The organism is Massilia sp. BGA-UO-ETr-WB1, from assembly GCF_059567845.1.
This window is the reverse complement of sequence record NZ_JCAQOT010000027.1, coordinates 1,427,033-1,484,703: the sequence shown is the minus strand read 5'-3', so window position 1 is coordinate 1,484,703 and position 57,671 is coordinate 1,427,033. Positions and strand designations below refer to the sequence as shown.

At 61.7% G+C, this 57,671-nt stretch carries 48 protein-coding genes and 3 pseudogenes (1 of these 51 cut by a window edge); 24 read left to right on the top strand and 27 right to left on the bottom strand.

The annotated features are described in order from the left end of the window. Positions 1-39 precede the first annotated feature (39 nt). The 5 genes and pseudogenes from AC56DV_RS33250 to AC56DV_RS33230 form a co-directional block, all read right to left on the bottom strand. Positions 40-357: a hypothetical protein gene (locus tag AC56DV_RS33250; protein WP_496318468.1), complete on the bottom strand. Its 318-nt coding sequence runs from the start codon at positions 355-357 to the stop codon at positions 40-42. Positions 358-446: 89 nt separating this feature from the next. Further along, positions 447-923, bottom strand: coding sequence for an ester cyclase (locus AC56DV_RS33245; RefSeq protein WP_496318521.1), 477 nt, complete (start codon positions 921-923; stop codon positions 447-449). Positions 924-937: 14 nt separating this feature from the next. After that, positions 938-1,366, bottom strand: coding sequence for an ester cyclase (locus AC56DV_RS33240; protein ID WP_496318467.1), 429 nt, complete (start codon positions 1,364-1,366; stop codon positions 938-940). 33 nt (positions 1,367-1,399) lie between these two features. Further along, a complete protein-coding gene (locus tag AC56DV_RS33235; protein ID WP_496318466.1) occupies positions 1,400-1,588 on the bottom strand; it encodes a hypothetical protein in 189 nt (62 codons plus the stop codon). Positions 1,589-1,640: 52 nt separating this feature from the next. Further along, positions 1,641-1,733 (bottom strand): annotated as a pseudogene (locus AC56DV_RS33230) (hypothetical protein); the annotation flags it as partial. A gap of 86 nt (positions 1,734-1,819) precedes the next feature. Between AC56DV_RS33230 and AC56DV_RS33225 the strand changes: the two are divergent. From AC56DV_RS33225 to AC56DV_RS33205, 5 genes are all read left to right on the top strand, one after another. Continuing rightward, positions 1,820-2,029, top strand: a complete 210-nt coding sequence (locus tag AC56DV_RS33225; protein ID WP_496318520.1) for a hypothetical protein — start codon at positions 1,820-1,822, stop codon at positions 2,027-2,029. A 346-nt stretch (positions 2,030-2,375) separates the two neighbouring features. Next, entirely contained in the window at positions 2,376-2,810 is a 435-nt protein-coding gene (locus tag AC56DV_RS33220; RefSeq protein ID WP_496318465.1) for an organic hydroperoxide resistance protein, read from the top strand. A gap of 60 nt (positions 2,811-2,870) precedes the next feature. After that, entirely contained in the window at positions 2,871-3,572 is a 702-nt protein-coding gene (locus AC56DV_RS33215; RefSeq protein ID WP_496318464.1) for an alpha/beta hydrolase, read from the top strand. Positions 3,573-3,653: 81 nt separating this feature from the next. After that, on the top strand, positions 3,654-4,142 hold the full coding sequence (locus AC56DV_RS33210; protein WP_496318463.1) for a MarR family winged helix-turn-helix transcriptional regulator: 489 nt from the start codon (positions 3,654-3,656) through the stop codon (positions 4,140-4,142). A gap of 88 nt (positions 4,143-4,230) precedes the next feature. Further along, positions 4,231-4,683 carry a MarR family winged helix-turn-helix transcriptional regulator gene (locus AC56DV_RS33205; RefSeq protein ID WP_496318462.1) on the top strand — a complete coding sequence of 151 codons (453 nt, stop codon included), beginning with the start codon at positions 4,231-4,233 and terminating at the stop codon, positions 4,681-4,683. Here the strand turns inward: AC56DV_RS33205 and AC56DV_RS33200 are convergent. Continuing rightward, complete coding sequence (locus AC56DV_RS33200; protein ID WP_496318461.1) at positions 4,680-5,558, bottom strand: helix-turn-helix domain-containing protein; 879 nt, start codon at positions 5,556-5,558, stop codon at positions 4,680-4,682. The two genes, AC56DV_RS33205 and AC56DV_RS33200, sit on opposite strands and share 4 nt — an antisense overlap. 217 nt (positions 5,559-5,775) lie before the next feature. Then, positions 5,776-6,153, bottom strand: coding sequence for a hypothetical protein (locus AC56DV_RS33195; RefSeq protein ID WP_496318460.1), 378 nt, complete (start codon positions 6,151-6,153; stop codon positions 5,776-5,778). A gap of 27 nt (positions 6,154-6,180) precedes the next feature. Here AC56DV_RS33195 and AC56DV_RS33190 point away from each other — a divergent pair, with 27 nt between their 5' ends. Continuing rightward, positions 6,181-6,444, top strand: a complete 264-nt coding sequence (locus AC56DV_RS33190) for a hypothetical protein (RefSeq protein ID WP_496318459.1) — start codon at positions 6,181-6,183, stop codon at positions 6,442-6,444. Positions 6,445-6,481: 37 nt separating this feature from the next. Here AC56DV_RS33190 and AC56DV_RS33185 read toward each other — a convergent pair whose 3' ends face one another. Further along, positions 6,482-7,993, bottom strand: coding sequence for a CYTH and CHAD domain-containing protein (locus tag AC56DV_RS33185; RefSeq protein WP_496318458.1), 1,512 nt, complete (start codon positions 7,991-7,993; stop codon positions 6,482-6,484). Between the two features lie 248 nt (positions 7,994-8,241). Next, the gene (locus AC56DV_RS33180) at positions 8,242-9,831 is read right to left on the bottom strand and encodes a methyl-accepting chemotaxis protein (RefSeq protein WP_496318457.1); all 1,590 of its coding nucleotides are present in this window, start codon (positions 9,829-9,831) and stop codon (positions 8,242-8,244) included. Positions 9,832-10,571: 740 nt separating this feature from the next. Here AC56DV_RS33180 and AC56DV_RS33175 point away from each other — a divergent pair. Next, positions 10,572-10,919 carry a hypothetical protein gene (locus AC56DV_RS33175; protein WP_496318456.1) on the top strand — a complete coding sequence of 116 codons (348 nt, stop codon included), beginning with the start codon at positions 10,572-10,574 and terminating at the stop codon, positions 10,917-10,919. 43 nt (positions 10,920-10,962) lie between these two features. After that, positions 10,963-11,220: a hypothetical protein gene (locus AC56DV_RS33170; RefSeq protein ID WP_496318455.1), complete on the top strand. Its 258-nt coding sequence runs from the start codon at positions 10,963-10,965 to the stop codon at positions 11,218-11,220. Positions 11,221-11,513: 293 nt separating this feature from the next. On the opposite strand, the gene AC56DV_RS33165 is transcribed toward AC56DV_RS33170, so the two are convergent. Further along, positions 11,514-13,046 (bottom strand): recombinase family protein, encoded by a 1,533-nt coding sequence (locus tag AC56DV_RS33165; protein WP_496318454.1) that lies wholly within the window; start codon positions 13,044-13,046, stop codon positions 11,514-11,516. A gap of 84 nt (positions 13,047-13,130) precedes the next feature. Beyond that, complete coding sequence (locus tag AC56DV_RS33160; protein WP_496318453.1) at positions 13,131-13,277, bottom strand: hypothetical protein; 147 nt, start codon at positions 13,275-13,277, stop codon at positions 13,131-13,133. Between the two features lie 201 nt (positions 13,278-13,478). Here AC56DV_RS33160 and AC56DV_RS33155 point away from each other — a divergent pair, with 201 nt between their 5' ends. Continuing rightward, positions 13,479-14,102, top strand: coding sequence for a recombinase family protein (locus AC56DV_RS33155; RefSeq protein ID WP_496318452.1), 624 nt, complete (start codon positions 13,479-13,481; stop codon positions 14,100-14,102). A 176-nt stretch (positions 14,103-14,278) separates the two neighbouring features. Then, on the top strand, positions 14,279-14,677 hold the full coding sequence (locus AC56DV_RS33150; protein ID WP_496318451.1) for a response regulator: 399 nt from the start codon (positions 14,279-14,281) through the stop codon (positions 14,675-14,677). Positions 14,678-14,856: 179 nt separating this feature from the next. Here the strand turns inward: AC56DV_RS33150 and AC56DV_RS33145 are convergent, their stop codons facing one another. Beyond that, complete coding sequence (locus AC56DV_RS33145; protein ID WP_496318450.1) at positions 14,857-15,057, bottom strand: hypothetical protein; 201 nt, start codon at positions 15,055-15,057, stop codon at positions 14,857-14,859. A 185-nt stretch (positions 15,058-15,242) separates the two neighbouring features. On the opposite strand from AC56DV_RS33145, the gene AC56DV_RS33140 reads away from it, so the two are divergent. The 4 genes from AC56DV_RS33140 (at position 15,243) to AC56DV_RS33125 (ending at position 21,791) form a co-directional block, all read left to right on the top strand. Then, positions 15,243-15,419: a DUF3606 domain-containing protein gene (locus AC56DV_RS33140; protein WP_496318449.1), complete on the top strand. Its 177-nt coding sequence runs from the start codon at positions 15,243-15,245 to the stop codon at positions 15,417-15,419. A 393-nt stretch (positions 15,420-15,812) separates the two neighbouring features. Then, positions 15,813-20,426 carry a CHASE domain-containing protein gene (locus tag AC56DV_RS33135; RefSeq protein WP_496318448.1) on the top strand — a complete coding sequence of 1,538 codons (4,614 nt, stop codon included), beginning with the start codon at positions 15,813-15,815 and terminating at the stop codon, positions 20,424-20,426. A 25-nt stretch (positions 20,427-20,451) separates the two neighbouring features. Continuing rightward, complete coding sequence (locus AC56DV_RS33130) at positions 20,452-20,886, top strand: response regulator transcription factor (protein ID WP_496318447.1); 435 nt, start codon at positions 20,452-20,454, stop codon at positions 20,884-20,886. Next, positions 20,883-21,791 (top strand): diguanylate cyclase domain-containing protein, encoded by a 909-nt coding sequence (locus AC56DV_RS33125; protein ID WP_496318446.1) that lies wholly within the window; start codon positions 20,883-20,885, stop codon positions 21,789-21,791. Before AC56DV_RS33130 ends, AC56DV_RS33125 begins: the two co-directional genes overlap by 4 nt. 414 nt (positions 21,792-22,205) lie before the next feature. Here AC56DV_RS33125 and AC56DV_RS33120 read toward each other — a convergent pair whose 3' ends face one another. Beyond that, positions 22,206-23,339, bottom strand: a complete 1,134-nt coding sequence (locus AC56DV_RS33120; protein WP_496318445.1) for a GGDEF domain-containing protein — start codon at positions 23,337-23,339, stop codon at positions 22,206-22,208. Positions 23,340-23,540: 201 nt separating this feature from the next. Between AC56DV_RS33120 and AC56DV_RS33115 the strand changes: the two genes are divergently transcribed. The 3 genes from AC56DV_RS33115 to AC56DV_RS33105 are packed head-to-tail and all read left to right on the top strand — an operon-like array spanning position 23,541 to position 24,673. Continuing rightward, positions 23,541-23,855, top strand: a complete 315-nt coding sequence (locus tag AC56DV_RS33115; protein ID WP_496318444.1) for a DUF1153 domain-containing protein — start codon at positions 23,541-23,543, stop codon at positions 23,853-23,855. Continuing rightward, a complete protein-coding gene (locus tag AC56DV_RS33110; RefSeq protein ID WP_496318443.1) occupies positions 23,852-24,448 on the top strand; it encodes a DDE-type integrase/transposase/recombinase in 597 nt (198 codons plus the stop codon). The genes AC56DV_RS33115 and AC56DV_RS33110 overlap by 4 nt, the downstream gene beginning before the upstream one ends. 48 nt (positions 24,449-24,496) lie before the next feature. Beyond that, positions 24,497-24,673 (top strand): integrase core domain-containing protein, encoded by a 177-nt coding sequence (locus tag AC56DV_RS33105; protein ID WP_496318519.1) that lies wholly within the window; start codon positions 24,497-24,499, stop codon positions 24,671-24,673. A gap of 76 nt (positions 24,674-24,749) precedes the next feature. Here AC56DV_RS33105 and AC56DV_RS33100 read toward each other — a convergent pair. From AC56DV_RS33100 to AC56DV_RS33080, 5 genes and pseudogenes are all read right to left on the bottom strand, one after another. Beyond that, positions 24,750-25,127: pseudogene (locus tag AC56DV_RS33100) on the bottom strand (response regulator); the annotation flags it as partial. Between the two features lie 248 nt (positions 25,128-25,375). Continuing rightward, the gene (locus AC56DV_RS33095; RefSeq protein ID WP_496318442.1) at positions 25,376-25,567 is read right to left on the bottom strand and encodes a hypothetical protein; all 192 of its coding nucleotides are present in this window, start codon (positions 25,565-25,567) and stop codon (positions 25,376-25,378) included. A 713-nt stretch (positions 25,568-26,280) separates the two neighbouring features. Further along, entirely contained in the window at positions 26,281-27,594 is a 1,314-nt protein-coding gene (locus AC56DV_RS33090) for an aminotransferase class V-fold PLP-dependent enzyme (RefSeq protein WP_496318441.1), read from the bottom strand. Beyond that, on the bottom strand, positions 27,591-30,002 hold the full coding sequence (locus AC56DV_RS33085) for a TonB-dependent receptor plug domain-containing protein (protein WP_496318440.1): 2,412 nt from the start codon (positions 30,000-30,002) through the stop codon (positions 27,591-27,593). Before AC56DV_RS33085 ends, AC56DV_RS33090 begins: the two co-directional genes overlap by 4 nt. 352 nt (positions 30,003-30,354) lie before the next feature. Beyond that, a pseudogene (locus AC56DV_RS33080) lies at positions 30,355-30,898 on the bottom strand (transposase); the annotation flags it as partial. A gap of 183 nt (positions 30,899-31,081) precedes the next feature. Here AC56DV_RS33080 and AC56DV_RS33075 point away from each other — a divergent pair. The 6 genes from AC56DV_RS33075 to AC56DV_RS33050 all read left to right on the top strand — a co-directional run bounded on the left by AC56DV_RS33075 (position 31,082) and on the right by AC56DV_RS33050 (position 39,577). Then, the gene (locus AC56DV_RS33075) at positions 31,082-32,527 is read left to right on the top strand and encodes a nucleoside hydrolase-like domain-containing protein (RefSeq protein WP_496318439.1); all 1,446 of its coding nucleotides are present in this window, start codon (positions 31,082-31,084) and stop codon (positions 32,525-32,527) included. Between the two features lie 286 nt (positions 32,528-32,813). After that, positions 32,814-33,923: a helix-turn-helix domain-containing protein gene (locus tag AC56DV_RS33070; RefSeq protein WP_496318438.1), complete on the top strand. Its 1,110-nt coding sequence runs from the start codon at positions 32,814-32,816 to the stop codon at positions 33,921-33,923. Positions 33,924-34,540: 617 nt separating this feature from the next. Then, positions 34,541-34,675 carry a hypothetical protein gene (locus tag AC56DV_RS33065; RefSeq protein WP_496318437.1) on the top strand — a complete coding sequence of 45 codons (135 nt, stop codon included), beginning with the start codon at positions 34,541-34,543 and terminating at the stop codon, positions 34,673-34,675. Positions 34,676-35,191: 516 nt separating this feature from the next. Next, positions 35,192-37,060, top strand: coding sequence for a cellulase family glycosylhydrolase (locus AC56DV_RS33060; RefSeq protein WP_496318436.1), 1,869 nt, complete (start codon positions 35,192-35,194; stop codon positions 37,058-37,060). A 227-nt stretch (positions 37,061-37,287) separates the two neighbouring features. After that, positions 37,288-38,124, top strand: coding sequence for a PA14 domain-containing protein (locus AC56DV_RS33055; protein WP_496318518.1), 837 nt, complete (start codon positions 37,288-37,290; stop codon positions 38,122-38,124). A 223-nt stretch (positions 38,125-38,347) separates the two neighbouring features. Beyond that, positions 38,348-39,577 carry a glycoside hydrolase family 27 protein gene (locus AC56DV_RS33050; protein WP_496318435.1) on the top strand — a complete coding sequence of 410 codons (1,230 nt, stop codon included), beginning with the start codon at positions 38,348-38,350 and terminating at the stop codon, positions 39,575-39,577. 210 nt (positions 39,578-39,787) lie between these two features. On the opposite strand, the gene AC56DV_RS33045 is transcribed toward AC56DV_RS33050, so the two are convergent. From AC56DV_RS33045 to AC56DV_RS33005, 9 genes are all read right to left on the bottom strand, one after another. After that, on the bottom strand, positions 39,788-40,384 hold the full coding sequence (locus AC56DV_RS33045) for a hypothetical protein (protein WP_496318434.1): 597 nt from the start codon (positions 40,382-40,384) through the stop codon (positions 39,788-39,790). 81 nt (positions 40,385-40,465) lie between these two features. Next, a complete protein-coding gene (locus tag AC56DV_RS33040) occupies positions 40,466-44,527 on the bottom strand; it encodes a cellulase family glycosylhydrolase (protein WP_496318433.1) in 4,062 nt (1,353 codons plus the stop codon). A gap of 214 nt (positions 44,528-44,741) precedes the next feature. Continuing rightward, positions 44,742-46,238 (bottom strand): tryptophan halogenase family protein, encoded by a 1,497-nt coding sequence (locus tag AC56DV_RS33035; RefSeq protein WP_496318432.1) that lies wholly within the window; start codon positions 46,236-46,238, stop codon positions 44,742-44,744. Between the two features lie 128 nt (positions 46,239-46,366). Next, positions 46,367-49,525 carry a TonB-dependent receptor gene (locus AC56DV_RS33030; RefSeq protein ID WP_496318431.1) on the bottom strand — a complete coding sequence of 1,053 codons (3,159 nt, stop codon included), beginning with the start codon at positions 49,523-49,525 and terminating at the stop codon, positions 46,367-46,369. Between the two features lie 75 nt (positions 49,526-49,600). Continuing rightward, positions 49,601-50,734 carry a hypothetical protein gene (locus AC56DV_RS33025; protein ID WP_496318430.1) on the bottom strand — a complete coding sequence of 378 codons (1,134 nt, stop codon included), beginning with the start codon at positions 50,732-50,734 and terminating at the stop codon, positions 49,601-49,603. Positions 50,735-50,843: 109 nt separating this feature from the next. Beyond that, on the bottom strand, positions 50,844-52,697 hold the full coding sequence (locus AC56DV_RS33020; RefSeq protein ID WP_496318429.1) for a family 43 glycosylhydrolase: 1,854 nt from the start codon (positions 52,695-52,697) through the stop codon (positions 50,844-50,846). Next, complete coding sequence (locus AC56DV_RS33015) at positions 52,594-53,868, bottom strand: family 43 glycosylhydrolase (protein WP_496318428.1); 1,275 nt, start codon at positions 53,866-53,868, stop codon at positions 52,594-52,596. The genes AC56DV_RS33020 and AC56DV_RS33015 overlap by 104 nt, the downstream gene beginning before the upstream one ends. Positions 53,869-53,872: 4 nt before the next feature. Beyond that, the gene (locus AC56DV_RS33010; protein WP_496318427.1) at positions 53,873-55,411 is read right to left on the bottom strand and encodes an alpha-N-arabinofuranosidase; all 1,539 of its coding nucleotides are present in this window, start codon (positions 55,409-55,411) and stop codon (positions 53,873-53,875) included. A gap of 55 nt (positions 55,412-55,466) precedes the next feature. After that, entirely contained in the window at positions 55,467-56,678 is a 1,212-nt protein-coding gene (locus AC56DV_RS33005) for a glycoside hydrolase family 62 protein (RefSeq protein WP_496318426.1), read from the bottom strand. A gap of 920 nt (positions 56,679-57,598) precedes the next feature. Here AC56DV_RS33005 and AC56DV_RS33000 point away from each other — a divergent pair. After that, on the top strand, positions 57,599-57,671 hold the 5' portion of the coding sequence (locus tag AC56DV_RS33000; RefSeq protein WP_496318425.1) for an MgtC/SapB family protein. It continues 1,199 nt past the right edge of the window; 73 of the gene's 1,272 nt are visible here — the first part of the coding sequence; it begins with the start codon at positions 57,599-57,601; its stop codon lies beyond the right edge, outside the window.

Here is a 57,671-nt window from a genome sequence, read left to right as displayed (position 1 = left end):
TCGCGGCAGACGGTGTCGTCCCGGCGAGTTCTGATAGCCTCAGGCGGCGTTCGCGTAATTGCTGCACATCGCCAGCAAAGGCCCCAGCGCTGGCGCATCGGGACGCGCCAGCATCACTTCAATGACCAGCTGTATTTGCGCCGCGCTGGGGATGATCTCGACGGGGCTATGTTCCATCCAGCCAACCATCAGCGCGGTCAATTCTTGCGGCGGCAGGCGCTGAACCTCGTTCCGGGTTGGCACTTTGGTGTGGAAGGGACGGCGCCTGGAAGCGCTGCTAGGCTGTCGGCGGGCCGCAGCGTCCAGGTTGTCGGAGGGAACGCCAAAGCGCTCCAGATCTTCGTGGAGGTCATTCATGCTGAAGAATGTATAGCGCTACCATCGGGCCCATATCTTAGCACGCTGCCCGCCCGGCCGGCATCAGATCGGCCAGGAGCAGGCCGAAGTCAGTGCACCCCAATGATGCCCAGCTGGTGTAGGCTGCTCATCCAGTCCTCCATGTGCCAGGTGCGGACGTTCTTCCCTGATTGAACTTCATGGATGTCGATGGCCATTATGGTGATGCCGCGCCCCGTCGCCGCGTGGCCCGCGAACGGTCCGCGCTGGGTGGCCTTGATCTTGGAACGGACCACCACCTTGTTCCCGTCCTGTAGCACCTCCTTGATCTCGATCCGGAAGTGGGGGAAGGACAGTTCGATCGCGGCCATGACTTGCCTGGCGCCGGCCGGTCCCGCCATTTGGCCGGGCATGGGCGGAATGTCCATCCAGTCCGGGCTAAGGATGGTGTCCAGCAAGGCGGCGTTGTGCCTGTCAAAGGCCTCGTACCAAAGCTGCACGGTTTCGTTCCCGCCCGCCGGCTGTTGCGCATGGCTGGCCGAGAACTGCATGGCAGCCAATACGATGAGCAGCAGTTTTTTTATCATGGTGTGCTCCGGGATCAGTGGGGTCGGGCGCCGAGCTGCTGCATCAACGAGTACAGGTGGGCCACGCCCCAGTGCTCGGTTATCTGTCCATGCTGCACGCGCATCACAGCGACCGTATCGAAGTGGATCTCGCGGCCGGTGGGCGCCACGCCGAGAAACGCGCCGCGATGCGTGCCGTGATAGGTCTTGTACGTCTTGACGCGGTCGCCGTCGGCGGTTTGCCAGTGGATCACCGCGTGAAAATCCGGGAATGCTTCGTGCAGCTTGCGATAGAGGGATTTGGCGCCGGGCTTGTCTGGCGTGCAGTTCGGCTGGGGCGTATGGTCGATGAAGTTGTCGGCGAATAGCTCCTCGAACAGGGCAAAATCGCCGCCGCCCTGGACTTCCTCGGTATTGCGGCGGACGACAGCCTTTGCCGCTTCGCTGATGGATAGATCGTTCATTGCATGCTCCTTGATGTGTGGTGATAGTCGTGTTCAGGGCACCAGGATGGCTGGGCCGCTGATGCGGCGCGCTTCCAGATCTTCGTGCGCCTGCACCACATCGGCCAGCGCGTAGACGGCCGGATCGATGTCGCCGAACACGCCATCCTTGACCGCCGCGAACACCGCGGGCTCCGGCTTCCAGTCCGGCGCGCTCGCCGGCATACTGGCTGGCGGTCGCATGCTGGTATTGGATGCCACGGGCGGCGAGGGCGTCATGGTCGATGGCCGGACTGCCCGAGGCGTTGCCGATGTGGAGCAGGTGGCCGCCGTCGCGCAGCGCGTCGACGGACTGCGCGAAGGTGGCCCGTCCGACCAGTTCGAACACCACATCCACGCCGCGTCCCCCGTTCAAGGTGCGCACGTTCTCGGCCAACTGCGGGTCGTTGGCGCGAACTCGAGGTGCTGCAACTCATGGCTCTGGGGTTCGGCAACAAGAACATCGCCCGCGATCTGGGCATCGGGCCAGGCATGGTGCAAGTCGAGTACAAAAGGGACATTTTTGTACGCGGCGGCCATGTTTTCGGTGGGGACAGCGCCTCCCATCCCGGCGTGCGCGATGGCTTGGCAGGAATGTGCAATTCTGGGCCTGATTCGACAATACGCCGCCGGCGCATTCGTTGATTATGCGGTTGCGCTGGGGCCAACCGTCCCCCGAAAGATATCCTGAGTGCACTAAGTAGATTGCCTTTTTGTGTATCCGGGACGGACTGTGGTGGACGGCCAGCGAAGTCCGTTCTTTGATTCCCGCAACTGGCGATGGCACCGGCGTGGCGGAGCGTCGAGGCTAAAGTACCCGATTTCTCGGGGTTGCTTTGATGACGGGCAACATCAATATAGTTCTTGATTTTACTTAGTGCGCTAAGTATAGTTCAGTCCATGGCAGCGCAGACAGTATCTCGAAGTAGTGGTTAAAATAGTTTGCGCTCAAAGTAGTTTTGTTTTCTTATCTCTTATAGGAGCAATCCAAATGGCTATCGATCAAATCAAACAAGTCCTGTACAGCGCACAGGCAACGTCCACCGGCGGCCGTGAGGGCGCCGCGAAATCCAGCGACGGCGCGTTGGACGTCAAGCTGTCCACGCCCAAGGGCCTGGGCGGGCCCGGCGGCGCCGGCACCAATCCGGAGCAACTGTTTGCCGCCGGCTATTCCGCCTGTTTCCTGGGCGCGTTGAAATTCGTCGCGGGCCAGCAGAAGGTCGCTCTGCCTGCCGACGCATCGATCCAGGCCTCCGTGGATATCGGCCCGATCGAAACGGGCTTCGGCATCCAGGTGGAATTGATGATTTCGCTGCCTGGTGTCGCACACGCCGCCGCCGAGGAGCTGGTCAACATCGCGCACCAGGTCTGCCCGTACTCGAACGCCACGCGTGGCAATATCAATGTATCGCTGGTGATTGCTTAATCCGCCCCGGGGCGGCTGCTGTACCTCACTTCACATCTCTCTACTTTTAAAGGAAATATCATGAACGCACTGGCTCTTTCTATCGTCCTGGTTCACGGCGGCTTCGTTGACGGCTCTGGCTGGGAGGCTGTCGACAGCATCCTGAAGAAGGACGGCTACCACGTCAGCGTGGTGCAGAACCCAACCACTTCGCTGGGCGACGACGTTGCTTTCACCAAGCGCATCGTGGCTGCCGCGCCTGGCCCTGTGCTGCTGGTCGGCCATTCCTACGGCGGCGTGGTGATCACGGAAGCCGGCAACGATCCGAAGGTCAAGGGACTGGTGTACATCGCCGCTTTCGCACCGGACAAGGGCGAGTCGGTGGATGCGCTGATCAAAAATCCCGTGCCGGGCGCGCCGGTGCCGCCGATCCTGCCGCCGCAGGATGGCTTCCTGCTGCTGGACCAGGCCAAATTCGCGGCGGCATTCGCCGGCGACATCGATCCGAAGAAGGCCGCTTTCATGGCCACTTCGCAAGTGCCCTGGGGCGTGAACGCACTGACCGGCGCCGTCTCCGAGGCATCGTGGAAGGTCAAGCCGAGCTACTACCTGGTGGCCAAGGACGACAAGATGATTCCGCCCCAGGCGCAGCGCGGCATGTCCCAGCGCATCAAGGCCAGCGTGGTGGAAGTGCCGGGCAGCCATGCGGTCTACATGTCGCAGCCGAAAGCAGTGGCCGACCTGATCAAGAAAGCCGCCAAGGAAGTCGCGGCGAAACAGTAAGCGGAGGCGGGCATGGCGCCGGACCGAAACGGACCGGCGTCGGCCTCTCGCACGCGCGGAATCAGACAGATGGAGCGGCAAATGGATCATCGCATCACCTACACATCGGCCAAGGCCACCGCACACACGGACAGCCTGGGTTCGCTCCTGTGCTTTTCCGTGTACAGCGCCATGCTGGGCTTTAACAAGGTGTACCGCAAGGCGCTCCATGTGCTCGGCGTGACCTATCCACAGTATCTGGTGCTGATGGTCCTGAGCGAACATGACAACGTGTGCATGAGCGTCATTTCGCAGCGCCTTAGCCTGGAGTCTTCCACGCTCTCGCCGCTGCTAAAGCGCATGGAGGAGCAGGGCTTGGTGGTGCGCAAGCGCTACGCCTTCGATGAACGGCAACTGATCGTGTCGTTGACCGCCAAGGGCACGGCGTTGGTGGCCAAGGCCGGGGTGATCCCGGCCTATGTGCACCGCGCGTCGGGCCTGACACCGGAGGAAAACCGGGCGCTGCGTGTCATGCTGGGCAAGCTGAACGGCGAGCTGCTCAAGAATGTGGAAGCCAGCGGCTGGCTGTAACACTGCGGCTGTTGGGCTAGTTGCTTAGTGCGCTATGTAATTTGCTATAATGGCTTCCTCTGAATCCGAACCGCCTCCGCCTGAGGGAATGATGAAACCTGACAGTCCACCGCCGCTGAGCCAGCACCTGTGCTACAAGCTCTATTCGACCTCGTTGAAGATGACCCAGCTGTACAAGCCCCTGCTGGCGCCGCTGGACCTGACCTATCCGCAATACCTGGTCATGCTGGTGCTGTGGGAAGAGGAGGGGATCGGGATGAAAGACCTGGCCGAACGCCTGGACCAGGATGCGGGATCCGTCACGCCGCTGGTCAAGCGCCTTGAAGCCAGCGGCTATGTCATCCGCAGCAAGAACCCGCACGACGAACGCAACCGCATACTCACGCTGTCGAAGACCGGCAAGGAGTTGCGCCGGCGTGGCCTGGAGATCAGCCAGGAGGTCGTCGCGCTGTGCTCAATCACGGCAGCCAAGGCGGATAACCTGATGGGCAATCTGGACGTACTCAACCACAATCTGGCCGAAGTGCTGGCGCAAGCTTAGCTGCCGCAGTGCGTGCGCCGCCATTGGCCGGGACTGCTGCCGATATGGGTGGCGAAGACCCGCGTCAGATGGCTTTGGTCGACGAAGCCGCATTCAAGCGCAATCTCGCCGATCGACAGCGTGCGCACCTTCAGCAATTCCAGTGCGCGCTCGATGCGTCTGCGGGTCAGGTAGCGGTGCGCCGGCATGCCGTAGGTTTGAGAGAACGCCCGCGTGAAGTGGCGGATCGACAGGCTGCACTCGGACGCTAGCAGCGCAAGCGAGATGTCGCCGTTCAAATGGGTCTCGATCAGGTCGCGTGCACGTTGCGCCTGCCACGCGGCGAGACCGCCACGACAGCGCTGGCGCGGCCCCTCCATGCCGCCGTACTGCTGCACGATGTGCACGCAGAGCGATTGCGTGATGTGCTCCACCAGCAGGGCGCTCGATTCTCCGGGCCGCGTCAGTGCGGGCCGCAGGGCGAGCAGCAGGTTGGTGGCGATCTCGTCGCGATAGGACTCGCCGTGCCGCACCCGTAGTTCGCGCAGGCTGCGGCCGCCGGTTTCCTCCGCCACCCCCGCCAGGGCCCGGTGCTGCAGGTACAGATGCAGCACATGAAACGGGTCCTGGATGTCGGCCGATGGTGCGGCGCGTAAATCGTGGAACTGCAAGGCGCCGGCGCGTCGGTCTTCGACTTGGAGCGGTTGGCCGTCCAGAAAGTAGGTGCACTGCTGGCAGTCCAGCAGGCGTAGCTGCAGGACGTACGCTTGGTCGTGCGCGATCGGTTCGGTGGCCCCGAACCCTGCCGGACCTTGAATTTCCGTGGCGATCAGTCTGCCGTGGTGGAGTGGGCGCGTGACGACACGCGGCGCATCCGGTGTGCGTACAGCGTGCAAGAATTGTTCGTAGTTCCCACAAGATTCCATTCAGTCTCATCTTATCCTTAGCGTGCTGGCAGCATAGGCGCGAAGGCTGACTAATGGAATAGAAAGTCGTGTGCGACTAATTGGGTGCTAGGTGCATCGCCCGTGGCGGCGCGTGCGCATTGCTGGCAGTTGCATAAACACGTCATGGTTGGTGCCTGGGGAATCGGACATTGTCGAGGCCTGCATGTTAAATTTTCTGCGGTGCCGAGCACGCGCCAAGGGCCAGCGGCCGCCAGTTGTTCACCCGAATGCAGGAGTCGATCCCATGCCTAGCCGGACCACCGAGAAGCATGCCCAGGAAGTGGCGCTGTTGGCGAGCGATCTCCTGGCGCAAAGCGTAGGGCTGTTGCAGCGCGTGATCTTTGTCGCGGCCGAGGACTTGGCTTCGGCACGCCAGGTTGTCGCCTCCATCAAGCTCCTGGTCGGGGAAGCATAGGCGCATGCCGAGGCGCGGAACGATGGTGTATACGCTTCCCGCCTGCTGTTCGCAAAATTGCGCGCCAGAGACGCCGCTCGGCAGGCCGCCTAGGCTGCGCTCAATATCCGTGAAATTCTGGGCAACCAATCGCATCTCCCCATTCGCAGTCTGTGGATGGATTCCGGCCTGCCCCAGACCCTCTGCAAGGTCCAGCGGCAGCTGGAGCGGCTAAGCGAACACGCGTCACAGGCGGCACCGTCCTGGACAGTGGGCGCCGGCGAGGCCGACACAATAAGGCGCGGTGTTGCGGCTATGTCGGATGCGGCCAGCCAGAATAGTCGGATTGCTTTGCAAGCTGCCGAAGCGATCGAGAGGCTGCTGCTGCAGGCGGTGGAGTTTTCGAATCTGGCGGAACAATCCCGGCTCGGCAGGCGGTAAGAGCGGTATGCGGCCGGCGCCTTCGCAGGCACCGGCTTTACTTGGTCATGCGCAGCTTGGCCACCGCCTTCAGCGGCGGGCCCAGTCGATCGATGCCGTACTTCGCGTCCGCCGCCAGGTAGCCGTGCGCGAACGCCGCCTCGTGGGCCAGCTGGCCGTGGCCTAGCTGAAGTTCCGGCAGCAGCCGCGCGGCCACGGCTAGGTCGTTCAATAAACCAAGCCTGTCCTGCAGCGCCGACAGATGCTCGACGTAGCGCTGCGTATTTTTTTTGTCGAGCAGGTCGTGGAAGAACTCGGCGCCGTAGCGTGCCTTCTTGGCGGCGATGCGGACCCGGTGCACTGCCGGCGCGTCATGCGGCGCCAGCGCCTTGATGCGCTTGCTGAGCCGCCTTTCCGCCTGGCGCAATAGGGGCATGGCGTTGCGGACGGCGCTTTTACCCATGGTGGATCGGCCGGCCGGCGTGGCGTGGTCGCGCCAGTCGTGGCCACGTATCCAGCCGTTCAACTTCAACATGAGCTCCGTAAAGCGGGGCGAGTGCAGGGTCCGCAGCATCACGCTGTGGAGTTTGGCTGCTTTCGCACGGGCCGAGTCGCATAGCGCGGCCATCTCGGCGCCTTGGATGCGGGCGAGGGTGGCGCTGGCCAGCACATCCCAGTCCCGGGCAGCGCCCAGTTCGGCGGCCAGCCATTCCAGGCCATCGCTCACATCCTGCGGCGGCGCGATCAGCGGCTCGAACATATCCAGCAGCGCGCGCAGGCGGCGCAAGCCGACCCGCATCTGGTGCACGCTTTCGACATCCTTGGCCAGCACGCCCGGGATGTTCGCCTCCATCTGCTCCAGGCAGTTCACGCCGATGCGCCGCAGCGCATCCTCCGTCACCGTCTTTTTTCGCAACTTGACCGGTTTGGCCTTCACGGCGACCGGGCCGGCGGAACCGAGCAGCGCAAAGCCGCGCGCGGCTTTGCTGTCGTTTGCCAGTTCCAATGGGATCTCGCGGTGCAAGGCGAGCGCGAAGTCGAACAATCGTTCAGGCGCGCCGTGCTTCAACTCCAGTTCCAGCTCGGAGATCCGGGTATGGCGCTCGCCACCGCGAAAATCGCCGGCGTCGATTGCGCACTCGACCTCCTCGCCGCCAGGCAAGCGCAGTTGCCAAGTGGTGCGCCGCGTGGTGCCGGAGAAGATGGGCTCCAGCCGGCGCACGAGGTCCGGGCACGACAGCAACTGGGCCAGCTTGGTCTGCGTGATCTGACGCGCCAGCAGTGCTGGCTGGATGTGTTTGTCCGAGAGCGGGCACTCCCATTCGCCCCGGCGATGCAGGGCGGTGGCGTGCCTGTCGACGGTCTTGACCGTCTGGACAAAGGTACCGCCGGCTACGCGCACCCGCAGCGTTGCACCGTGACGCCATAGCTCATGTTCGGGCGTGTCGTAGTAAATATCCGTATGCTCTAGTTCGGTCGGCTCCGCCATGGCATGCGCGGCCAGAATCGGATGCGACCGCATGCGTTCGGAGTCGGCAGGGCGTAGCGTCAGTTTCAGTTCGGTTTCCATGAGTGTCCTCCACCCACCGACTATACACCTGGCAAGGGATACGGGCGAGTTTGTGCTTGCGTACGGTGCATCGCGAAGTGCACAAAAAAAGAGCCCGCCTGCGGCGGGCTCGAATCCTTATCGTGTTGAAAAGGAGGAGACATGTGTACTATGTCGCATTGCAGCAAAGTTTGCCAATTGCGATTGGTGATATCCCGTATGCGGCCGGTGCATAGCCGCCGGGCGATCGGCCAAGCCGGCCAGCGCGCTTAGCGCGATAGGGCAGGTGGCCGCTGGCGCTCGCCGGCCGCGACCGTATCGACTTTGAAAAAGCTGACGATTTGGGCCAGGTGGTTGGCCTCCTTGTGCATGGCCTCCGCCGTGGCCGCGGCCTCCTCGACCAGGGCCGCATTCTGCTGCGTGACGTCGTCCATGTCGCCGATGGCACGGTTGACTTCATGGATCCCGGATTCCTGTTCCTCATTTGCGGAACTGATTTGCGCCATGATGCTCGTCACGCGGCCGACGCTCGCGACGATGTCGGACATGGTGTCGCCGGCAGCATGCGCCAGGGTGCTGCCGACATCGATCCTGTCTGCCGAGTCGCTGATCAGATGCTTGATTTCCCTGGCCGCGGTGGCCGAGCGTTGCGCCAGGTTCCGCACCTCGGCCGCCACCACGGCGAAACCTCGGCCTTGCTCGCCGGCGCGCGCCGCCTCCACTGCCGCGTTCAGCGCCAGGATATTGGTCTGGAAGGCAATGCCGTCGATGACGGCGATGATGTCGACGATTTTCCTGGCCGAAGCACTGATCTCGTCCATGGTCTGCACCACTTCCTCCACCACTTTGCCGCCCTTGCCGGCCACCGCCGAAGCGGACAGGGCCAGCTCGTTTGCGGTGCGCGCGCTGGCCGCGTTTTGCCGTACCGCCGATGTGAGTTCCTCCATCGACGACGCGGTCTCCTCGAGTGCCCCGGCTTGCTGTTCGGTGCGGCGCGACAGGTCGAGGTTGCCCGATGCCAGCTCTTTCGACGCGTCGTCGATCGTGTGCGCGCCATCGCGTACCTGGGTCACTGTGACCGCCAGGCGGGTGGTCATGTTGTGCAAGGCGTCCAGCAGTTGACCGATTTCGTCGAAGCGGCGATGTTTTTCAGCCGTGCGCAGGTCGCCTTTGGAAACACGGATTGTGAGGTCGACGGCGTGCTGCAGCGGCAACACGATGCTGCGGGTGATGAACCATGCCAGCGCAGCGCCAAGGGCGAGGGCCAGGACGCCGAAGCCCAATAGTTCGGCGCGGCTGCTTCGATATTGATGTGCCGACCCGGCAGCAAGCGTGCGCGCCTGTGACGTTTGATATTGTAGTAATTGCGCCAGTGCCGACGTGTAGGCTGCAAACGTCGATTTCAACGACGCATCGGCCAGTTGTTCGACCTGCTGGGTCTTGCCCATTTCCTTGAAGCTAAAAATCTCCTTGCGTACGGCCAGATAGGCCGCTTCCTTGCCGGCGGCCGAGCGCAGTATGGCGTTCTCCTCGTTCCCGTGGGACATGCCCGCCAGTTTGCGCTTCACGGTCTCGGCCAGCCTGTCGCCCTCGGCCAGTTGTCCCAGAAAAAACTCGCCCACTTCCAGGCTGTCGCTTTTCGCAATCGACAGCGTCCTGACGCCGTTCAGCTTGGCCACGCCCAGCCAGTCGGATGCCAGCTGCTGCTTGGCCAGCTTGTCGTTGACCAGATATTCGGTGGTCTCGTTGGCGGCGTGCAGCCGCCATAGCGCGATGCCGGTGATCCAGGCCATGACGAACAGAATGATCGCGAACGAGGACAGGACCCTGGGACCTGTTTTGAGATGGAATGTGTTCATGGTGTGCGGGTGTGGCGGACTGCTGCGGAATCCACACAATACTCACCAATTATTGCGTCACCGTTACATCCTAGAAAATAAGATTAACAAAAATGCACCGTCAACGCGGCGCGGTGTGGACTGGCGCTAAAGCGAAACCGTTCCGATGCCCTGTGGCGACGGAACGTCCTCGTCCGGCTGCACGAAGCGATGGGGCAAGCCGGGAGGAGCCACGTTCAGCAAAGCCGATTTGCATGCGCAAACGGGGCAGGCGAAACGCCAGCCTTCCGCGGTTTGTTCGGGCTCGATGGCTGCGAGCGGCAGAATCCGCCGACAGAATTGGTAGGTACATCTGAATTTCATGCAAGTCTCTCGTTGCCTCTTGCCGCGCACGAAGCAGGAATCGGTGCCGGTATGTTTCCCGGCCACCGGTGCCGGTCGCGCCGCCATCGGGCGGCGCTAGTTTGTGGTTCGATTTCAGCGCCAGGGGGCATAGGAATGGCCAATCGTGACGGGCGTTTGACGCGACGGGCGTGGGCCAGTCTCGACGCGTCCATCAGGCCCGAGCCCATGGTCTGAAATTGACGCGGGCGGTCCGCGGTGGGCTGGCATCGCACGCATTTCTGGCCAGTTCAGGCAAAGGCCATGGCCACAGGGAGCGTGTCATGGCTGTCATTTGCGGGTATCATGATTCACGCGCTGAAGGCTGACGCCGCAGGCGCGCGCGATGTCCTATTGTGACCTCAACCAAGGGTATAGTCATGCATACTGCCGATGTTTTGTTCTCGCGGATTCACGACGGGGTGGAGATGACCCTCAGTATCAACCATGTCGCCGTTGCGCGCAGCATAAGTCCGGAGTCCATCGTCCGTGAACTGCAGATCCGCGGCGTGCGGGAGTTGCGGATGGAGGACGGTTTGGTGATGGAATTGCCGACCTCGGTGAAAACGCTTGAGCTGGCGGCCGGTTTCGCCTGGCGCGAACCGTTGGCGGCGCTCAAGTTGATCGCCGCTTGCGCGCACTTGGGGGACGTTGCCATTTTCCCGTATCCGGAACGCCGGGCCAAACCGCGCGCCGAGGCAACTGCCGTCGGCGGCGTATTTCCGTAGTCCGGCATGTCGCGCATTTCTTCTTTGCCTGCACGCGTGCCGCATGTCCAGAATTCGCATCCCTGCGCATCTGCTTCCCGATCCGTCAACGCTGCCGGAAACGGGCAACTATCTCGTCGATGTCAAACTGCGGGACGGGCGGGTCTTTTCGGGCTTGGTTGTCAAAGAAGGCGCGTTCATCACCGGCAGAAGAAGCGACCCGAGTTGCGAGGGGCATCTGCCGTTCATCGGTGAAGATTTGGGCGCGTTGCGAGCCCATTCGGACATGCTGGGAAGTCTGTTGTCATTCTGGATAGCTTGACCACTTCAGCTACATTAACGCTAGAGCTTGGTCACACCATTGAAAGTTCAGTTAAGGATCCTCCGTTCGCTATCCACCTTCAGCGGCGCCATGTAGTCGGTGAAGGCGGATGAAGGCCGCGTCGCCTGCGGCGTGGGCCTTGATACAATTCTCGACCGGAATGCTGGCATCCTCAGTGTCGGCTTGCTGCGCACACGCCGTGCTGGCGATGAGAACCATTATTGCCAATGCCCGCATTTTCATGAGGGCGCGCAGGTTGCCCTGTAGGTAGCGCTGTATTGGCGGGCCCGTTGCTACAATCCGAATATTGCCTCCAACGACTTGAACTCATGCGCTTGGAATTCAAGCATGTGTTCGCTTCGTATGACAATGTAATCCTTGGCGAAGAGCCGGGCGGGCAACAAGTAGTAGCCCGTTGCATGCTCGTTTGCGGTGTCCATGATAGGCGCCAGGACGAAGTCGACTCGCCCGGTGCGCAGAATCGGGACAAGCCAGCGCAGCGCGCCGGACGCTTCCTGATGCGCTCGCGCAACCTGGAGCTGCAGCACGATGTTGTCGTTGACCAGAAAGCAGTTGCACATCGTGGTGGGAACTGCGTTGGCCCCCGCAAGCGCCGCACAGCGCACGATCTCCATGGCGAGGGACGCGCGGAGGCCACGCAAGCGCCGGCGCGTGCTTGAGTACCGGGTCTGCATCGGCGTGACCACGGCAGCCTGGCGGTACGCCTCTGTCAGCGAGCCGAACCGGTATCTGAACATTTGTGAGCTTGGCAGTTCTGGCGCGGCATCGATCAACAGACCCGACACGCGTCCGTGCCTTGCCTGCAACTGGCGCAGCATGTCAAGCAGTTCGGCGCTGCTGTAGTGCTGGCAGCGCCTGATCCGCGTCTGCTCGGCGGAGCGAAAGGTCTCCGCCGGGACCGATGCGCAGAACGCGCCCTCGTTGCGTATCCACATCTCAGGCGGGTTGCGTACCGCGCGCGCCTTCAGCTTGTTCGAGCTGCGGTTGAAGACGATGTTGCCGATGTATTTTTCGCTGGTCAGGATTTGCCTGACCAGGAACCTGGTCCAGGGTCTGCCGCGCTCGTCGACGATCTCGCAACAGTTCAGCATCGCGGCGATCCGCGTGTAGCCGAGGCCGAGGTCCACATACCATTCGAATATTTTCTTGATCACCGCCACTTCATCGGGCGGCCCGATCGCAAACAGCACTCGGTCGCTTTTCTGGGACTTTCTTTCGCCGGCGGGCAGGACCTGCTTGAACTCGCCGTCGCAGCTGACCAGGATGCGGCGCAGTCCGTATCCGGCGCTGCCGCCTGGCTTGAATCCGAGGGCGACAAAATTGCACTGGGCGGAGAAGACCTTGGCCGAGAGTTCCCGGCTGAACTCGGCGGCCATCAGACGTTTGAGCGCTTTCAGAATGGAGGAAATGGCGGTGTTGTCGTTTGCAAAGGGCTCGGCGCAATAGAGCACGGGAATGCCCGCGCGCCGGCAGACATACTCGTAGTACGCGCTTTCATCGACGTCCTGAAACCGCCCCCAGCGGCTGACGTCATAGACCAGGATCACGTCGAAGTCCGGCTGGTTGGTAACGTCGGCCAGGAGGCTCTGCAGGCCGGCGCGGCCCTTCAAGTTCAATCCGCTTTTCCCGTGATCGACATACTGCCGCGTGATGGTCAGCGCATTGGCCGCTGCGAAGGTGTTGAACTGGATGCGCTGGTGTTCCAGGGAATAGTTCTGGTGCTCCGTCGACATCCGGCTGTAGGTTGCGGCGCGCCGCATTGGCGCGTCCTCTTCCGCGTGGTCAAGTCCACAGGCTTTTTGCATGTTGCCTCCTTGTGCGTCGAAGCAGCACCGTTGCCTCAGGCAGCGCTGCTACACTGATCAGCATAGCGAGCGATAGGCGATTCGCTAGCCCGGCCGCTTGCGCACCAGTGCGGTAAGCGCGAGTTCGATGTCCACGCCATTGTCGAAGAGGAAGCAGGCGGCGTAGTAGACGCCGTGCATATTCCGCAGCGACTGCGCGACCAGGCAAAGCCTATGAAGTCGAATGTCCATGCCCCGATACTAGCTACGTGTCGCCGGGCCGCTTTGCGCTACGTCAAGCATGGTGCACGTTCCGGCCGCGCTCGCCGAGGCGCGGGACGAGCACCATCGCGGCGCCGCGCACGGTGCACCGGCGCAAGGCACGCTGTTTGGCATCCCGCCGTCGCAATGAGCGCATACTAGGCGGCCCGCAAGTCATCGAAGGAGCAAGTGATGGGTCTGAAACCGCCAGAGCCGGTCGCACAGGTACCCATCGCGGCGGTCGCCTACGCGCGCATGTCGACCGATGCGCAACACCATTCGATACAGCATCAGCTCGACCGCATCCATGCCTACGCGGCCGCGCAGGGAATGGCGATTGTGCGCACCGTTGTGGATGAGGGCCGCAGCGGCCTGTCGCTGGCCACGCCCCCGGGATTGCAGGCGCTGCTGGCGCAGGCGACCGGCCCGGCGCCCGATTTTTCGGTTATCGAGGTCTGCGACGTGAGCCGGTGGAGGCGTTTTCAAGACAAGGACGAGCGCGCGTTCTATGAGTACATGTGCCGCCGCGCGGGCGGGGCCGTGGTCTACTGCGCGGAGCAGTTCTCTATGGATGGCTCGCCGACGGCGGATTTGTTCAAGGGGATCAAGCGCATCATGGCCGCCGAATACAGCCGCGAGCTGTTCGACAAGGTGTTTCTGGCGCAGAGCCGCTTCGTGCGCATGTGGTACATTCGGGGCGGCCGCCCGGGGTATTATTCGAACCGGTTGGATGGCGCGACGATTCAAGGACGATGCACGAAGCCGATGGTGTGCGCCGAGCAGATCGGGCACAATGTGCAAGCGGAGCGATGGTGATGTGGATCCGAAGGCCAGGAACGCCACGCTGAACTTGGCGGCCTCGGACCAGGCGGTGGAAGCCGGCAAAGCGGAAATCGGCGCCGCCCGCCCGCGCACTGGATTGCGACGCAGCAGCGGGTGGTATCGTACGGGCAGCTACGCCGCGTGTCGTCATTTTTTGATTGGAAGGCATCATGGGCCATTCGGGCAGTCGCAGAATCCTGGTCGTCGATGACAGCCGGGATATCGCCGACCTGCTGGTGGAGGTATTCTCGTCCAGCGGGCACGAGGCCAGCGCCGTCTATTGCGGCGCAGACGCGGTCTCGGCAGTCGTCCGGCTGGCGCCCGATATCGTCTTTCTCGACATTAGCATGCCGGACATGGACGGGTTCCAGGTCGCGGCGCGTGTGCGCAGCTTGGCGGATCGGTCGCCCAAGCTGGTGGCGTTTACGTCGTTCGTGGGAGCGGCATTCATGCAGAAGATCCGCGCCGCGGGTTTCGACTTGCATGTGGACAAAGCCGCCGACTTGCATCGGTTGCTTGCCGCGTTGGAAATCGCGACCGTGGCGCACGGCAGGGGGCGCCGGCGTTAAGGCTGGACCGTCGCGCCGGGAAGGGCAGCTCACTGGCTGCGGTGCCCGGTGCGGCAACTGCCATGCGTTGGCCGGGGACTTGGTAAGATGCACTTGGCGGCGGCATGCCGCTGTGGGGTATCCGATAGCGGCACGGTGACCACAGCCGGCAGGCATGCTACCAAGGACTGCCACCCTTGCTATGCGGGACGGCATCGGGCGGGCGCTGTGCCATCCCGTCGTGCGCCTTCGTGCGCGAGTACGCGGGCGACGACTTCGTCGCGCAGCTTGTGCCTGCGTAGGAAGCGCATGGAGTAGCTCATATCGCGCGTCGTGGCCATGATCATGCCGACCTCGACGACAATCGCCATGCCAAAGTCGGACCGTCGCTCGGTATTCATATCGTGCCTCCGTATGGCTGGTGTTGAACTTTCTTTCCACGAATAATTGTAGGCGTTTCGCAACACTACAATATTGCTATTTACTATCGCTATCTCGATAATCTCGCGCTTTTCTATTGCTCGTGAATATGAGAGCACGGCGCAGTGCATCGGAGTGCTAGGATCGGGAAAACAGGAGCGTGAGAATGGCCGACGAGAAAAGTGATAGCGGGCTGGGCGACAGGTCGAAGATCAATCTGGAAGAGGAATGGGAGGTTGCGTTCTGGACCCGGAAGCTGGGCCTGACGCGAGACCAGTTGGCGGCCGTTGTGAAGGCGGCGGGGCCGGTGGTGTTCGACGTGCTCAAAGCGCTGAACAGGTAGGCGCCAGCCACGGCCCGCCGCCGCGCAAGCAACGCGCGCTTGACGGTGCAGGGAGGCATGGCGCGGCAATCAAAGGGCCGGTTGTCACGATCATCACAAGGTTGGACACCGGTGCTCAATCCTGGCAGTGTCGATGGTGGACATGTCGGCCTGGCACATTATAGGGGGCCAGGCGTGGCGAATGGGGTTTGCACCAATGTGACGGTGACAGGCAGCGCGATGGCGGGGGCGTCATTGTTCCAAGTGAAAGTGCACAAAATTCATCCGCTCCTTGGCCGGCGCGCTTGCCCCCGTTCCGCCGTCGGCTGTGCGGCAAAGCTGTTCTTTTTTGCAACGTGCCATCAATTGAATGAGTGCCGGTGATAAGCTGATGCAACGCACCGGAGGATGAGCTTGAAGCGGACTTCCTTTCCGTCCTTACTGACGATCCATATCGCCTTGGCGCTGGCCTACTACGGGGCCGCGCGCCTGGGCCTGCTGCTGGCCTTCGCTTCCACCAATGTGTCGCCGGTATGGCCCCCGTCCGGCATTGCGTTCGCGGCTTTGCTATTGCTGGGGGCACGCTATTGGCCCGGCATTTTTCTTGGCGCGTTCGCTGCGAATTTCGTGGAGTTTTCCGTCAATGGCACGCTGAGCGGCTGGCCGGCCCTGGCCGCGTCCTTCACCATCGCGCTGGGCAATACGCTGGAGGCGCTGTGCGGCGCCTGGCTGCTGCGGCGCTTTTCCGGGCCGGGGCCGCTGCTGAGCGCCCCCAGGCGGATCTACGTTTTTGTGGCCGTGGCGTCGGCAATGTCCCTGGTCGGGGCCGCGGTAGGCCTGGCCACCTTGCTGGCCTCCGGCGTGGCGCCTTTGCACGCTGCGCGTCAGCTTGGGCTGATATGGTGGCTGGGCGATGCGGCCGGCATCCTGGTCGTGGCGCCCTGTATCCTGGCCTGGTCGCGCCCCTCTGAGGGCTGGCGCTGGAGTATTCGTGCGGCTATCGCCGCCGTGGCCTGCCTTTCGGTGCTGGCGCTGGCCCTGTACCTGCTGTTTGGCCAGCACTTCGACCTGTCGCAATCGCACCGGGCGCTGGCCTTGCTGCTGCTGCCAACGATAGGCTGGGCCAGCTTCCGCTACGGCATGCGTGGCGTCACACTATTGCTGCTGTTGCTGAACGGCGCCGCCGTGGTCGGCACTATCCAGGGCCTGGGGCCCTTCGCTGGCGGCACCCTGAACGACGCGCTGTCCTCGCTCGAGGTGTTCATCGCCCTGAGCAGCATGGTGGGCATGGTGCTGGCGTCCGACCGGGAGGGGCATATGCAGCGCTCGGGGCAGGCCGTCGAAGCGGTGCGGCGGGCGAATTTGCTGTGCCTGTTCCATTGGTCGGTGCTGTTCGTGTGCTTGGCGCTGACCATCGTGGCGTGGCATTACGTGGCCAACGGCACCGAGCAGCGCGCCAGGGATCTGTTCCAGGCCAAGGTGGAGGATATCCGGCGTCGCCTCTCGGAGCGCATGGACACGTATGAGCAGGTGCTAACCAGCGGCAAGGCCTTGTACCTTGCGTCCAGTTCGGTTTCCCGCAGGGACTGGCACGAATATGCCTCAAGCCTGGACGTGGCCCGGAAGTACCCCGGCATCCAGGTGCTGGGCGTGGCCGAAAGCACCGCGGAGCCGGAACGGATCGCGCGCAAGATGCGCGGCGAAGGCCTGGCCGACTACCGGGTCTGGCCGGCTGGCGAGCGCGACAGCTACGTTCCGGTCACGTATCCGGAACCGCTGGACGCGGCCAACACGCGCGCTTTGGGGTTTGACTTGTACTCCGAGCCGGCGCGCCGCGCTGCGCTGGTGCGCGCGGTCGAGAGCGGAGCGCTGGCCACCAGCGGGCGGGTCACGCTGGTGCAGGCCGGGACCATGGCGCGCGCCGGCTTCCTGATGTTTGTCCCCATCTTCCGCAGCGGCGCACCGGTGGCCACGCCGGCCGAACGTCACGAGGCTATCGAACGCTTTGTGTACGCGGCCTTCCAGATGGACGACCTGATGCGGGGCGTGTTCCCCAGCCCGGTGCCCAAGGTCGCGCTGGAGATCTTCGACGGTCATTCGACCTCGCCGGAGGCCATGATCTATTCAGACCTGGAGGGCGGGGGCCAGCCGCAGGCTTCTTATCCCCATCCCTACCTGGGCGTGGTGAATGTGAGCGTGGGCGACACCTGGTGGACACTGCGGGTCACGTCTCGGCCCGAGTTCGAGGCCGATATCGACCGAGACAAGGCCTTGATCGTGCTGATCTCGGGCATCATGATCAGCCTGCTTTTCTTCAGCGTGGTGCGTGCGCTGACGGCCAACAGGGAGGCAGCGATCCAGCGCGCGCTGGCCATCACCAGCGCGCTGCGCCAGTCCGAGCGCAAGTTCGGCGCGTTGGTGGAGTCCGCCATCGCCTTTTCCATTATTTCCACCGATCTGGACGGCGTGATCCAGGTGTTCAGCGTGGGCGCCGAACGCATGCTGGGCTACACCGCCGGCGAGATGGTGGGCAAGCAGACGCCGGCGCTGATCCATGTTGCCGACGAGATGACGCGCCGCGGCGCGGAGCTGGGCCGGGAACTCGGTCGCGACGTCAGTGGCTTTGGCGTGTTTGCGGAACCGGCGCTGCTTGGGCGGGAGGAGAGCTGCGAGTGGACCTATGTGCGCCGCGATGGCAGTACGCTGCCGGTGCGCCTCACTGTCACGCCGATCAGGGACGAGCACGGCGCGGTGACCGGTTTTCTGGGCATCGCCAAAGATATCACTGCGCAGAAGCGCACCGAGCAGGACCTGCGCGCGGCCAAGCAGCAGGCCGACGAAGCCAGCGAGGCCAAGAGCCAGTTCGTGGCCAACATGAGCCACGAGTTGCGCACGCCCCTGAATGCGGTGCTGGGCCTGGCCGAGCTGCTGAACCGGACCGAGATGAGCGCCGAGCAGCACCGCGACCTGGACCTGATACGGCAATCCGGCCACACCCTGCTGGGCATCCTGAACGACATCCTCGACTTCTCGAAGATCGAGGCCGGCAGGATGGATTTGTCGGCTGCGCCGTTCAAGCTGGACGCGCTGCTGGCGTCGGTGGCGGTGGTGATGGGCGTGAACGCCGGCAATACCGGCGTCGAGCCGGTGATCGACGTCGAGCCGGGCCTGCCCGCCATGCTGCAGGGTGACGCGCTGCGCCTGCAGCAAGTGCTGGTCAACCTGGTCGGCAACGCCATCAAGTTCACGGCGTGCGGTATCGTCACGCTGCACGTGAGCGGTACGGTGTCGGCGGACGGCATGGCCGCGCTGCGCTTTGCGGTGCGCGATACGGGCATCGGCATGTCCGCCGAGCAGCTCGGGCGCGTGTTTACGGCCTTCACCCAGGCTGACTCCTCGATGACGCGGCGCTTCGGCGGCACCGGCCTCGGCTTGGCCATCTCGCGCCGCCTGGTGGACATGATGGGCGGCGAAATCACGGTCGACAGCCGTGAGGGCGAAGGCAGCGTGTTCACCGTATCGCTGGCCTTGCGCGCAGTCCGCGATGAGGCCGTTGCGGCGCCGGCGGTAGCGGTGGAGGAAGTGCCGGGGGCGCAGGTGGTGCAGGTGCTTGCCGCCAGCGACGTTGCCAGCGCGGCCTTGACGCACGCGGCCCAGCGCCTGGGCTGGCATGCGCGTGCTGCCAGCGTCGGCGAGCTGGCCGCCTTGCGCGGCGGCGGGCCTGCGCCTGGCGGGCCGCCGGCCGACCTGGTGCTGCTGGACTGGAGAGCCTGCGAGGGCGGCGACGCGGCCGCTATGCTGAGGCGCCTGCGTACCCGGCCCTCGACCATGGTCATCGTCCTGTCCAGCTGTCATGAGCGCGCCAGCCTTGAGCCCGAGCTGACGGCGCTGGGCGCCGATCAATGCCTCGACAAACCCGTCACCGCCGCCAGTCTGGACGCGGCCGTGCGCAGCGCCAGCCTGCAGCGCCAGCAAGGCGTGGGCGCGAGCCACGAACCGGCGCGGGCCGCCACGGCCCAGCTGATGGGCAGGGTGCTGTTGGTGGAGGATAATCAGCTGAATCAATACATCGCCAAGGCCATGCTCGGGGGCCTCGGCCTGACGGTGGAAGTGGCCGACAACGGCCAGCTGGCGCTGGAGCTGTTGCGGGCGCGCGCGGCCGACTTCGCGCTGGTGCTGATGGACGTGCAGATGCCGGTGATGGATGGCTTTGCAGCCACCAGCGCGATCCGGCAGCAGCTGGGGCTCACCATGCCGGTGGTGGCGATGACGGCAGGGGTGATGGAAAGCGAGCGTAACCGCTGCGTCGAGGCTGGCATGGATGATTTTATCGGCAAGCCCGTCATCGCGGCCCAGCTGCGTGAAGTGCTGGCGCGCTACCTGCCGGCCGCAGCGCCCGGACCGGTACCTGTATCCGTTGCCAAGCCGGCTGCCGATACCGCGCTGGTGCCAGCGCCGCCGCAGGGCACGGTGTTCGACGTCAGCACCCTGCTGCGTGCGATCTCCGGCTATCCGGGGCATCGGCAGACCATGCTGCAACTGGTCCGCACCTTTGCCGATGGCGGCAGCACTGGTTTCGACACGGCCAGGCGGCAGTGGGAGTCCGGCCAGCGCGAAGCCGCCGCAAGGGCTTTGCACGGCATGCGCGGCGGCGTCGGCACGCTGGGTGCGCAGCGCTTTGCCGCGGTGTGCCTGGAGCTGGAGAAGGAGATCGCGCGGGGCGACGCGCCCGCTGTGGGGCGCCTGTTCAGCGCGGCTGCGTTGGAGCTGCACGCTGCGCTGGCGGCGGCGCAAGCGTGGCTGTCGCAGCAGGCGGCGGGGCCGGAGGCGGCGGCAACGCCGGTGAGCGCGGAGCAGCTGGCGTTGTTCCGCCAGCAGCTTGCCGAATACAATGTTGCAGCGCTTGCCCAGTACGAAGAGATCCGCCAGGGGCTGCTGGCGGAACTGGGCGCAGAGCGCGCCGGCGCCTTGCGCGGCGCCATGGAGCGGATGGACTTTGAAGCGGCGCTGGCTGTGCTGGCGCCTTGACCGCGACAATTGTAGAGGGGGGAGCATGGCGACGACCAAGCCTGCCAGTGTGCTGATCATAGACGACAACGAATTGACGCGCACCGTGCTGCGCATGATCATCCAGGGGAACGGTTACGAGGTGGTGGGCGAGGCCGCTCTGGCGCAGACCGGTATTGAACGGGCTCTGCGGCTGCAGCCGGACATCGTCTGCCTGGATATCCAGATGCCCGACCGCGACGGCCTGGACGTGCTGGCGGCGCTGATCGCGCGCCAGCCCGGGATCTCGGTGCTGATGGTGAGCGCCAACAACGATCCGGGTTCTGTGCATGCGGCGCTGGCGCGTGGGGCGAAGGGATTTATCGTCAAGCCATTTAACAGCGGCACGGTACTGGACACGCTGGGTGCGGTGCGGGCCGGCCGGCAGCAGGGACGCGCGTTGCCGCAGTATGGCGCGACCAACGGGGCCGCAGAGCTATGAGCGAGCTGGTGAGCGGACGCGAGTTGATACTGATTATCGACGATACGGTCGAGATGGTGAGGATGTTGAGTGCGATGCTGCAGGGGGAAGGGGACATCCTTTTCGCCCTGAACGGCGAGGCTGGCCTGCGCCTGGTACGCGAGCGGCGCCCTGCGCTGGTGCTGCTCGACGTTCACATGGCGGGTATCGACGGCTATGAAGTGTGCCGCCGGCTCAAGGCCGATCCGGCCGGGGCGGAGACGGCGGTTATCTTTGTCACGGCCAATCACAGCATGGAAAGCGAAGTGCTGGCGCTGGAAGTGGGGGCGACCGACTTTGTCACCAAGCCGTTGAATCCTCCCGTGGTGCTGGCCCGCGTGCGTACCCAGCTGCGTCTTTGGCGGCAGCGGCGCGCACTGGCCGACCTGGCCGGCAGCGACGGCTTGACCGGCTTGTACAACCGTCGCCATTTCGACGCCAAGGCCGAGGGGGAGTTCGCGCGTCATCAGCGCCAGGGGATGCCGCTGGGGTTGTTGATGATCGATATCGATGCCTTCAAGGCCTATAACGACCACTACGGGCACCAGGGCGGTGATGCGTGCCTGATCGAAGTGGCGCAGGCGCTCAGGCGCGTGGCGCGGCGTCCCGGCGAGCTGGTGGCCCGCTATGGCGGCGAGGAGTTCGTGGCGCTGCTGCCAAACAACACGCTCGAGCAGGTGGCAGCTTTTGGCGAACTGCTGCGTGACGCGGTCAAACAGCTCGCCTTGCCGCATGCGGCCCAGCAGACCGGCCCCGTGGTGAGCATCAGCGCCGGCGGTGCGGTCTGCGTGCCGCAAATCGGCGATACGCTGGAAGGCTTGCTCGCGGCGGCGGATGCGGCGTTGTACCGGGCCAAGCAGGCGGGGCGCGACCGCGTAATGATGTGAAATAATCCAGCTGGCAAGTGCACTCAGCCGCCGGACGCGGCGGCGCAATCTTTCACCGTGAGCAATCTACCGGATCGACCTATTCGGAGCATCGAATGGGCGCGCGCCAACCATGCAGTGCATCGGTGTAAAATGATTGCTGCGAATCGTGTGTGATCTGCCTTGGCGAAATTAGACACTTCCGGGCGCGAGTTTTTGGTCAATAATTCCTTAACGGGAGGGCTTGACCATGAGGTATTTTGAATGGCTTGCGGGTGTCTAGCAGACTCGTGGCGATTCATATGCAGTGAAATGGTCAGTCAGGGGTACATCGAGATCCTCGGAGATCGCCAACGGCGTAATTCGCACCCTGGCTATACAGTGCCAGACTCGTTCGCAGAAAACCTGGACCCTGGCGGGAGACGGACTTGTCCCCTATTGACAATACACCTCAGGGTGTACTAAACGCCTTGCACGTTTCACTTCATACATGGCAATATCGGCCAACCGTATAAGGCTTTCGAAAGACTCATCTGCCTCCCATTTGCACTCGACTACGCCAATACTCATTGCTAAGGGGACGCCCATGTCGTGCCGGATTCGATCCAAGTTGGCGTTAACCCGCGCAAGCAATTGATGCTGGTTTTCGTGCGAGCCATGGATAAAAGCCGCAAATTCGTCGCCACCTAAGCGCGCCACAACATCCGTTTCACGGAAACTCGATCTGAATACGTTTGCGGCCGCGACGATCATGCGGTCACCGGCCTCGTGACCTTGAGTATCATTAGCATGCTTGAGGCCATCAATATCGGCAAAAAGCATAAGGCTATGGTGCCTGGCACGGCGGGCCTGGAGATAGTCGCGGGTACCGAATGTCACGAACCCCCGCCGGTTGTAAAGGCTAGTGAGTTCATCGGAAACCGACAAGCGACGGATTTCCTCCTCTGCTCTTTGGCGTTCGACGATTTCCTGCCGCAAGTCCGAGTTGGCATTTTCCAGTTCAAGGGTTCTTTGCCGGACCCTCGCCTCGAGTTCAGCATAAAATCTGACGTTCTCCATGGCGACCGCAGTCGTATCGGCCAAGGCTTGAAGAATTGCGACCTGTTCAGCTGTTGGATGATTAGCTTCCGTCCAATAGTTGCCAATTGCACCGATGGGATCGCGCGTTCTGATCGGGACCATCGCCAGGCTGCGGACGAAAGTAGCGCGGTACGCATCAATAGGTATCCGCGGATCCTGGAAGATGTCTGGAATGACTGTACTTTTCCTGTTCAGCATGACCCAGCCGCTGATACATTGGCGCATGGGAAATCGGCGGCCTTTCCACAACGGGCTGATCGCGTTCTCTTCTGCGTAATAGCACTGTTCGCCGTCTTTGAGTACGAACGTGGCGCCGTCAGCGCCCGTGACTTCTCGAGCGGAGCGGCGCACAATGTCCATGACAGTCGCCAGGTCCCGAGCCAGTGACAACTCCTGCACGACCTCAACAAGTTGGCCCATGGCCTCGCTATACCATAATGAGCTGACCTTCGGGTGCGGGTCAAGTCTGGCAGCGGTCATGCTATTCATGATGCTAATCCGGTTTGTTGGGGCGGGCGTGTTGTCCTAGTGAACAACGAGGGATCGAGAAATGCAACGACGGATTGCCCTGTCTACGAAGACAATTCTATCAAATTGCAACAAAGTCGCAACCTGTAAATATCAATTCGCAATGAACCTCTGTAACGACCCACTGAATTCCTGCTCACGTCATAATTGAGGAAATTATCAGTGAGTACGAAGATGGACGAAGAAGTAAAACGCTGGACGGCCAAGCGCAAGAGCGCCCTTGTGCTGGAAATCATCCAAGGCAAAACGACAGTCGCGGAAGCGAGTCGTGCGTGCGACTTGGCGCCATCCGAGGTCGAGGCATGGGTCGACGACGGCAAGCGCGGCATGGAGAACGCGCTGCGCGCCAACCCGCTCGATGTGCGTGAGCAATACGAGCGGCAGATCAAGGAACTGCAAGAGGCCTACGGCGAAGCCATGCTGGAGCTGCGCGTACGAAAAAAGCTGCAGTCCCTGTTGGGCGAGGACGAGAAGTGATCGAAACGATCCGCCAGGGACTGGAGGAAGATGGATTGGTCGTCCCAGTGAGTAAGCTGTGCAAGTGGCTGGAGGTGCCGCGCCGCACGGCCTACTACAAGCCGACCAAAGTGACGCCAAAGGTCAAGCCCGAACTGGCCGCCCCGATCAAGGCCATGATCGAGGAGTCGCCGTCCTTCGGCTACCGCACGGTGGCACACCTGCTGGGCATGAACAAGAACACCGTGCAGCGCATTTTCCAGCTCAAGGGCTGGCAGGTGCGTAAGCGAGCCATCGGCTTCCGGCCACGCATCCAGGCCTTGCCATCGGTGGCGCAGGCACCCAATGAACGCTGGTCCACAGACATGTGCCGGATCTGGGCTGGCAAGGATGGCTGGGCGACCCTGGCCTTGGTGATCGACTGCCATACCCGTGAGCTGCTGGGCTGGTACCTGTCGCGTAGCGGCAAAGCCTGTACGGCATCAAGTGCCCTGGAACATGCCCTGATTGCCCGCTTTGGCACGCTGGGCCGCGTGCCGACGCCATTCCTGCTGCGCAGCGACAATGGCTTGGTTTTCACCAGCCGCAGCTTCACGGCGCTGGTGCGTGGCTAAGGCTTGCGCCAGGAATTCATCACGCCGCACTGTCCACAGCAGAACGGCATGGTCGAGCGTGTCATCCGTACCTTGAAAGAGCAGTGCACGCATCGGCACCGTTTCGAGACTTTGCAGCACGCCAGCCGTGTGATCGGCGACTGGATTCAGTTTTACAACCACAAGCGCCCACACCAGGCGCTTCGGATGCAAACCCCAGCGGCTCCTTTTGCATTAGCCGCGTAACCTGAGCAGATTCTGCTGGGGCATTACATTCGCTATGTTGCAGCGCACGCTGCACGCACAGTTCGAATTCCTCCAGCTCGATCGGCTTGTCCAGGTAATCGAAGGCGCCCAGGCGCATGGCGTTAACGGCCGTACGGGCTTCGGTGCGTCCAGTAACGACGATGATGGGTGTTTCCGGTACTAGCTTGCGCATATGCGGCAGCAAGTCCAGTCCATCCGTATCGGGAAGTGTGAGGTCCAGTAAGATCGCAGATGGTTCAAGGTTCTGTAGCTGGTCCAGGGCGTCGGAGCCACAGCAAGTGTCACTGGTAGAGGCGCCCGTGGTCGACAGCAGGGGCGCCATGAGGTGACGCGAGCGGCCATCATCGTCGATGAGCAGCACCAATGACGATGCCGGGGCGAGCGCCGGGCGTGGTGACGAAATGGAAGCTTCCTTCTGCGAAGTATTGAGCATAATTTGCTTGTACGCCTCGGCAGGCAAAAGCGTGGCGCTGACCTGTCTGATGTTACTCTACCGCAGTTATAGCTCAACGCTAACTTCTGCTTTCAATAGGCTGCATCTTGTGTCTATTGTATAAATGCATGGCGCAAGGGACTATTGATGGCGACGCGGTAGGCCTGCATGCAAGACGTCAAGGTAATGAAGTTTGTGTTTTTCGCGCTCCGCGCAGCGGGCCATACGCTTGCCGTATGGGGACATGCTCAAGTAGTTGGAGCAGCTGCCACTTTGGAACTCCGATACTCTGGACCTTCAACTGCGATAAGCAAGGCGAAGATATCCTTTTCCTCGACACCGTGGCTGACGAGGAAAGCCCAGGCCTGCAAGGTGCCGCCAAAGCGGTTGATCACCATTGCTTGTGTGGCAATTTCTGATGGAATTGCGGAGGTCTGCATGACGTCACCTTTTAGCGGCCGTCATGGTCCGAGACGGTCAGTCAAAGAAAGGCGCCGCAGTGTGTTGGGCAACGCAGTACAATTGTTGCATGTTCTCCCACTGCGTGCGAGGAAATTTTAATGACGTGGCGCAAAGGAGACGGCCGGTGAACAAAGCAAGATTGTTTGCGGCCCCAGAATCATGGTATTCCTGCTGGCATTGCCACACCGCAGCAATGAAATTTTGAATGAATCCAAGGGCTTCGGATTGCCATAGATAATAGAGTGGGAATAATTCCCCGTCTGACCGCAGCACGCAGCACGCGGCATTAAACCGAGACTAAGCCCCTGATTTTCAGGGGCTTTTTCTATTTTGGGGTGGCGAAATCTGGCAACGATCGGCAAGGTCAAGCGCGCGCGATTGCTGGTATCGGCGAGGGTATTGCGCCGGCGGTGCGCGCGCCCCGTCCCGATACCATCAGCGCGGTTGGGCCACCACGACCCCCGGCTTGCGCGCAGTGGGGCGCGAGGCTGGCGGCCCGCTTGGCGGGCCGTGCTGGTGTCGGCGTGGATTTTTCCTGCTGCTGCAGGTTGGCCTTTTCGGCGTGTGCATCCGGCACAGGATTAAGCGCGGACTGCAGTGATCGGCAATCGGTGCTGGGAAGGGCGCAGAGCGCGACGGGCAAAGGATACTGCAGCAGAGGCTGAAGGTTGCGTCATTCAACATATTTGCGTCAGCTGAGGCGGACCAGGTCGCGAAGCCCCCTTACTAGTCGAGCCATGTGCGCTTCTGACGTGAACACGGACGGGGTGACCCGCACGCAGGCACCCGAAGCGAGTCCGTCGCGGTGGACCGTGAACACGCCAGCGTCGTCCAGTAGCCGCTTTGCGATGGCGATGTTGTCGGCCAGCGAGGTGCGGCCAGTTAAGCGGAACGAGGCAATGGCGCTGCTCAGACGCGGATCCGGAGAGGCTAGCACCTCGACGCCTGCTATTTCGCGCGCCGGCTCCACCCATAGGTTGCGCAGCCGGCGCAGGCGGGCTTGCTTGTTGGCGATTCCGATCTGGTCGTGCAAGTCCAAGGCCGGCGGCAAGGTCATGAATGCGGCGAAGTTGATCGTGCCGGTATGCACCCGTAGGCGGATATCGTCCCCGTCGCCCGAGCCCAGCGCGGCGTCGATGTCGTGAACCCGGCCGCGCTTGATGTACACCGCGCCCACGCCGACCGGCGCGCCGATCCATTTGTGCAGGTTGATGGCGGCGAAGTCGGCTTCCAGGTCCGGGATGCGCATGTCCAACTGGCCGAAACCATGCGCCGTGTCGACGATGACGTCGATGCCGCGCTGGCGTGCCATGCGGCTGATCTCGGCCACCGGCAGCACCATGCCATTGCGATGGTTGACATGGGTAAGCAGCATCAGCTTGAGGCGCGGATGGGCGTCCATTGCTTGCCGATAGCGCTCCATCAGCGCGTCGTGGGTGGCCGGCTCCGGCATGGCGATGGCGACCACCTCGACGCCGCGCCGCCGCTGCAGAGCGCGCATGGCGTCGATGCCGCAGTCATAGTCGATGTCGGCGTACAGCACCACGTCGCCTTCGCGCAGGCGGTTGTAGCCGCCGATCAAGGTCATCAGCGCTTCGGTGGCGCCGCGCGTAAGGACGATTTCATCGGCGCGCACGCCGAGCGCGGCGGCGGCGCGTTCCTGCGCCGCCCGGAACTGGGCCGGAAAGCGGGTTCGGCCGTACCAGGAATTGCCGCGGTTGACCTCGGCGGTGTGCCGGGCATAGGCTTCCAGCACCGGCCACGCCATGGAACCCCAGTATCCATTGTCGAGCAACACGACCTCGTGGCTCATGTCGTACAGCGCGGCCACCTGTGACCAGTAGCCTTCGTCGCCGGCGAGTGCCTCGGGCGTCAAGTCGGGCGCCAGCGGCGCCGCCGCCGCCGGCGCAGCTGGCGCAGCTGGCGCAGCCTGGGCGCCGGCCGGCGCCAAGGGCAACGCGGCTGCGGCCCGCAACCAGCGGCGGCGTTGCTGGTCAATGCTCAAAATTTCACCCGGTACTCAATGAAGAGTTTGCGCCCGTCCGTGTCATACGGCGCGTTGCGCGAGTAAATCAAGCCGCGGCTGGCCTGGAACGTGGCTTCGTCCGGATAGGAATTGAAAACGTTGTCCATACCGAAGCGCAAGGAGTGCTGCTTGCTGATCTGGTAGGTGCCGGCCAGATCGAAGAAGTGCATGGCGCCGAAACGCTGGAACACGTCGCCGGTGGCGTTGCCGGTGCTGTCGGTCCAGGCGCCGTAATAGCGCAAGCGCGCCAGTCCACTCCACTTGCCGAGATTGTAGGTACTGCTGAAGGTGGCCTTCTGACGCGGCAGGCGCTGCTCGAAGATGGTGCGCTGCGTTGCGTTGGTGGCGATGCTGGAGCTGCCGCCATCGACTTCAGTGCTGTTGTAGTTGTAGGCGGCGGTCAGGTTCAGCTTGCCGTCGCCGAGGCGACGAAGATAACTGCCGACGATGTCGATGCCGCGTGTGCTGGTGTCGAAGTCATTGGTGAAATACGTGACCGAGCTGTAGCCGAGCGGATTGGCAACGCCGGCTGGAATGGCGAGCGACGCCGAGGTGCTGAAGCGGTCCGTCACCTTGATGGAGTATACGTCCACCGAACCGGAGAAGCCATGGTCGTTCTTCCATGTGACGCCGAGCGACAGGTTTTTCGACTTTTCAGGCTTCAGCGGCTTGGCCCCCAGCAGCAGCGCCAGCGGATCGTTGTTGGCCAGACGGCCACTGGTGAAAATCTGCAGGGTCCTGGTGTCCAGGCCCTGGTTGGTGCTGCTGGTGTGGAGCTGGCCCGGGGTCGGCGCGCGGAAGCCAGTCGAGAACGAGGCGCGCGCGGCGAAGTCCGGCGTGACGGCGTAACGGGCCGACAGCTTGCCATTGCTGGTACTGCCAAATTCCGAGAAATGCTCGTAGCGACCGGCGGCGCCCACGTTCAGGGTGCGGCTTAGCGGAACCTCGACGTCCAGGTAAGCGGCGTACACATTTTCGCTCCAGCGGCCTGCCTGGCGCGCGCTGAAGCCCGGCGCGCCATTCGAATTGGCCTCCAGGCCGGTTGCCGCGCCCGGACCCACCGCGTACGAGGCCGGGTCGCCGGCGTTCACGCCATAGGTTTCGCTGCGCCACTCGGTGCCGAAGGCCACGTTGATGGGGGCGTCCAACCGGGTGAGGCGCCATGCGTAGTTGACGTTGGCGCTGAGGTTCTTCTCTTCCTGCGACAACTGCCCCAGGTAGAACGCGGTCGGACTGGCGGGGCCGAGCGAGGCGTTGATCGAGTTCGACAGGTAATAGTCGATGCGATTGCGCCCGAACGCGCTGCCGACGTCCCAGGTGAAGTGGTCGTTGATGCTGCCGCGCACGCCAGCCGCCAATTGCAAGTCGTTTTGCTTGTTGCGATACTGCGGGCTGAAACCGGTCGGGTAGATACTGCGCAAGCTCCAGCCCGGAAATATTTTGCTGGCCCCAAAGGCGCCGGTGGTGGTGTCCGGATTGCGCCAGTTGAAGTCGGAGGTGCCGTCGCTCAGTCCAAACAGGCCATAGCTGTAGAGCACCAGCTCATCGTTGAGCGCGTAGGTGCCGTTGTAGCCCACGCGTTGATTGTCGAGCTCAGGCTGCCCCCAACGCTGCACGGGATTCGGCACGGGCAATTCCGGATGGGCGGCCTGGAAGGCGATGGCGTCGGGACGCTGGCGGGTGCGCGAGGTGGGATCGGACTGGGCCAGTTCTGCGAACAACACCAGGCGGCCGTTGTCGCCGAAGGTGAAACCGCTACGCGCGCTGAGCTCGTTGCCCTTGCCATCACCTGCCGAATACTGTGCATGCCGCGCCGCGATCTCGCTGCCGATGCTGTCTTCAAGAATGATGTTGATGACGCCGGCGATGGCGTCGGAACCATACTGGGCCGAGGCGCCGTCGCGCAGGACCTCGATGCGCTTGATGGCGCTGGTGGGGATTTGGGCCAGGTCGGCCGCTTGTGCGCCGCGTGTGCCCAGCAGGGCGCTGCGATGGAAGCGCTTGCCATTGACCAGCACCAGCGTCTGGTCCGGCGACAGGCCGCGCAAGGTGGCCGGGCGCACGAATACTTGGCCGTCGGCCATTGGCAGGCGCTGTACCACGTAGGATGGCACCAGTTGGGCCAGCACGTCATTGAGGTCGGTGGCGGCAACGGCGGAGATGTCCTGGCGCGTGAAGACGTCCACCGGGACCATGGTATCGAACTGGGTGCGGTTGGCGCCACGGGTGCCGGTGACGATCACGGCGTTTGGCTGGATCGGCTCCTGCGCAGCAGGCGCCGGGGCTGCCGGGGCGATGGTGTCGGCGGCTTGCGCCTGGGTGTGTTGGAAAGCCTGCAGCGCGAGTAGCGCCACAGCGGCAGCGATTTGGTGTGGTTGGAAATTCATCGGTGAGTTCTTTGCAAATGTGGGGCCATCAGCCACGGAATTCGGTGCAAGTGCAGGCGTCCCTGTATCTGCTATGGAGAAAACATTTTTGCCATGCGAGCGATCTTCAATCGTTCACAGTGCGTATCAGCGACGGTACTGTATGCAATTTATGTTTCCCCAAGATGACACGAAGCGGTTTTGTTCCATGCCCTACTGAAGCAGGGAGGGGGCGTGTGCCGGCATGGTCGGCGAAGGGGGATGGATGCGAACCTGTCCCGTGCGCAGGCGAAACAGGATTTGCAGGCGCTCAACTGGACGCATACCGCTGGCAGGGAAGAATGGAGAAAATCCCGGAAGACAACGTGGCTGTCAGCGCTCGAACCACGCGCGCCGACGGCAGTGCAAAATCCACTTCAATCGCTAGCGCCTCCCGGTTGAAGTCGTCGATCACGCTGAACAACCGGATGCTGCGCTCATCTGCCAGTTGGTCAAGCATGAAATCCATCGACCAGACGTCATTGATCCGCGCCGGCACTGCCAGCTGCACCGGCCGCTCGCGCAGGCAGACGCTGACGCGGCCTGATGCGTAAGTTGAGCTCCAAGGCCCGATAGATACGGTACACGCGCTTGTGGTTCCACGCGAAGCCTTTGACGTTGCGCAAATACAGGTAACACAAGCCGAAGCCCCAGTTGCGCTGGTTGTGCGTCAACCTGACGAGCCAGTCCGCTATCTCCTCGTTTTCTGCCGATAATTTGGGCCGGTAACGGTAGCATGTCTGGCTGATACCGAAGGCCAGACAAGCCACACGCACGCTCATGCCGTGCTCGCGGCACAACTGCGGCACCGGCGTGCCGCTCTCGGCTTGCTTGATGATGGCCATGATCTGGCTGTCGGTAAAACGGGACTTCTTCATGTAGAACCTTCCAATTGCTTAGTAGAAAATTCTACTTCTAAACGCGCTTCTTTTCAGGGGGGATTACCTACTCGAGTGGCGAGAGTAAATCGTTGGTGCCATTGGCGAATTTCATAATTGTTTTCCCGCTTCTTGTGAATCACAATCCTTGCTTGCGGGCTCGCCCCTTAATTCACCAGAGACATGATGCGACTACTTCCAATCACTGCCATGTTGGCGGCGTTTCTGATCTGTGCGCCTGCCGTTAGCCTCGCCGAACCAAAACAACGCCTGATTGTCCTCAGCGATATCGAGGCCGATCCCGATGACAGCCAGTCGCTCGTGCGCTTGCTTCTGTACGCGAACCAGATCGATATCGAAGGCATCGTCGCCACGACCTCTACGCATCAGAAGTCGCGTATTGCACCGGCATCCATGCATGCGATCATCGACGCCTACGGCCGGGTACAACCCAATCTGTCGAAGCACGAACCAGGTTTTCCGAAGGCGGAGGCGCTAAAAGCGGTGGTGCGCTCTGGCTCGCAGCTCTACGGCATGCAAGGTGTCGGCGATGGCAGGGACTCGCCGGGATCGGACGCCATCATCAAGGCCCTGGAGAAAAATGACACGCGCCCCCTGTGGGTTGCTGTGTGGGGCGGCGCCAATACTCTTGCTCAAGCGTTGTATCGGATCGGCCACGACAGGACGCCGGAGCAGGCCGCACGCCTGCTGAACAAGTTGCGCGTCTACACCATCTCCGATCAGGACGATTCCGGTATCTGGATGCGTACCAAGTTTCCCGATCTGTTTTACATCGTCAGCCCCGGCGGGTATGGCAACGGTACGTGGACTGGCATGCACTCGACCGAGCCGGGCTTCGACAGCATGGAAGTGAGCAACAACTGGATCGCCACCCATATTCAACAGGGGCATGGGCCGCTGGGCGCAATGTATCCGGATGTTTCTTTTGGCGTGGAGGGCGATACGCCATCCTTCCTGTCCTTGATACCAAACGGCCTGAATGCACCCGAGCATCCGGACTGGGGCGGCTGGGGTGGGCGCTACGAGTTGTACACGCCAGCATTGGAGACGACCAATCCGGACGGCTTCACAGGCAACGTCCCTGTATTGCAAGAGCCGCGCGCCATCTGGACCAACGCCGTGGACAGTTACAGGCCGGCGGTCTACAACGAGTTTGGCCGCAACGTGCGCGCCCACGACAAGGTCTCGACGGGATACAGGACCACCATCTGGCGCTGGCGCAAAGACTTCCAGAATGATTTCGCTGCGCGAATGGATTGGAGCACCAAGCCATACAAGGAAGCGAATCATCCGCCAGTGGTAAAGCTCGGCCATGGCGATCGGCTGACCATCAAATCCGGCGAAGGCTTCATGATGAGCGCCGCCGGCAGCTCCGACCCCGATGGGGATAGCCTGAGCTACCTGTGGTTTCAGTATCCCGAAGCCGGCAGCTACAAGGAGCAGATCAAGCTGGGGTACGCGGAAAATCACCATACCGTCTGGGGGCAGGCGCCGGTGGTAAGCAAGACGGAGACCGCCCACTTCATTGTAAAGGTTATCGATAAGGGCAGTCCGGCGCTGACGCGTTACCGACGCGTTGTCGTCACGTTCGTGCCGACTACTCCCTAAGCCACCAGGAACGTTGAGCGAGTACGTGATGGCTGCCGCAAGGCCGGGCGTCCAGAAGTACATGATGGTGCCGCTGCGAGGTTCTCGCGGAAGTCAATGGCGGCATGCTCTGTGTTATGCGGCAGTGCCGCAGTGACAGGCGGCATGACATGCTGTACATTGCAAAACCTGACGACTGCCTCCGCACCGGCGTGCGGCGGGCTCGCCGTTGTCCGGCCATCTAACTTTTATCCATATGCACGCGTTATATTCAAAGGCACTACTCCGGCTGGCCCTGCTTCTCGGTATGAGTATTCTGATCGGGTATCTGTGCGTCAGCCGCAGCTATCACCGCGTCGCCTTGTTTGAGCAAGAGGATTTTTCCTGGCAGTTGCGCACGCACAGCACCAACGACGCGACGACCAACCTGAACGCGAGAGTCGATGCGGCGCGCCTGATTATGGAATTCGTCCTCTCAGGCAGCAATCCCCATTCCTATGTATCAACCGGCCTGTTTTTCACAGACCGCAACGGCAAACCGGCGCTGTTCGACTGGTCCCGGTTCGGCAAGATCAGTTTCGAGGCACGCTGCTTCCCCGCCAGTACCATCAGGGTCGGCCTGGCCACCTTCGATGACAAGCTGTCCAAACCGAATGAGCTGATGACCTACCGCTCGCCAACGGCATACATCAACTGCAATCAGGACGGGGCGCGCGTCGAACTCGATCTGGCGCATTTAGCCATTCCGGAGTGGTGGGTCGAGATGAACAAACTCAACCCATCGGATCTGGGCTACTCGCTTGCCAAGGTCGCGCAGATCGAAGTGGGCACCAGCACTGCCAGCCGCGTCGGCACCCCGTCGCGTATTGAAATCGCGAGAATTGAAATGCACGAGCGGAAATACGGCTACCTGTATTTTCTCGCCGGGTTCCTGATACCGGCCTGGGTTGGTTTTGGGCTCTGGTTCGTCAAGCAGTACGCGCTGGCCTTCGCCAATGACCTGCAAGCGCGGATGCAGAAAGATCTGCCGCTGGTGGCGTACCAGCAGCTGGCGCTGGAGCCGCACCGGGAAAGGGAAAAATCCGCCATTTTGAGATTGCTGGCGACGCGCTATGCGGATTCAGAACTGGATCTGGAAACCGTGGTGTCGGAAACCGGCGTCAACCGCAATAAGGTCAACGACATATTGAAGGCGGAAATGGGGTATACCTTTATCGGTTACCTGAACAAGCTCAGATTGACCGAAGCATCGCGCCTATTGGTGGAGAACACCAGCGCCAGTATCGCGGAAATCGCCTATTCGGTCGGGTATAAAAATTCCTCGTATTTCAATAAGCTCTTCAAGGAGGAATACGAATGCACTCCCAAGGCATTCCGGGAAATATGCAAAAAGGAGGCGCGGGAGCCGGCGCCATAAAGTCTATGTCTCGCTGGCAGCGCTAGGCGATACCGCCACAGTTCATCCATGCGCGCCCATCCGCGCCCGCCAGGCTTCGCGCAGTACCTCGAGTACGACGTCGAGGCCGACGTTGCGGCGCAACTCAAAGCAATCGTCGACTGCCTTTGCGATACAACGTATCCGCACTGTTCGCAGGCCTATAAATCCCATAGCCCCCCATTGAACCTGGTGCTTCGCCGGCGCTCAACTGCTGCAGACGGCTGCGGATGGTGGGCGCCGAAATAGCGCGAATGGTGAAGATATTGAAGCTTGCAGATAATCGCATTGATACTGCACTTCCTTGCATTCGACTTGCGGCGACGGCGCCGCGGCCGCCGGCCTCCAGTGGCGACCGGTTCGAACGGCGGGCCTTTAAAGCGGGCAATAGCAAAATCTGCACGAGTACCGATACCGGCCGTGCAGAATTTTCGCACGAGGCCGTCAGAGCATACGGCGGCGCATTTCAGCATGTATTTTTGCCGAATTATTTGGGATAGACTCGGGCCGGTTTGCTGGGCTGTGGGCTTGCTCGCCGTCCTGCAAGCGAAAGCCAAACTGTCAATGAACAGCACGTCCAAAAATAAAATGGAGAAGACATGAGTGAAGTGCAGAGCAGCGTCCCGGCGCTTGCAATGCTGGCGACCGCGCCGGTATTCGCAGCCTCGACCATCAATATCAATCCAGCCAAGCCAGGCGCCGTCACCAGCAAAAACGTCTCAATGCAGACATAAAGTTTCCGGCGTCGCCGGTGGCAAATAGATTCCAATAAAAGCAACGTGGAGGAGGCATAGACATGAGGGGACAACAAATGAGATTCCAGCTTACGGCTGTCGGACTGGCATGCTGCACGCTGCTGGCTGCCTGCGGAGGCAGTGGTGGTGCTGGTGGTGATAGCGGCGGAGAAACCGGGATGGCGCAATCGGTTTCCTTCCCATTCCCGGGCGGGGACGGCGGCGGCGACGTGCAGATATTGGCTGGATCGAACAGCGGAGTTTTAAGCGATCAATAGCAAAATCTGCACGCGCACCGATACTGGCTGTGCAGAATTTTCACCCGAGGCTGTAATGGCGGATGGCGACGCATTTCACCGTGTATTTTCTCCTCAATATTTGGGATAGACTCGGCAGGTTTGCTGGACAAGTAGATCTGCTCTCCCTCCGCGAGAGCAAGCAAACTTTCAGAGCGGCTGTCTCTCGGGCATGCGTTCTGCGCATGACCACTATATTAATAACCAGGAGATAATAGAAATGAATAAGAAATGCTTGATCATTAAATCCTTTCTAATGACTCTTTTAGGAACCGCTACGAGTGTGCAGGCGCAGACTTGCACGCCAACTGCGATAACGCCCTATATCTATTCGGCGGGCGCCTGGAAGATCACGGCAGCTGCTACGATTAATGCAGGAGATCAGATCGCATTCGGACCGCAACCGATATCCGGCGGGTCTTGGTCATGGAGCGGATGTGGGACATCAGGTTCTGCGCGTGAACAATTCATAACCCCAAGTGCCAGCTGTACTGCAACAACTATCTATACCAATAATTGCGGCGCACAAACCACGCAATCTTTTATGATCACGGCCTATCCCAGCTACAACACAAATCCAATTGCCCCGGATGCGACCGGCATGAGCAATAACGCGGCACAGTTGGCCGCCAAAATAAAGCTGGGAACAAACATTGGAAACACCATGGAAGCTTGGGGTTGCAGCCCGGCGGCGGAAACTTGCTGGGGCCAGCCGATGGTCTCTTCCGCTTATGTCAAGCTGGTAAAGGACAGCGGTTTTGATGCGATTCGCATCCCCGTATCCTGGGATCAGTATGCCGACCAGGCAACCGGAAAGATCAGCGACGCCTGGCTCAACCGCGTCAAGCAAGTGGTGCAGTATGCAGTGGATAACGGGCTCTACGTGATCGTCAACATCCATTGGGACGGCGGTTGGCTGGAGAGGAATTTTACCGAAGAAAAGAAGGCCGCGGTCAACGCGAAACAGAAAGCCTACTGGGAGCAAATCGCCACGAAGCTGCGTGACTTCGACGAGCGTGTCTTGTTTGCCAGCGCTAACGAGCCCGCTGCTGAAACTGCTGAGGAAATCGCCGTTCTTGACAGCTACCACCAGACCTTTGTGGATGCGGTTCGTTCCACAGGCGGCAAGAACGCTTATCGGGTGCTGGTGATCCAGGCGCCAAGAACCGACATCAATCTGGCGGACGAACATTGGGATGTCATGCCCTCCGACACGGTAGCTGGTCGCCAAATGGCTGAAGTCCATTTTTACCCGTTCAGTTTTACGCTCCAGGACAAGGATGAACCGTGGTCACAAATGTTCTATTACTGGGGCAATGGTTACCACTCGACGACCGACACCTATCGCAATTCGACGCGAGAAGAAGAGGCCCATGTCGATGAGCAATTCGCCAAAATGAAAACCAAATTTGTGAACCAGGGAATTCCAGTTGTATTGGGGGAGTATGCCGCAATGCTGCGTCCCCAACTCACTGGGGATGACCTTGCCCTGCATCGCGCTTCGCGTGCGTATTACCATCAATACGTGACCCGCAAGGCGCTTGAAAATGGCATGTTGCCGTTCATGTGGGAAGTCGGCGTAGACCCGGGTCTGTTGTTTGACCGTAGTACTCCGGATGTGGGGGATCAGCAAACACTTGATGCGCTTTTGGCAGGCGCTGGCAAAGCCATCGTATTGGATACTCGCCCAAATAAATGGGCCTTGAGCAGTGGCGCTACGAGTGGCGGATCGGCTTCGTATACGCAATTTACTCTCAACCAGGCCGGGGCGGCTGCCGGTTACACCTTTGCCAATCCGGTTAATTGGACCGGCGCGAGCCTGAAAGTGGTCCTTAATTTCGATCAGACGTTTGTTTCGAATCGAAATGGAGGGATGGATGCCTTGTTCCAGTTCTATACTTACTCCGCCAATTGGGCTGCTGCCGAGTTCAAGTGCTGGACTGACAATAAAGTGCTGGTTGCAGGCCAAGATACGGAATTCACGTGTTCTGCCTTTAGCATTCCGAATGCGGTGGGGGTAGGTATTCAGTTCCCTGGCGCAGCAGGTTCCGTTACCATTAAAAGAGCAACTATTAAATTGGCTCAATAATACTTCCACCCATTAGCACTGCCGATCACGGCGCCTTCGGCCCTAACGAAGACGCCTATCGCGGCGTGATTGATTCATATTGTCTGTTGAAACGTATGTGCCCAATACCACCGGAAACCAGTTTACCGCCTCCCGAACCTGAACGGGAGCCGCGCCGGCCGCGCCAGTATAAGCGCTACGCCATAGGCCTTGTGATTCTGATCCATCTGGCACTGGGAACGTCCGTGATGCTGTGGAACTCGCGGCTGCCCTCGCCTAAACCGGAGTCGCGCACTGTCGATGTCGTGCTCTTCGAGTCGAAAGTGCCGGAAACAAAGATTCCCGACGCTAAGCCCGAGCCAAGCAAAGTCGCGCCTCCCACGGTAGAGATACCTCCCATGCCGGATCTGCCTCCCGTCAAACTAGCCGAAAGCCCAGTGGCCGCGCCGCCCGTAGTCGATGCCGTCCCGGCCCCGGCGCAGCCAGTCGCCGCGCCCCCGTCCCTTCCCACTCCCCCGCCGCCGCCCGTGGCCAAGGCGCCGGCCAGCACGCCCCCGAAGCTGTTCGAAGAATGCGCCGATGCCTCGGACCGGAATATGATCGCCGACGTATATCGCCTCACTGCCGGCAACCAATCGGTGTTCGAAATGCGCCGGCGCAAGCCGATCAAGCGCGTTTGCCTGGCCCAACTCGATATCGCGCCGCGCCCCTTCCGCGAAGGCTTTCCCGGCCTGGGCTCGGCGGTCGAGTGGTTCGGTTTGGATATTCGCTTCACCGTCAATATTGCGGAGACCGCCACATGGGAAGTGATGCTGTTGGCCGACGATGGCGCCGTTCTCAGCATCGACGATGAAAACGTGATCGACAACGATGGCATTCACGCCCCAACACCCGTGGCGACCAGCATTAAGCTGGAGAAGGGTTTGCGCAATTTCCGCGTGCGCTACTTCCAGGGTCCAGGCCCGGATCTCGCCTTGATGCTGGCGTGGAAAAGGCCCGGCGCGGCCGATTACAGCTACCTGCCGCGCAGCCTGATAGGGCGGCCGCCGGCCGGCATGCTGGCGCCGATCCTGTCCAGGGAATGAGCACCCGTCCACCAGACTCAACGATTCGAACAGCATGGTTTTTGCGCCATGGATTTGTACGATACCCCCCTCTTTTTTGGAGACATTAAGAAATGAAAACAAAGCACGTAACACATAAACCCTGATGCCGAGCACGGCAACAATGGCGGCCGCCGCGGATCTCCGGCACCAGTGGCGCCGCGCTGGCAGCGGCGCAATCGGGCACATGATGAAGGGATTCGAGATGAACACCAAACGCACGGCGCAGCTCGTGTTAGGCGCCTTGCTGGGTGCCGCCGCCTGCGGCAATAGCTGGGCTCAAAAGGCTGAAGGCCTGGCCAGCACCCCGCCAATGGGCTGGAACAGCTGGAACAAATTCGCCTGCGATATCGACGAACGCCTGATCCGCGCGACCGCCGATGCCATGGTCAAGACGGGCTTGAAGGACGCCGGCTACCAGTACGTGAACATTGACGATTGCTGGCACGGCCAGCGCGACGCCAACGGCGACATCCAGCCCGACCCCACGCGCTTCCCATCCGGCATAAAGGCGCTGGCAGACTATGTGCATGGCAAGGGACTCAAGCTGGGCATCTACTCGGATGCCGGCGCGACCACCTGCGGCGGCCGTCCCGGCAGCCGCGGCTACGAGTATCAGGATGCGCGGACCTATGCAAAATGGGGCATCGATTACGTCAAGTACGACTGGTGCGACACCCCGGGCCTGAACGCCGAAGCGGCCTACACCACGATGCGCGATGCGATCGCCAAGTCGGGCCGTCCGATGCTGTTCAGCATATGCGAATGGGGCATCGCCAAGCCGTGGGAATGGGGTGCCAAAGTGGGCCACATGTGGCGCACCACGCCCGATATCTATAACTGCTTCGACTGCGAATACAGCCCCGGTTTCTCGGTTGGTCTGGGCGTGCTGCGCATCCTCGACAAGCAGGCTGGCCTGCGCAAGTTCGCAGGGCCAGGCCACTGGAACGACATGGACATGCTTGAAGTGGGCAACGGCATGAGCGAGGATCAGGACCGCGCCCATCTGTCGATCTGGGCCATGATGGCCTCGCCCCTCATCCTGGGCAACGACCTGCGTTCCATGACCGAGTCTACCCGCCGCATCCTGACCAACCCCGGCGTGATCGCGGTGAACCAGGACAAGCTGGGTGTGCAGGCGCTGCGTATCCTGGCCGACGGTCCGCTGGAGATCTATGCCAAGCCACTCGAAGGTGACCAATGGGCGCTGATGTTCCTGAACCGCTCCAACCAGGCTGTCGACGTGCACCACGACTGGAAGGCGCACCTCCTGACCGATGACCTGAGCAAGCGGTCGGTCAATTTCAAGCAGACCGTCTACCGCTGGTCCGACCTGTGGAGCAAGAAGACGGGCGACACCAGCGCCAAACTGGAAGCGCGGCTGGCGCCGCACAGCGTGCTGATGCTGCGCCTGACCGGCCCTGCGAAACCATAGGGCGCGCCCAGCCGCGCGGCGCGCAAGGAGTCATTACCTGACGATGCCCTTGCCAAGCGCGCGGCTGCAGCCCCGTTTTGTCGCCGTAGCTTGCCGCCTCGACGGACAATACGAGCACACCTTCCTTTGACAGCAGACCGGCGGCCGATTGCTCGCCCACGAAGCGTTCCTGCGTCACATGCTTGGGCGCTGAGGTGCCCGCGCCAACTTCTAGCCGCGTTGCGCCATGCGCCGGGCCAGGACCAGGGTAAGCAGGCCGATCCCCAGCACCAGCGGCGTGGCTGGCACAGGCACGGTGCCGGAGGCGGCGGTGGCGGTGAAGTCGTCCATCACATACCAGCCGCTGTCGCGCGTGATGGTCAGCATCGCCACATTACTGAAGCTTGCCGCCACCCACTGGTAACTGTCGCCGATGGCGATGTTGCCGGTGCTGCCGATAAGCTGGCTGAGGGCATCGTAGGCGCTGATGTTGATCCAGCCGGCTTTGTCGCTGCCGCCTGCCGGCGTGGCGAACCAGGCGCCGGCGAAGTTGAAGCCGGTCGCGCTGCTCACGCTCATGGCGTCGCTGCCGAAGCCGTTGACGGCGAAATTACTGCCGGAATGGGCGCCGTTGGCGTAGCCGTCGATGCTGTTGTCGCCCGCGTACCAGTCCGAACTCCACCTCAGGCCAGCGTAGGGATTGAGGTCGCTCAAGCTGGCGAACTCGCCGCCGGTGGCCAATTCGTCGAACTTGATGACGCCGGCGTGGGCGGCGCCTGCCAGCGCCAGGGTGGCGCCCGCGATCAGTGCGAAAAGTGTCTTTTTCATGATGGTTCCATCGATTCTTGGATGGTCAGTGCGCTTAAAGCCGACTTCTTTCACAAAGCCGGCTTTAAGGCAGAAATTTTTTTAGTGAGCCAATTTAATATTGGCCCGTTTAATGGTAACGGAACCTGTTTTTGCAAAGAATTGGATACCTAGCCCTACCGCATTCTGGATGCCAAAAGCAGAGCACGTGAATTCTGTATCTTGACCTGCAACCAACACCTTATTGCCAGTCCAGCAATTCCACTCGGAAGCAGTCCAACCGTCGGAGTATGTAAAGAACTGCAACAAGCCATCCATCGCACCATTGCGGTCTGAAATAAACGCTTGATCAAAATTAAGGACCACTTTTAAGGTTCCGCCACTCCAATTAACTGGAGTGGCGAAATTATAAGTAGCAGCCGCTCCCGCCTGGTTGAGAGAAAGTTGCATATACGCTGTTGAATCGATGTCCGTCGCCTCATTACTCACGGTCCAGCTATGTGGGCGATTACTCAATCCAACAAGTTTTCCAGCGCCTACCAACATTGCATCAACTACTTGTGGATCAGCCACGGCCGGCGTTCTACGGTCAAACACCAGGCCTTCAGCAACCCCCACCTCCCATAAGATTGGCAAGACTCCATGCGCAAGCGCCGACTTGGTGACAACTTCAAAGAAATGTTCCCGGGATGCGAGATGCAGGTCCATGTCAGCGCAAACCGTCTCGTTACGCTTCATGGCAGCGAACTCCCCCAACACAACGGGAACTCCTTTGTCCACAAATTGGGTTTTCATTTTGGCGAATTGCGCATCGGTATAAGCCTCTTCCATGAGCGGAAGCTTCCCCGGCGAGTTGCGGTAAGTATCGGTAAGCGACTTGTAGCCGTCACCCCAGTAACAATGCATCTGTGACCATTCATTGTCTTCTCCGTGGTTCGAAAAAGCTCTTGGGTAATAATGAATCTCGGCCATTTGGCGACCCGCTACCGTGTCGGTCGGCATGTGATTCCAATCTCTGAAGGTCATATCGATGTCGGTTCTCAGGCCTTGGACCACCAGCACGCGATAGGCGTTTCTACCACCCGTCGAACGAACTGCATTGACAAATGTCTGGTGATAGCTGTCAAGCACACTTACCTGGTCTGGGAAGATAGCATCGGGCTCGTTGGCGCTGGCAAACAAGACATGCTCGTCAAAGTCACGCAGCTTCGTGGCAATTTGCTCCCAGTAGGCTTTCTGTTTGGCGTTGACAGGGACTTTACTTGCGAAGTTAACATTCCTCTCCAGCCAACCACCGTCCCAATGGATGTTAACGATCGCGTAGAGCCCGTTATCCACCGCCATCTGCACCACTTGTTTCACGCGGTCGAGCCAGGCCTCGCTAATTTTTCCAGTGGCCTGATCGGCATACTGATCCCAGGATACGGGGATCCGGATCGCGTCGAAACCGCTGTCCTTTACCAATTTGATATAAGCGGCAGAAACCTCCGGATTGCCCCAGCAAGTCTCTGACGCTGGTATGCAACCATAAGCTTCCATGGTATTTCCAATGTTGGTTCCCAGCTTCATCTTGGCAGCCAACTGAGCAGCGTCATTGCTCATGCCGCTCGCATTCGGAGCAACTGGACTGGTGTTATAGCTAGGATAAAGAGGAGGCGGAACCGGTTTAGGCGGCGTGTCGCAGATGTCGCCGAACACGAGCGGAATCGGGCCCGGTTTCTCCGCAAACTGGCCGAAGAGGACGCGGAACGACACGGTCTGGCCAGGTTGGATCTCGCTGTTCCCGTCGGGCGTCGCCGAGTAGGTCGGCTTGCTGCCCGTGATCTTCCCGCCAAAGATGGCATTCACCTGGGTATCGTCGTCGTAGGTCCAGTTCACCGTCCAGCCGTTGATGACCGAGCTTCCCTTGTTGGTGATTTGCACGTCGGCTGCGCCGCCGCCCCACCAGATGAATTCGCTCAAGACGTACTTGCACTGGGCCGTTCTAGGCGGCGGTACATACACCTCCGGTGCCACCACGACGTCGCCGGCCGGGTCGATCTTGCCGTAGGCAACGCCGCGGCCGGCGGTGCTCATGTAGACCGTGCCGTAAGTGTTCATATCGCCGTTGATCCAGCCCATCACCGGGCCGCCATATTGATGGGCATCGTCGTTGATGCGCTCCCAGCTGGCGCCCTGGTCGATCGAGCGCAGCAGGCCGCGCCCGGCGCTCACTGCGCCCCACATGTACAGGGTCGGATGGCTGGCGCCCGGCGCCGCCTTGCCCAAGCCCAAGGTCTCGCAGGAGCCGATCGTACCCACCTTGGTGAAGGTGGCGCCCGAATCGGTCGAGTGGGACAGGCCGCCCGAATGCAGGCATGCCCACAGGTCGCCCTCGACGCCAGGGGTGGCGCGCAAGATAGTCGAGCCGCCGGCGGCCAGCTGGGCTGCGGGGCTGAACGAAATGCCGCCATCGGTGCTCGCCAGCAGCTTGCCGGTGTCGCGGTCGTAGACGTAGAACTTGGCCGGGTTGACCGGGTCGGCCACCGGGCGCGCGTTGTTCACGGCGAGGCCGGTGACGGCCGTCCAGCTGCCGCCGGCATTGGTCGAGCGGTAGGTGACGTTCTTGTTTTCCGGGCTGTGCAGCAGCACGGAGCCGTCGGCCGACAGGGCCAGGTTGCCCTTCGCCGCCATGATGGACGGCGCCTGCACCCAGCTCGCCCCCATATTGGTCGAGGTGTAGAGCTTGTCTCCCACCCGTGCCATCACATCCGCTGCCTGGGCGGCAACCGCCAGGCCGGTGGTGGTTCCCATCCTCGGGAAGTGTTGCACGCCGTACTGGTCCGGCGCATCGTGGATGAAGCCGTCACTGTCGCCGACGACCGATATCAGCTTCCCGTTCGGGAGGATCTCGACAGAGAATACGGCGGTCTCTTCGATCCCGCGCACGTCGAACTTCCAACTGCTCTTGGGCGCGTCGATGTCGCTCGTCTTGAATAGGCCGTTGCCCGACACCACCCACGCGCTCTTCGGATCGAAGGGGTCGAACTCGACCAAGGAGGACCAGTGAATCCCGTGCGGGGCGATCCAGTTGATGCCGTCCGGGTCGGTCGTCATGCCGCGCTCCATCAGGTCGGTCCAGGTCCGGCCGGCGTCGGCCGAAGTGAAGATGCGGTCGCCGCCGCCGGTGTCCGGTTCCCTCCTCTGCCACCACCAGGTGTTGACGGTCGTGGCGACCAGGCGCTTGGGATTGGCCGGGTCGACGCTGATGCCGCTAAACGCCCGGGTGATGCCGGCCGGCGTCACATTGGTCCAGGTGCCGCCGACGGTGTTGTATTCCCAGATCGCGCCCTTGTCCAGAGGCTCGCTTGCCGATCCGTCGTGCGGTGCCGCGCCGTTGCCGTAGGTCAGGTACAGGCGGCCCTTGGACGTGAGCGCCGCGCGCTGCGGTATCAGGCCTGCCGGCGCGCCGGCCACGGGGGCGAAGGTCGCGCCGCCATCCTTGCTGAGGTACAGGCTCGGTCCCACCGAGCCGTAGCGTGAGACGCCGACATAGATGCGCTTGGCCGTGCCTTGCGTGACACTGGCAGGATCGAGCAGCACGAAACTGATGCCAACGCCATTGGGCGTGCCGTTGACGTTGAGCCCATTGAGGCGGCTCCAGGTCGCGCCCGAATCGATACTCTTGAACAGACCATTGTGGCGCGTGCCCACGAACAGCACATTGCCCGAACCCGGGTCCACTTGCAGCCGCTCGCCGGTACCGCGGCCCATGCCGTTGGCGTGGGTCTTGAATTGCGCCGTCACGTCAGTGGTGGTAAAGGTCTTGCCGTAGTCGGTCGAGCGCAAGATGGCGGTCTGGCCGCCGTTAAAGTATTCGGTGCCGACCAACATGTAGACATTCGCCGCGTTGCGCGGGTCGACCGCCAGCGATTCCACGCCAAACATGCCTTTATTGTTCTCGGAGATCCAGTCATTCAGCGCCACCCAGCGGCCGGCATGGCTGTCGTAGCGGTAGGCGCCGCCCACATCGGTGCGCGCGTACGCCACACCGCGCTCGGTCTTGCTGGTCACGATGCCCGAGACGAAGCCGCCGCCGCCCATCGCAACGTTATCCCATTTGTAATTCTCAGCCGCAGCACTGAGCGGCATCAGCATGCCTGCAGCCAGGCCGGCCATCATCATTCTTCTCACACCCATTGCCATCTCCCTTTATAATTTTGCTCCCTTTCCTGCCGCCACCGTCGGCTGGGCCCGTTTGAAATCGTTATCGCGGGCACTGGCTAGCCTATGGAAAGATCGACGGAGGCGTATAGTATTTATGGCTATAAAAACATCCGCATGCAGATCGTTCTAAGATCTTAAGCAAGTGCGCTAAACACTATGTCCATTAATGGACTCAGCGCCCCAGCATGCCGCGCAGGTAGGCGTCGTGTTTGGGCATGGCCGCCACGGCGGTGGCGATGCATTCGCGGCGCCACTGCAATCCTTGCAGCGCCACCGCGCGCTCGACGTCGCCCAGCGAAGGATCGGCGCGCTCGGGCCAATACCCCATGCCTGCATGGATCGCCAGCCAGCTGGTCGCGTCGAAGCCCTCCAGGTCGTACTGGTGCAGCGCGCCCGCCTGGCGCCATGCGTGGAGCTTGAAGGCCAGCGTGTCGGGCAGCTCCATGGTTGCCATCGCGCGCCACAGCGCGCTGTCGCGGCGCGCGCTCAGACAGTAGTGCAGGATGATGAAATCACGCACGCGCGCGAACTGGAGCCCCACTTCGCCGTTGTAGCCGGCTATCACCTGCTCGGTGAGCGGCGCGCCCGACAGCAGCAAATCGATCAGCCGCCCCATCGCTCTCTGGACCAGGAAGATGCTGGTCGACTCGAGCGGCTCCAAGAAGCCTCCCGACAGGCCCAGGGCGACCACGTTGTGCACCCAGGCACGCGCGCGGTGGCCGGTCTGGAAGCGCAGCAGGCGCGGTTCGGCCAGCGCCGGGCCGTCCAGCCGTTCGAGCAATTGCGCGCGCGCGCGATCCTCGTCGATGTAGCGGCTGGCGAACACGTGGCCGTTGCCGGTGCGGTTTTGCAGCGGAATCCGCCACGCCCAGCCCGCCTCCAGCGCGGTGGCGCGCGTGTAGGGCGTCAGGTCGGTCCCGATCCGTTCGGTCGGACAGGCCCAGGCCCGGTCCACCGGCAGCCAGTGGCTGAAGTCGACGAACGGTTCGCCCAAGGTGCGCCCCAGCAGCAGCGACGCGAAGCCGGAACAGTCGATGTACAGGTCGCCGGCCACTACGCGCCCATCAGCCAGGCTAAGCCGGTCGACGCCGCCGTCGGCGCGCCGCGCCACGTCGACGATGCGCCCCTCGGTGCGGCGCACGCCGCGCCGCTCACCCAGCTTGCGCAGGAAGGCGGCGTACAGCGCGGCGTCGAAGTGGTAGGCGTAATCGTAGCGGTCGTTTTCTCCCGGCAGCGCGAAGCGGCCCAGGCTGGCCATCACGGAGGGCAGGCATTGCTCGCCCAGGGACCCAAGGCCGGCCTCGCCCAGCCGGTGGTGCTGGCCCCACACCGCGCGGGATCCGCTCAGTTCGCCGAAATCGCCGAAGGTGTGGAAATAGCTTTCGCCGCCCGCGCGCCAGTCGCAAAACTGGATGCCCAGCTTGTAGCTGCCGTTGGTGGCGCGCAGGAACTCGGCCTCGTCAATGCCGAGCAGGCGGTGGAAGTTGCGGATCGAAGGAAAGGTCGCCTCCCTCACGCCGACAATGCCGATCTCCTCCGACTCGACCAGCTCGATGATGGTGCCGCCCTTGAGCGCGGCGGGGAGCGCGGTGGCCAGCGCGGTGGCCGTCATCCACCCGGCAGTACCGCCGCCGACAATGACGATTGTTCGAATAGCTTTGTTAGACATAGGCAACCCAACCTAAAAAAAGAGGCGGCCGGGGCCACCTCTGAAACTGCCGCCAAAGCGGCAGGGGACGACGGGAGGTTCAATTCGCCTGAGTGGCGATGGACCCGATGTCAGGACAGTGCGGCGTCTTAGTACGTGTAGCGCAGCGCCAGGCGATAACTGCGGCCAGGCTCGAACCAGGCACGCGGCATGTTGCCGATGGTCTGCTGTTGGGTCTGTCTAACGACGGTATCCAAGAGGTTACTTGCCGAGAAGCTGGCCTGGACACGGTCGCTGAACCGATAGTCGAACCCGAAGTCCAGCTGTCCGGCCGCTTCCTGCCAGGTCGGCAAGCCCCAGCCCACATCCTGCGGATAGACCGTCTTGCCATCTACAATCGTCGCCCGGGTCGGATCGGCACTGGTGGCGGTGTCGCCCTGCGTGCCATTGACGGACACGCCCTGCAGGAAACGGCTGCGCCAGCTGTAGGCCAAGCGCATCGACATCGGCCCCTGGTCATACATGAGCATGAAGTTGTAGGCGTTCTTCGACAAATACTGCAAGGGCATGTCGGTGAACGGCAAGCCGTTGGTGTCGCAGCCGAGCAAGTTCAAGGAACTGTTGTTGAACGAATTGGCGGCCGGGCAGTACTTCAGATTGTACGGATGGTGCAGCGTCTGCTTGCTCTTGATGTAGGTATAGTTCGCCGACACGCCGAAACCCTTGGCCCATTCCGGCAGAATGCGCGCCAACCCGGGCACATTATTGAAATAGGTCTGGCCGGCGAGCTCCAGTCCACTCACCGAACCGTCCGATGCATTGTCCGGCGCGGTGATCGTGAAGGTTTGCGCGTTGCCGGCCAGGTCGTTGTAGTCGCGGGTATAGGCAGAGCGCATGATGATGTCACGCACTTCCTTGTGGAAAACGGTACCCGTCAGCGAGGTGCCGTTGCCCGGATACCACTCGAGCGCCAAGTCAAAGCTGTTGGCCTTGGTGGGCTTCAGATGGACGTTGCCCTTGTTGTTACCCCGGTAGTTGACGTTCGTCAGGGGGCCGTTGTCGTTGGCATACACCAAATCCTGCCTCAACTCGATGTACTCGTTCAGATCGGCAAAGCTCGGCCGATACATCGACTTCCCGAACGCAAAACGCGCTTGCAGCTGGGGAGTGAATTCCATCTTCAGGTTAACACTCGGCAGCACGTCGACGGAGCTCTTGCCGTCGTTGATCGGCTCGTTGATCGGTCCAAACTTAGGCACCGACGGCGGCGAGCCGGTGCTGTAGACCGGCAGGAACACGGTGTAGCCGTGGGCCACCGTCTTGGTGTGGACCACGCGTACGCCGGCGCTGCCCTCGACCGGGAAACGCAGGTCGTCGAAGCCGAAGCGCGTCGACAGGTAGGCGGCCTCCGTCCGCTCCGCCTGGCGGCTGGTTTTGGAAGGGGCGCCGTCGTAGACGAGCGGCTTCCATGGGTCGTCCAGCGCCGAGCAGTCCCTGTTGGTGCCGAATTGCGCGTTGGCGTCCTGGCATTGCATCTTCTTGAGCTCATTCACGCCCGCGTAGGCATTGGGATAGTCCCTGACCGAGGCCAGGGTCGGCACCACCAGTTCGCCCGGTGTGGGGATCTTGCCATTGAAGAAGTTGTTGAAGCCGTACGTGGTGGTCGGCGTCAGGGCCGCGTACCTTGGATCGCTCAGGTAACTGAAATTGCCCCGAATCCCATCGCCTGGGTCCGTCGCGGCTGCCGGCTGCCCCGGCCTGGGCGAATTCTTCACTTCCCATGGCAGCGAGGCGCTGTACCAGGTCGAGCCGCTTGCTTCGACACGGTGCGCCTTACGCTGGGTCGCGCGCACGCCGAAGCGCAGGTCGCGCATGACCGGATGATCGAACTTGAAGCGCACGTCGGTCTTCCACGCATACAGGTCGGCGTCCGCCTTGTTCTTGCCCGGCATAAAGTTCTCCAGGTAGTAGTTCCCCGGATTCTTCAGGAACGCTTTCGCCTTGTCGTCGAAGGTGATCTGCGCAGGCTTGCCGGTCAGGTCGATATTCATGCTCGGCACGAAGGTGGCCAGGGTGATGTTGCCGTTCCAGCTCTTGTTGGTCGCATGGACCCATTGCAGGTCGTTCTGCAGCGACCAGCGGTCATTGATGTTCCACTTGGCGTTCCAGGCGATCTCCCGGGTCTGCGAGCGCCTGTCGCTATAGGTCTGGTTGGAATTGAAACCCAGCCCGCCGTCCACGAAATTATTCGCGCCCCGGCCGCCGATCGGATAGGTGTACCTGGCCGACTGCAGCACGCCGTTGCTGTCGAACACCGGGTCGATGAGCTTGGACTTGTAGGGGTTCTCCACGCCGGTGTACAGGGCGTTCTCGGTGCCGGTTTCCTTGTAGCCGGAGTGGAAGTAGGTGAGCGCCGACGAGAGCCCGGCCTTTTTCCACTGCAGCGCGGCATACACGCCGGCGCGGTCGGTCTTGCTGGTGTTGGTGCGCCACGATGCCGATTTGGGTACCCACACGGTTTGTCCAGGGACCACGTCGGTGCGCGGAAAATAGGCGTCAACTTGCACCGTGTCGTTCTGGGAGTTGCTCTGGTTGCCGGACAAGTTGAGCAGCGCGCCCCACTGGCCGAAGTCGTTTTCCCAGCGTTTCGAGACCAGGCCGGAGACGGCGGGAGAGGTTTTCTCACCGAGCTCGTTGTAGTTCGCGTAGGTCGAGGCCGCGAATTTGTCGCCCTTGTAGTCGAAAGGCAGCGCGGTGCGCAAGTCGACCTGGCCGCTGACGCCGCCTTCGATCAACTCGGCCGGCGGGTTCTTGTGCACGACCACCGCGGACATCAGTTCCGCCGGAATGTCGCCCCAGCTCAATTCGCGTCCCGGATAGCCGGCCGAGAACGATTCGCGGCCGTTCAAGGTGGATGAACCCCAGGTCAGGCCGCGCACTGAAATGCCGGAACCCTCGACCGAGAAATGCTCCGGGTCGCCGCGCGAGCGGTTGCGGTCCATCGTGACGCCGACTACGCGCTGCAGCACTTCGGTGATCGACTTGTCGGGAAGCTTGCCGGCCTCCTCGGCGACGACGCCATCGACGATTTCCTCGGCATTCTGTTTCAGCTTGGCGGCCGAGCGCATCGCTTCGCGCTGGCCGCTCACCACCACGCTCACGACCTCTTCCTCCTTGGCGGCCGGCGCCGAAGGCGCCGTTTGCGCCTGCGCAGCGCCGCTATGGAGCGCTGCGACCTGCGCCGCCGCAAACGCCAGCGCGGTCATCCTCAACGGCTCCCGCTTGGCCATGGTTCCGATTCTCCTCATTATTTCTGTCTCCTGATATTTTGTGTGCCTTGGCTGCCCGCCGCACGGGCGGGGCCAGTGAATGGTCGTGCGCCGTCACTGGAGGGTGATTGCTCCGGTCAGCGTGACCGTAGTCGGGTAATTCGGCGCCGGCGCAGTCGCACTCGGTACGCTGCGGTTGCCGTTCGCCGAGGCAAACCGTATCTTGACGATCGGATAATCCTGCAGCTCAAACCAGGGATTGAGATCCTTCAGGTCGCACGCCTCCGAGACGGTGAGGTTCTTCAGGCTGACACTGTAGTTCGCCGCAGCCGGGGAGCTTGGCTTGAAGTTGCCTCGCAGCTGCACGTTGCACTCTTTGTTGTTGTCGCTTGCCTTGCGGTTGAAGTGGCCGAGGATCAAGTCGATGTCGACACTGTTGTCGCCCGTATCGAACCATTCCTGGTTCTGGGCGAAGGTGAACTTCAGCGCCGACTGGGCATCGACCCGCACGCCTGCAGACATGTCCCCGAGCTTCGACATCTCCTTCACGGCGGGCGCGTACACGTCGATTTGCGAAAAGTTCTTCCACCAGCGTCCGTCGGTGAAGGGCTCCCTCTTCCAGCTGAAGGTATTGCTGATGCTGCTGCCGTCCGCCGTAACGCTGGTATCGCACCAGCCGTCGCACCACCAACCCTTCTCGCTACTGCCTCCGCCTATGTCAACTCTGCCTTCCTCGTTGGTGGTCGAGGCATTCTTGTAGCCGCTCGAGAACTTCAGCTCGGGAGCCTGTGCGTTCCCGATCGGCACGCTTTTCACCACTTTTGCCGTCTCGTAGATCTCGCCGCCGTCCGCCGTGGCGGTGACGACGCACAGACCATCGGCGAGCTTTTGCATCGTGTTTCCACTGACCGAGCACACCGCGGGCGTGCTGGTGGCAAGGACGACGGGGAAGGCCAGGCTGGAGATTGCCTCCAGCTGCACCGGCTGCGTGTCCAGGGGCTGCGCCCCCGGATTGCGGAAGGCGATCGCCGCCGGCCGCTTGGGAATGACGAAAAGCTGGCGCGCCGAGGCGGCGGCGTAGCCGTTTCCGCCGACCTGGTTGGCGTTCACCGAACACTCGCCCGCTTTCAGCAGCGACAGCGTGGCGCCGCTGACGCTGCAAATGCCCGGCGTGTTCGACACGTAGGTAATTGGCCCGCCGGAACTGGCCGTCGCCTTCAGGGTGATGGTCGCGATGGTCGGCGGCACTGCCACCAACTCCCGACGCCAAAATGCACGGAAGTGCAGTATCAATGCGACTATTTGCACCCTTGTAATATCTTCGCCATTTGCGCTATTTCAGTGCCTGCCCGCGCGGTCAGCGGGGGCCGCCGCTTTGCCCGATCCGGTAGTAGTCAAAGTCCACACGGCCGCCGGCGGTCTTGGTCGAATAGAAGAAGAGCGCGTAGCGGTAACCCATGAAGTGCGGGAAGGTGTAGGCAAGGCGCGAGGGACGACCGATGGGAGTCCAGGATTTGCCGTCGAGGCTGTAGGAGAAGCGGGCAACTTCAGGCGCAGACTGGAATTCGCCTTCGACCTTGAGGTGAACGGTATTGCCAGGGAGGGGAATGGAGGCGATCTCCTCGGGCTGGTCTGAGTCGGCGCTCACCATGACGAGAGACCTGGCGCCTCCGCTCATCTTTACGCCGACAAAGCCATACCTTTTCTGAAAAGCGGCCAGGCCGGCCCAGTCGCCGTCTTTCATGCCGCTCACGTCGATGCTGGTGGTGGCGGAACTGTCAGGGCCAAAGGCGCGCTGGGTGAGGGTATTCCTGGCCTCGGGCAGGCTGGAATCGACCCGGCTGGTGACGAAGCTCAGGTAGCCCGGGCGCTTGGCGAGCGACCAGTTGCGGGGCTCGGGATTGTGATTCCATTGCCAGGCGAGGGGCAGGTCGGGGGCGCCGGGCTGGCGGTCGAATTCGTCGGAGGCGACGATGCCGGAGGCGCCGGAGGCGCCCTGTCCGCCGGCGGGGATGTCGAGCGTCATGGGCACCTCGCCGTCTTGGCCGAGCACGGGCCAGCCGTCCTTCCAGGTCACGGGCACGAGGTAGGGGACGCGACCGACGGCGCCGTTGTCCTTGAAAAGATAGGCATACCATTTGCCTTCCGGGGTGTCGATCAGGCCGCCCTGCGCGATACCGCGATCATCGAGGGCGATGCGGCCCTCGTAGGGGCCGTCGATCTTGTCGGCGCGGTGGACGATGACGGTGCGCGCCCAGCGGGTCTTGGGCGAGGCGATGTTGAAGAGGTAGTAGCGGCCGTTGATCTTGGAAAGCTGCGAGCCCTCGCCACAGAGCCCGCCCTGGTCGGCGCCGAAGAGGGCGTTGACGTGTTCGATGATGGCCTTGTTCACGCCGCCGGGCTTGACTCCGGTGAGATCGCGTTTCAGCTCGGTGAGCATGATGCGGTTGCACCCCCACACCATGTATACGCGGCCGTCGTCGTCGAAAAACAGGCTGTGGTCATTCATCAAGGGCTCGAAACTCGTCTCTTTCCACGGGCCGCGTTCCGGATCGCGCGTGGTGAAGATATGGGTGCGCCCGCCTTTGGTGGCGGCGAATGTCGAGGCATGGAACACGCCGTCGTGGTAGCGCAGGCTGCTGGCCCAGGAGCCCTCACCGTAGGCGTTGTTGCCGTTTTCGAGGCGGAAGGCTTCGTTATCGGCCAGGGTTTCGTAGGCGTAGGATGCCATGCTCCAGTTGACCAGGTCCGCCGACTTCATGATCGGGAGGCCCGGGCTCATGTGCATCGTCGTGCTGCTCATGTAGTAGGTTTTTCCGACACGGATGACTGCGATGTCCGGGACGTCGGCCCAGATAAGGGGATTATGGGCACGATTCGCCTGTGCCGCCGGAAGAGGCCGTGACGCAACGGAGGCGCGGTCCGCGGGCAGATCATTCTGGGAGAATTGCCAGTGATCGAACTTGAACAGTTCCTCGCCGGCGGCACCGCGAAACACGAAGAAGAGATCGTGGACGCCGGAGGCTGCGGAGATCCGGGCAGACTGCGGCTGCCATTCGCCGCCGGTCCCCGAGACCGGAAGCGTGCCAATCAGCTGGCCGTCGAGCTTACCCAAACGAATCTCGATCTTTGCCCCGGTGGCCTGCTTCGCCTTGGCAGTGCTGGAAAGGCTGGCCTTGAAGGCGCGCGCCGGCCGCGCCGAAATCGACATTTCGCACCTGGATGTGGTCGCCGTCGTGGATGTCTCGCACATTCTGGCCGCCTGCGCTGCTGGGCTCGATCTTGACACCGGAAGACCAGGCGATGGTCTCCGCTTCCACGCGTCTGTAGGGATCGAGGGTGGCGAGCGGTGCCGGCCCTTCCTTGGTCGGCTGCACCATCTGGACCGAGCCGTCCGGGTTGAACTTCAACTCATCGACCGCCACGGAACGTTTGAAGCCGTCGCCTCCCGGCAGCGCGGCGTTGTGATAGAAGAGGTAGGTCTTGCCCTTGTAATCGACCACGCCCGGGTGGTTGGTGAAGGCGCTTTGCGGCGTCATGACCACGCCACCGTAGGTCCACGGGCCTTCGGGTGTGGGGCCGGTGGAGTAGGCGAGATGCTCAGGGATGGGACCACCGGCAAAAAACAGGTAGTTGAGATTCTTGCGCTTATAGAGCCAGGGGCCCTCTTCGTAGGATGTGCCGCGCAGGGCGGGTTTCGGCAGCGTAACGCCTTGTGTGTCCGGAGGGTTGCGCTCGCCCAGGGCCTTGACGGTCATCGGATGGCGAATGATGCCCTTTTCCCCGACGCTGGCGTCGTAGGAAATCATGTCCTTGTTCAGCTTCACCGACCACAGATTGGGATTGCCCCAGGCGAGATAGGCCTGGCCCTTGTCGTCGAGGTACACGGTCGGATCGATGCTGTCGTACAGGCCGCCGGCGTGGCCGGCGATCAGCGGTCTTTTGAGGGGATCGGTGTAGGGACCCAGGGGATTATCGGCGACTAGCACGCCTATGCCCCGGCCCTGCACCGGGCCATAGAGATACCATTTGCCATCCCTCTCGATCACCTGGGGAGCCCAGGCGCCGTTGTCAAAACCGTCCCAGCCGGAGGTCTCCTTGGCGGCCCAGGGGAAATCCCGGAGCGAGGCGATCACGCCATGCTGGGTCCAGTTCACCATGTCCGTCGTCGTGGCGAGTACCCAGTTCTTCATGTTGAAATTGTTCTTTTCCCCGACATCTTCGTCGTGGCTGGAAAACAGGTAGAGCGTGCCCTTATGGACCATAGGGGCTGGATCGGCGGTGTACATCGTTTGAATAGCCGGGTTGAGCGCGAATGACATGGCGGGCAGCGAAGCCAACACGGACAAGAGAATGACAGCGGAGCGGGTTGTTTTTGTCATGGGTTTACTCCTCCAAAGCGACCACCATCACGGCCTTGGCAGGCACCTTGATCGCCAGCTTGCCGCCTGCGGCACGCGCGCTGAACGCCGCCGGCTTGATGGCCTGCGGATTCTGGAACGTGTTGTGCGCATCCATCGTGGCCGAGGTCAGCACCTTGCCGGCCGCACCTTTTACCTTCGTGCCGGCGACGTTGACGGCGACGTCGACCGGCTTGTGCGGATCGGTGTTGACCAGCGCCAGGTACAGCTTGCCGTCCTTGGCGCGTGCCGCCGAAGCGCTCACGCCCGGAATGGTCGATGCGCCCAGGGTGTAGCTGGTGTTGTCCTTGATTGCCAGCGGCAGCGACTTGGCATCCTGGAACGGCACATACATCTGGAACGTGTAGTAGGTCGGGGTCAGGACCATCTTCTCCTTGTCGGTCAGGATCATCGCCTGCAGGACGTTGACCATCTGGGCGATGGTGGTCATCGGGACCCGCTCCGCGTGCTCATGGAAGATGTGGAAGTTGAGCGCCGCCACCAGCGCGTCGCGCAGGGAGTTCTGCTGGAACAGCGCGCTTCTGGCGCCCGCTTCGTCATACCAGGTGCCCCACTCGTCGACCATCAGCCCGATCTTCTTCTCGGGATCGTGCTTGTCCAGCACGGCCACGTGATCTTTGACGAGCTGATCCATTTTCAAGGTATTGGCAAGAGTCGACATCCACTCGCCTTCCTTGAAACCAAGGTCCTTGCCCTTGACCTCCCAACTGCTGCCCGGGATGGTGTATTGGTGGACACTGATGCCCACCGTGCGGCCCTTCAGTTCCTTGCTCAGGACGTCGGTCCAGGCGGTGTCGAAGCCACTGCCGCCGCTGGCGATCATTTTCGGCCTGGACTTTTCAGGCGCCCTCAGGAAATGCTCGTAATTGCTGTACAGGTTCACGTAGTAGTCGGGCTTCATGTTGCCGCCGCAGCCCCATAACTCATTGCCGATACCGAAGTAGGCGACTTTGAACGGCTTTTCGCGCCCGTTCTGGGCGCGCAGCCTGGCCAGGGGCGAGCCGCCGTCCGCAGTCATGTACTCGATCCAATCGGACATCTCCTGCACGCTGCCGGTACCGACGTTGCCGTTGACGTAGGCGTCGGCGCCAAGCATGTCGATCAGGTCGAAGAATTCGTGGGTGCCGACGGCGTTGATCTCGTCTGCGCCGCCATTGGCGTGGACGATGCTGGGGCGCTTGTCCTGCGGGCCGATGCCGTCGCGCCAATGGTATGTGTCGGCGAAGCAGCCGCCCGGCCAGCGCACCAGCGGCACATGCAACTCCTTGAGCGCGCCGACGACGTCATTGCGCCAGCCCCTGGTGTTGGGGATGTTCGACTTCAAGCCGACATACATGCCTTCGTAGACGCCGGTGCCGAGGTGTTCGGCGAACTGGCCATACACGTTCTTGTTGATGACAGGGCCGGGTTTGCCGGCGTCGATGCTGATGCTGACCGGGCTGGCGGCAAAAGCCGGCGCCGCGATCATGCCCAGAACGGCGAGGCTATGTTTAATGATGTTCATACAGAGGTTTCCAGACAGTTGGTATTAAAGAGTGCTGCAGAGCCGGCGCGCTGGATCAGCGGCAGAGTGCGCTTACTGGATTTTTTCCCTTCGTCGTGATCACACCTAAGCGATACGGAACTTTGATGTAATCGTCCACGCGCACTGCAGGGTCATTCCCCTGGAAGAGGTATTCGAGCGGCCGGCAAGGATCGATTGTCATCGTTTGATCGGTATTAGTCCGCACCAATTCGCCGTGGGAAATCCCCTCCGACCAAATCTGTTCAACATTATCGCGAGTCGCGAAAGCGTTCATTGGCGCGGAAGAGAATGGCTCCCATGTTCCGTCCAGGCCATTGCTCTTCCAAATCCGAAAGTATCGCCCTTGTGGCGAAATTGCCTCCACCAGAGTAATGTAGGTATTCGTGTTGGCAATCTTGTAGGTATTACTCGCCTCGAACACGTCTTCCTTTTTTTCGGTCATGACAGCGACAGTGTTATGGAAGCCATTCGGGAACTGGCCTAATTCGGTTTCGGACCGAAGCAAACGTCCATTATCGTCGGTACCGAACATATAGCATTTTTTGGCATCGCAGATTACCCAAAAATCCAGCCAGCCTGCGCCTAGCGGGGCCTTGACGATGTCGGGTACGACTGGGAAGAAGGGTTTCGGCGCGCTCCAGGACATCGGATCGCTGATGTCTTTCGAGGTTGAGTAAAGCGGATCGGCACCTTGATATACGAGATACCATGTTTTCTGCGGAGCGAAATAAAATACTTGTGGTGCTGCGCGATAACCTGGCCCCATAGGGGACTTGTCAAGTGGGACTATTTTCGCGGCCGAAGCGTTCGACCACTTGTCAAAGCTTGTGTACCCAAGGCCCCAGCCGGCAGACCCGGCCGTTGTGAGGAATACGTGGTATTTTCCGTTCGCGTAAACAATCGAAGGATCTTTTACGGAGTAAACCGTCTGATTTGAATCTGGTTGAGGCGCAATAAGCGGCGGGCTCGAAGTCCATTTGAACGCCAGCTTGGCAGCCTGCGCCGCAGACTCGGCAGGGTTGTTGGCAATTGCATTATTCTCGCCACAACCACATACTGCCAAGGCAGCCCACAGGGTTACCCTGATACTGCTTTTTTTTAGATTCATTAATATCTTCCTTTTTTTGCGCATCAAAAAATTGCCCACAGAATTCCGTCCGACGATGCTCCGATCGGCGGCGATGCCGCCAAATTGATGCTTATCGCGGTTGATGCGGCTCCAGCCCGCCACCGTCCGGAGCGGCACACGCCCCGCACGCCGGCCAGATGCACCGAGGCCGAGTAGCTCACGCCGGCCGGCGCCTGGCCCAAGGCGATGGCGGTGGCGCCGTACACCTCGGGCCATTGCCAAGCAGGATGGGAACCCCAGACGGACCCGGTCACGCTCAGCTTGGTCCAGGTGGCGCCGCCATCGGGCGGGTGGAAGGCGCTGTCCCCGTCGGCCACCCACACGTCGCCTTCGGCGTTGGGATCGGTCGGGCACGCTGTCCAATAACACGCTGGTTTCCGCTCGCGGGACGGGAGTCAGCCCCACCTGTGCCGCGATCCGGCGGAGTCTATCCCAAATATTGCGGCAAAAATACACGCTGAAATGCGCCGCCGCCTGCCATCACGGCCCCGGGTGAAAATTCTGCACGGCCGGTGCCGGTACCCGTGCAGATTTTGCTATTGATCGCTTTAGCCGGCCGCTTGCCGAGCCAGTCAGCACCTGTGCGCCATCGGCCGCAGTGCCATCGCCGCGCGTCGGATGCAAGGAAGTGCAGTATCTATGCGATTATCTGCATCCTTGTACTATCCTCATCATTCGCGCTATTTCGGCGCTCATCACAGCATGGAAAGAGAAGTGCTGGCGCTGGAAGTGGGGGCGGCCGACTTTGTCACCTAGCCGTTGAATTTTCCCGTGGTGCTGGCCCGCGTGCGTACCCCGTTGCGGCTGTGGATGATCGATATCGATGCCTTCAAGGCCTATAACGACCACTATGGGCATCGGGGATCGGGGCGGCGATGCGTGCCTGACCGAAGTGGCGCAGGCGCTAAAACGATCGCTGCAATAATAGTTGCCGGCAGCGCCTACCATTTAACAACAATTTCCCCAAATAGTTGCGGGGCGAAATTTTGCAGTCGTAAGATGTAAGCATTAATGACCATCGCAGCCCGGCGCTCCCCATGAACCCGTTCCCGAATACCGATGCCTTGAACCTGTTGGCCTCACTCGCGGTCGGGCTGGTGATTGGGATAG

Coding starts and splice junctions, on each gene's coding strand:
- AC56DV_RS33245 (WP_496318521.1), bottom strand. CDS start 923: ATGATAAAAAAACTGCTGCTCATCGTATTGGCTGCCATGCAGTTCTCG.
- AC56DV_RS33175 (WP_496318456.1), top strand. CDS start 10,572: ATGCATACTGCCGATGTTTTGTTCTCGCGGATTCACGACGGGGTGGAG.
- AC56DV_RS33045 (WP_496318434.1), bottom strand. CDS start 40,384: ATGAAAAAGACACTTTTCGCACTGATCGCGGGCGCCACCCTGGCGCTG.
- AC56DV_RS33160 (WP_496318453.1), bottom strand. CDS start 13,277: ATGGACATTCGACTTCATAGGCTTTGCCTGGTCGCGCAGTCGCTGCGG.
- AC56DV_RS33145 (WP_496318450.1), bottom strand. CDS start 15,057: ATGAATACCGAGCGACGGTCCGACTTTGGCATGGCGATTGTCGTCGAG.
- AC56DV_RS33240 (WP_496318467.1), bottom strand. CDS start 1,366: ATGAACGATCTATCCATCAGCGAAGCGGCAAAGGCTGTCGTCCGCCGC.
- AC56DV_RS33220 (WP_496318465.1), top strand. CDS start 2,376: ATGGCTATCGATCAAATCAAACAAGTCCTGTACAGCGCACAGGCAACG.
- AC56DV_RS33180 (WP_496318457.1), bottom strand. CDS start 9,831: ATGAACACATTCCATCTCAAAACAGGTCCCAGGGTCCTGTCCTCGTTC.
- AC56DV_RS33065 (WP_496318437.1), top strand. CDS start 34,541: ATGAGTGAAGTGCAGAGCAGCGTCCCGGCGCTTGCAATGCTGGCGACC.
- AC56DV_RS33130 (WP_496318447.1), top strand. CDS start 20,452: ATGGCGACGACCAAGCCTGCCAGTGTGCTGATCATAGACGACAACGAA.
- AC56DV_RS33020 (WP_496318429.1), bottom strand. CDS start 52,697: ATGTCGATTTCGGCGCGGCCGGCGCGCGCCTTCAAGGCCAGCCTTTCC.
- AC56DV_RS33170 (WP_496318455.1), top strand. CDS start 10,963: ATGTCCAGAATTCGCATCCCTGCGCATCTGCTTCCCGATCCGTCAACG.
- AC56DV_RS33150 (WP_496318451.1), top strand. CDS start 14,279: ATGGGCCATTCGGGCAGTCGCAGAATCCTGGTCGTCGATGACAGCCGG.
- AC56DV_RS33060 (WP_496318436.1), top strand. CDS start 35,192: ATGAATAAGAAATGCTTGATCATTAAATCCTTTCTAATGACTCTTTTA.
- AC56DV_RS33105 (WP_496318519.1), top strand. CDS start 24,497: ATGGTCGAGCGTGTCATCCGTACCTTGAAAGAGCAGTGCACGCATCGG.
- AC56DV_RS33085 (WP_496318440.1), bottom strand. CDS start 30,002: ATGAATTTCCAACCACACCAAATCGCTGCCGCTGTGGCGCTACTCGCG.
- AC56DV_RS33225 (WP_496318520.1), top strand. CDS start 1,820: ATGGCTCTGGGGTTCGGCAACAAGAACATCGCCCGCGATCTGGGCATC.
- AC56DV_RS33070 (WP_496318438.1), top strand. CDS start 32,814: ATGAGTATTCTGATCGGGTATCTGTGCGTCAGCCGCAGCTATCACCGC.
- AC56DV_RS33035 (WP_496318432.1), bottom strand. CDS start 46,238: ATGTCTAACAAAGCTATTCGAACAATCGTCATTGTCGGCGGCGGTACT.
- AC56DV_RS33165 (WP_496318454.1), bottom strand. CDS start 13,046: ATGCAAAAAGCCTGTGGACTTGACCACGCGGAAGAGGACGCGCCAATG.
- AC56DV_RS33185 (WP_496318458.1), bottom strand. CDS start 7,993: ATGGAAACCGAACTGAAACTGACGCTACGCCCTGCCGACTCCGAACGC.
- AC56DV_RS33075 (WP_496318439.1), top strand. CDS start 31,082: ATGATGCGACTACTTCCAATCACTGCCATGTTGGCGGCGTTTCTGATC.
- AC56DV_RS33030 (WP_496318431.1), bottom strand. CDS start 49,525: ATGAGGAGAATCGGAACCATGGCCAAGCGGGAGCCGTTGAGGATGACC.
- AC56DV_RS33095 (WP_496318442.1), bottom strand. CDS start 25,567: ATGCAGACCTCCGCAATTCCATCAGAAATTGCCACACAAGCAATGGTG.
- AC56DV_RS33155 (WP_496318452.1), top strand. CDS start 13,479: ATGGGTCTGAAACCGCCAGAGCCGGTCGCACAGGTACCCATCGCGGCG.
- AC56DV_RS33010 (WP_496318427.1), bottom strand. CDS start 55,411: ATGAACATCATTAAACATAGCCTCGCCGTTCTGGGCATGATCGCGGCG.
- AC56DV_RS33190 (WP_496318459.1), top strand. CDS start 6,181: ATGGATTCCGGCCTGCCCCAGACCCTCTGCAAGGTCCAGCGGCAGCTG.
- AC56DV_RS33205 (WP_496318462.1), top strand. CDS start 4,231: ATGATGAAACCTGACAGTCCACCGCCGCTGAGCCAGCACCTGTGCTAC.
- AC56DV_RS33250 (WP_496318468.1), bottom strand. CDS start 357: ATGAATGACCTCCACGAAGATCTGGAGCGCTTTGGCGTTCCCTCCGAC.
- AC56DV_RS33050 (WP_496318435.1), top strand. CDS start 38,348: ATGAACACCAAACGCACGGCGCAGCTCGTGTTAGGCGCCTTGCTGGGT.
- AC56DV_RS33120 (WP_496318445.1), bottom strand. CDS start 23,339: ATGAATAGCATGACCGCTGCCAGACTTGACCCGCACCCGAAGGTCAGC.
- AC56DV_RS33210 (WP_496318463.1), top strand. CDS start 3,654: ATGGATCATCGCATCACCTACACATCGGCCAAGGCCACCGCACACACG.
- AC56DV_RS33140 (WP_496318449.1), top strand. CDS start 15,243: ATGGCCGACGAGAAAAGTGATAGCGGGCTGGGCGACAGGTCGAAGATC.
- AC56DV_RS33015 (WP_496318428.1), bottom strand. CDS start 53,868: ATGACAAAAACAACCCGCTCCGCTGTCATTCTCTTGTCCGTGTTGGCT.
- AC56DV_RS33125 (WP_496318446.1), top strand. CDS start 20,883: ATGAGCGAGCTGGTGAGCGGACGCGAGTTGATACTGATTATCGACGAT.
- AC56DV_RS33040 (WP_496318433.1), bottom strand. CDS start 44,527: ATGATGATGGCCGGCCTGGCTGCAGGCATGCTGATGCCGCTCAGTGCT.
- AC56DV_RS33055 (WP_496318518.1), top strand. CDS start 37,288: ATGCTGTGGAACTCGCGGCTGCCCTCGCCTAAACCGGAGTCGCGCACT.
- AC56DV_RS33215 (WP_496318464.1), top strand. CDS start 2,871: ATGAACGCACTGGCTCTTTCTATCGTCCTGGTTCACGGCGGCTTCGTT.
- AC56DV_RS33235 (WP_496318466.1), bottom strand. CDS start 1,588: ATGCGACCGCCAGCCAGTATGCCGGCGAGCGCGCCGGACTGGAAGCCG.